At 67.8% G+C, this 54,692-nt stretch carries 59 protein-coding genes (2 of these 59 running past the window's edge); 42 read left to right on the top strand and 17 right to left on the bottom strand.

The window, feature by feature from the left end; genetic code table 11:
• From Q9235_RS06580 to Q9235_RS06570, 3 genes are all read right to left on the bottom strand, one after another.
• On the bottom strand, nt 1–1,165 hold the 5' portion of the coding sequence (locus Q9235_RS06580) for an NADP-dependent malic enzyme (protein ID WP_306226017.1). The gene continues 1,136 nt to the left of window position 1, outside the view; 1,165 of the gene's 2,301 nt are visible here — the first part of the coding sequence; the start codon lies at nt 1,163–1,165; its stop codon lies off the left edge, out of view.
• Nucleotides 1,166–1,380: 215 nt separating this feature from the next.
• Entirely contained in the window at nt 1,381–1,617 is a 237-nt protein-coding gene (locus tag Q9235_RS06575) for an Lrp/AsnC ligand binding domain-containing protein (protein ID WP_038361355.1), read from the bottom strand.
• A gap of 111 nt (nt 1,618–1,728) precedes the next feature.
• A complete protein-coding gene (locus Q9235_RS06570) occupies nt 1,729–2,553 on the bottom strand; it encodes an alpha/beta hydrolase (protein ID WP_306226016.1) in 825 nt (274 codons plus the stop codon).
• Between the two features lie 140 nt (nt 2,554–2,693).
• Between Q9235_RS06570 and Q9235_RS06565 the strand changes: the two genes are divergently transcribed.
• Entirely contained in the window at nt 2,694–3,680 is a 987-nt protein-coding gene (locus Q9235_RS06565) for an asparaginase (RefSeq protein WP_306226015.1), read from the top strand.
• A gap of 7 nt (nt 3,681–3,687) precedes the next feature.
• On the opposite strand, the gene Q9235_RS06560 is transcribed toward Q9235_RS06565, so the two are convergent.
• Together Q9235_RS06560 and meaB are read right to left on the bottom strand one after the other, a co-directional pair.
• Nucleotides 3,688–5,058, bottom strand: a complete 1,371-nt coding sequence (locus Q9235_RS06560; protein ID WP_306226014.1) for a TIGR03808 family TAT-translocated repetitive protein — start codon at nt 5,056–5,058, stop codon at nt 3,688–3,690.
• Between the two features lie 85 nt (nt 5,059–5,143).
• Nucleotides 5,144–6,130, bottom strand: a complete 987-nt coding sequence (gene meaB, locus Q9235_RS06555; RefSeq protein ID WP_306226013.1) for a methylmalonyl Co-A mutase-associated GTPase MeaB — start codon at nt 6,128–6,130, stop codon at nt 5,144–5,146.
• A gap of 131 nt (nt 6,131–6,261) precedes the next feature.
• Here meaB and Q9235_RS06550 point away from each other — a divergent pair, with 131 nt between their 5' ends.
• The 3 genes from Q9235_RS06550 to Q9235_RS06540 all read left to right on the top strand — a co-directional run bounded on the left by Q9235_RS06550 (nt 6,262) and on the right by Q9235_RS06540 (nt 9,449).
• On the top strand, nt 6,262–7,413 hold the full coding sequence (locus tag Q9235_RS06550; RefSeq protein WP_306226012.1) for an alpha/beta hydrolase: 1,152 nt from the start codon (nt 6,262–6,264) through the stop codon (nt 7,411–7,413).
• A gap of 134 nt (nt 7,414–7,547) precedes the next feature.
• Complete coding sequence (locus tag Q9235_RS06545; RefSeq protein ID WP_306226011.1) at nt 7,548–8,552, top strand: alpha/beta hydrolase; 1,005 nt, start codon at nt 7,548–7,550, stop codon at nt 8,550–8,552.
• A gap of 12 nt (nt 8,553–8,564) precedes the next feature.
• Nucleotides 8,565–9,449 (top strand): alpha/beta hydrolase family protein, encoded by an 885-nt coding sequence (locus Q9235_RS06540; RefSeq protein ID WP_306226010.1) that lies wholly within the window; start codon nt 8,565–8,567, stop codon nt 9,447–9,449.
• A gap of 6 nt (nt 9,450–9,455) precedes the next feature.
• On the opposite strand, the gene Q9235_RS06535 is transcribed toward Q9235_RS06540, so the two are convergent.
• Complete coding sequence (locus tag Q9235_RS06535) at nt 9,456–9,926, bottom strand: Lrp/AsnC family transcriptional regulator (protein WP_377846710.1); 471 nt, start codon at nt 9,924–9,926, stop codon at nt 9,456–9,458.
• A 133-nt stretch (nt 9,927–10,059) separates the two neighbouring features.
• On the opposite strand from Q9235_RS06535, the gene Q9235_RS06530 reads away from it, so the two are divergent.
• Nucleotides 10,060–11,343, top strand: coding sequence for a cystathionine gamma-synthase family protein (locus Q9235_RS06530; RefSeq protein WP_306226009.1), 1,284 nt, complete (start codon nt 10,060–10,062; stop codon nt 11,341–11,343).
• A gap of 25 nt (nt 11,344–11,368) precedes the next feature.
• Here the strand turns inward: Q9235_RS06530 and Q9235_RS06525 are convergent, their stop codons facing one another.
• The 3 genes from Q9235_RS06525 to Q9235_RS06515 form a co-directional block, all read right to left on the bottom strand.
• Complete coding sequence (locus Q9235_RS06525; RefSeq protein ID WP_306226008.1) at nt 11,369–11,692, bottom strand: type II toxin-antitoxin system PemK/MazF family toxin; 324 nt, start codon at nt 11,690–11,692, stop codon at nt 11,369–11,371.
• Nucleotides 11,689–11,910, bottom strand: coding sequence for an antitoxin MazE family protein (locus Q9235_RS06520; RefSeq protein ID WP_306228141.1), 222 nt, complete (start codon nt 11,908–11,910; stop codon nt 11,689–11,691). Before Q9235_RS06520 ends, Q9235_RS06525 begins: the two co-directional genes overlap by 4 nt.
• A gap of 72 nt (nt 11,911–11,982) precedes the next feature.
• Entirely contained in the window at nt 11,983–12,720 is a 738-nt protein-coding gene (locus Q9235_RS06515; protein ID WP_422678350.1) for a DUF3750 domain-containing protein, read from the bottom strand.
• Between the two features lie 164 nt (nt 12,721–12,884).
• On the opposite strand from Q9235_RS06515, the gene Q9235_RS06510 reads away from it, so the two are divergent.
• The 5 genes from Q9235_RS06510 (at nt 12,885) to Q9235_RS06490 (ending at nt 17,229) form a co-directional block, all read left to right on the top strand.
• Nucleotides 12,885–13,997: a polyamine ABC transporter substrate-binding protein gene (locus Q9235_RS06510; protein ID WP_306226007.1), complete on the top strand. Its 1,113-nt coding sequence runs from the start codon at nt 12,885–12,887 to the stop codon at nt 13,995–13,997.
• Nucleotides 13,998–14,023: 26 nt separating this feature from the next.
• On the top strand, nt 14,024–15,178 hold the full coding sequence (locus Q9235_RS06505; RefSeq protein WP_306226006.1) for an ABC transporter ATP-binding protein: 1,155 nt from the start codon (nt 14,024–14,026) through the stop codon (nt 15,176–15,178).
• Nucleotides 15,175–16,077, top strand: a complete 903-nt coding sequence (locus tag Q9235_RS06500; protein WP_306226005.1) for an ABC transporter permease — start codon at nt 15,175–15,177, stop codon at nt 16,075–16,077. The genes Q9235_RS06505 and Q9235_RS06500 overlap by 4 nt, the downstream gene beginning before the upstream one ends.
• Nucleotides 16,074–16,862, top strand: coding sequence for an ABC transporter permease (locus Q9235_RS06495; protein WP_306226004.1), 789 nt, complete (start codon nt 16,074–16,076; stop codon nt 16,860–16,862). Before Q9235_RS06500 ends, Q9235_RS06495 begins: the two co-directional genes overlap by 4 nt.
• Before the next feature lie 97 nt (nt 16,863–16,959).
• Nucleotides 16,960–17,229: a hypothetical protein gene (locus tag Q9235_RS06490; protein ID WP_306226003.1), complete on the top strand. Its 270-nt coding sequence runs from the start codon at nt 16,960–16,962 to the stop codon at nt 17,227–17,229.
• A gap of 62 nt (nt 17,230–17,291) precedes the next feature.
• Here Q9235_RS06490 and scpA read toward each other — a convergent pair whose 3' ends face one another.
• From scpA to Q9235_RS06465, 5 genes are all read right to left on the bottom strand, one after another.
• Entirely contained in the window at nt 17,292–19,457 is a 2,166-nt protein-coding gene (scpA, locus tag Q9235_RS06485) for a methylmalonyl-CoA mutase (protein ID WP_306226002.1), read from the bottom strand.
• The gene (locus tag Q9235_RS06480; protein WP_306226001.1) at nt 19,454–19,897 is read right to left on the bottom strand and encodes a hypothetical protein; all 444 of its coding nucleotides are present in this window, start codon (nt 19,895–19,897) and stop codon (nt 19,454–19,456) included. The genes scpA and Q9235_RS06480 overlap by 4 nt, the downstream gene beginning before the upstream one ends.
• 5 nt (nt 19,898–19,902) lie before the next feature.
• Nucleotides 19,903–20,712 carry a bifunctional hydroxymethylpyrimidine kinase/phosphomethylpyrimidine kinase gene (gene thiD, locus Q9235_RS06475; protein WP_306226000.1) on the bottom strand — a complete coding sequence of 270 codons (810 nt, stop codon included), beginning with the start codon at nt 20,710–20,712 and terminating at the stop codon, nt 19,903–19,905.
• Nucleotides 20,713–20,726: 14 nt separating this feature from the next.
• A complete protein-coding gene (locus Q9235_RS06470) occupies nt 20,727–22,700 on the bottom strand; it encodes a methylmalonyl-CoA mutase subunit beta (RefSeq protein WP_306225999.1) in 1,974 nt (657 codons plus the stop codon).
• 166 nt (nt 22,701–22,866) lie between these two features.
• Nucleotides 22,867–23,250, bottom strand: coding sequence for a DUF2267 domain-containing protein (locus tag Q9235_RS06465; protein ID WP_306225998.1), 384 nt, complete (start codon nt 23,248–23,250; stop codon nt 22,867–22,869).
• Between the two features lie 157 nt (nt 23,251–23,407).
• On the opposite strand from Q9235_RS06465, the gene Q9235_RS06460 reads away from it, so the two are divergent.
• From Q9235_RS06460 to Q9235_RS06415, 10 genes are all read left to right on the top strand, one after another.
• Nucleotides 23,408–24,949 carry a helicase HerA-like domain-containing protein gene (locus tag Q9235_RS06460; RefSeq protein ID WP_306225997.1) on the top strand — a complete coding sequence of 514 codons (1,542 nt, stop codon included), beginning with the start codon at nt 23,408–23,410 and terminating at the stop codon, nt 24,947–24,949.
• 245 nt (nt 24,950–25,194) lie between these two features.
• Entirely contained in the window at nt 25,195–26,577 is a 1,383-nt protein-coding gene (locus Q9235_RS06455) for a M20/M25/M40 family metallo-hydrolase (protein WP_306225996.1), read from the top strand.
• Nucleotides 26,574–27,155 carry an LOG family protein gene (locus Q9235_RS06450; protein ID WP_091855733.1) on the top strand — a complete coding sequence of 194 codons (582 nt, stop codon included), beginning with the start codon at nt 26,574–26,576 and terminating at the stop codon, nt 27,153–27,155. Before Q9235_RS06455 ends, Q9235_RS06450 begins: the two co-directional genes overlap by 4 nt.
• Before the next feature lie 159 nt (nt 27,156–27,314).
• Entirely contained in the window at nt 27,315–27,716 is a 402-nt protein-coding gene (locus Q9235_RS06445) for a hypothetical protein (RefSeq protein ID WP_306225995.1), read from the top strand.
• Complete coding sequence (locus Q9235_RS06440; RefSeq protein WP_306225994.1) at nt 27,694–28,956, top strand: DNA-packaging protein; 1,263 nt, start codon at nt 27,694–27,696, stop codon at nt 28,954–28,956. Before Q9235_RS06445 ends, Q9235_RS06440 begins: the two co-directional genes overlap by 23 nt.
• Before the next feature lie 36 nt (nt 28,957–28,992).
• Nucleotides 28,993–30,174 (top strand): phage portal protein, encoded by a 1,182-nt coding sequence (locus tag Q9235_RS06435; protein ID WP_306225993.1) that lies wholly within the window; start codon nt 28,993–28,995, stop codon nt 30,172–30,174.
• A complete protein-coding gene (locus Q9235_RS06430) occupies nt 30,171–30,371 on the top strand; it encodes a hypothetical protein (RefSeq protein ID WP_306225992.1) in 201 nt (66 codons plus the stop codon). The genes Q9235_RS06435 and Q9235_RS06430 overlap by 4 nt, the downstream gene beginning before the upstream one ends.
• On the top strand, nt 30,368–30,547 hold the full coding sequence (locus Q9235_RS06425) for a hypothetical protein (protein WP_306225991.1): 180 nt from the start codon (nt 30,368–30,370) through the stop codon (nt 30,545–30,547). The genes Q9235_RS06430 and Q9235_RS06425 overlap by 4 nt, the downstream gene beginning before the upstream one ends.
• Nucleotides 30,544–31,053 (top strand): HK97 family phage prohead protease, encoded by a 510-nt coding sequence (locus Q9235_RS06420; protein WP_306225990.1) that lies wholly within the window; start codon nt 30,544–30,546, stop codon nt 31,051–31,053. The genes Q9235_RS06425 and Q9235_RS06420 overlap by 4 nt, the downstream gene beginning before the upstream one ends.
• Before the next feature lie 22 nt (nt 31,054–31,075).
• The gene (locus Q9235_RS06415) at nt 31,076–32,320 is read left to right on the top strand and encodes a phage major capsid protein (protein WP_306225989.1); all 1,245 of its coding nucleotides are present in this window, start codon (nt 31,076–31,078) and stop codon (nt 32,318–32,320) included.
• Nucleotides 32,321–32,326: 6 nt separating this feature from the next.
• On the opposite strand, the gene Q9235_RS06410 is transcribed toward Q9235_RS06415, so the two are convergent.
• Nucleotides 32,327–33,172 (bottom strand): S1 family peptidase, encoded by an 846-nt coding sequence (locus Q9235_RS06410; RefSeq protein WP_306225988.1) that lies wholly within the window; start codon nt 33,170–33,172, stop codon nt 32,327–32,329.
• A gap of 63 nt (nt 33,173–33,235) precedes the next feature.
• Nucleotides 33,236–34,015: a S1 family peptidase gene (locus Q9235_RS06405; RefSeq protein ID WP_306225987.1), complete on the bottom strand. Its 780-nt coding sequence runs from the start codon at nt 34,013–34,015 to the stop codon at nt 33,236–33,238.
• Nucleotides 34,016–34,133: 118 nt separating this feature from the next.
• On the opposite strand from Q9235_RS06405, the gene Q9235_RS06400 reads away from it, so the two are divergent.
• From Q9235_RS06400 to Q9235_RS06315, 18 genes are all read left to right on the top strand, one after another.
• Nucleotides 34,134–34,703 carry a head-tail connector protein gene (locus tag Q9235_RS06400; protein WP_306225986.1) on the top strand — a complete coding sequence of 190 codons (570 nt, stop codon included), beginning with the start codon at nt 34,134–34,136 and terminating at the stop codon, nt 34,701–34,703.
• Nucleotides 34,704–34,705: 2 nt separating this feature from the next.
• Entirely contained in the window at nt 34,706–35,041 is a 336-nt protein-coding gene (locus tag Q9235_RS06395; protein WP_306225985.1) for a phage head closure protein, read from the top strand.
• Nucleotides 35,038–35,448: a DUF3168 domain-containing protein gene (locus Q9235_RS06390; RefSeq protein ID WP_306225984.1), complete on the top strand. Its 411-nt coding sequence runs from the start codon at nt 35,038–35,040 to the stop codon at nt 35,446–35,448. The genes Q9235_RS06395 and Q9235_RS06390 overlap by 4 nt, the downstream gene beginning before the upstream one ends.
• 19 nt (nt 35,449–35,467) lie before the next feature.
• Nucleotides 35,468–35,878 (top strand): phage major tail protein, TP901-1 family, encoded by a 411-nt coding sequence (locus Q9235_RS06385; protein WP_306225983.1) that lies wholly within the window; start codon nt 35,468–35,470, stop codon nt 35,876–35,878.
• Nucleotides 35,879–35,888: 10 nt separating this feature from the next.
• On the top strand, nt 35,889–36,233 hold the full coding sequence (locus tag Q9235_RS06380) for a gene transfer agent family protein (RefSeq protein ID WP_306225982.1): 345 nt from the start codon (nt 35,889–35,891) through the stop codon (nt 36,231–36,233).
• A 32-nt stretch (nt 36,234–36,265) separates the two neighbouring features.
• Nucleotides 36,266–36,430, top strand: a complete 165-nt coding sequence (locus tag Q9235_RS06375; protein WP_422678281.1) for a phage tail assembly chaperone — start codon at nt 36,266–36,268, stop codon at nt 36,428–36,430.
• A 36-nt stretch (nt 36,431–36,466) separates the two neighbouring features.
• Nucleotides 36,467–37,066 carry a phage tail tape measure protein gene (locus tag Q9235_RS06370; protein ID WP_306225981.1) on the top strand — a complete coding sequence of 200 codons (600 nt, stop codon included), beginning with the start codon at nt 36,467–36,469 and terminating at the stop codon, nt 37,064–37,066.
• A gap of 12 nt (nt 37,067–37,078) precedes the next feature.
• Nucleotides 37,079–37,717 (top strand): DUF2460 domain-containing protein, encoded by a 639-nt coding sequence (locus Q9235_RS06365; RefSeq protein WP_306225980.1) that lies wholly within the window; start codon nt 37,079–37,081, stop codon nt 37,715–37,717.
• Nucleotides 37,718–37,727: 10 nt separating this feature from the next.
• Nucleotides 37,728–38,609 (top strand): DUF2163 domain-containing protein, encoded by an 882-nt coding sequence (locus tag Q9235_RS06360; protein ID WP_306225979.1) that lies wholly within the window; start codon nt 37,728–37,730, stop codon nt 38,607–38,609.
• Nucleotides 38,606–39,037 carry an NlpC/P60 family protein gene (locus tag Q9235_RS06355; RefSeq protein WP_306225978.1) on the top strand — a complete coding sequence of 144 codons (432 nt, stop codon included), beginning with the start codon at nt 38,606–38,608 and terminating at the stop codon, nt 39,035–39,037. Before Q9235_RS06360 ends, Q9235_RS06355 begins: the two co-directional genes overlap by 4 nt.
• Nucleotides 39,037–42,960, top strand: a complete 3,924-nt coding sequence (locus tag Q9235_RS06350) for a baseplate multidomain protein megatron (protein WP_306225977.1) — start codon at nt 39,037–39,039, stop codon at nt 42,958–42,960. The genes Q9235_RS06355 and Q9235_RS06350 overlap by 1 nt, the downstream gene beginning before the upstream one ends.
• A 62-nt stretch (nt 42,961–43,022) precedes the next feature.
• Entirely contained in the window at nt 43,023–43,346 is a 324-nt protein-coding gene (locus Q9235_RS06345) for a PepSY domain-containing protein (RefSeq protein WP_306225976.1), read from the top strand.
• Nucleotides 43,347–43,384: 38 nt separating this feature from the next.
• Nucleotides 43,385–44,053 carry a response regulator transcription factor gene (locus tag Q9235_RS06340; protein ID WP_047577746.1) on the top strand — a complete coding sequence of 223 codons (669 nt, stop codon included), beginning with the start codon at nt 43,385–43,387 and terminating at the stop codon, nt 44,051–44,053.
• A gap of 9 nt (nt 44,054–44,062) precedes the next feature.
• A complete protein-coding gene (locus Q9235_RS06335) occupies nt 44,063–45,442 on the top strand; it encodes a sensor histidine kinase (RefSeq protein WP_306225975.1) in 1,380 nt (459 codons plus the stop codon).
• Between the two features lie 67 nt (nt 45,443–45,509).
• A complete protein-coding gene (gene ccmI, locus Q9235_RS06330; RefSeq protein ID WP_306225974.1) occupies nt 45,510–46,613 on the top strand; it encodes a c-type cytochrome biogenesis protein CcmI in 1,104 nt (367 codons plus the stop codon).
• A complete protein-coding gene (gene ccmE, locus Q9235_RS06325) occupies nt 46,610–47,131 on the top strand; it encodes a cytochrome c maturation protein CcmE (protein ID WP_306225973.1) in 522 nt (173 codons plus the stop codon). Before ccmI ends, ccmE begins: the two co-directional genes overlap by 4 nt.
• Nucleotides 47,132–47,138: 7 nt before the next feature.
• Nucleotides 47,139–49,115 (top strand): heme lyase CcmF/NrfE family subunit, encoded by a 1,977-nt coding sequence (locus Q9235_RS06320; RefSeq protein WP_306225972.1) that lies wholly within the window; start codon nt 47,139–47,141, stop codon nt 49,113–49,115.
• Nucleotides 49,116–49,120: 5 nt separating this feature from the next.
• Nucleotides 49,121–49,600 (top strand): cytochrome c-type biogenesis protein, encoded by a 480-nt coding sequence (locus tag Q9235_RS06315; RefSeq protein ID WP_306225971.1) that lies wholly within the window; start codon nt 49,121–49,123, stop codon nt 49,598–49,600.
• Here the strand turns inward: Q9235_RS06315 and Q9235_RS06310 are convergent.
• A complete protein-coding gene (locus tag Q9235_RS06310; RefSeq protein ID WP_306225970.1) occupies nt 49,590–49,922 on the bottom strand; it encodes a hypothetical protein in 333 nt (110 codons plus the stop codon). The two genes, Q9235_RS06315 and Q9235_RS06310, sit on opposite strands and share 11 nt — an antisense overlap.
• A 351-nt stretch (nt 49,923–50,273) precedes the next feature.
• Here Q9235_RS06310 and Q9235_RS06305 point away from each other — a divergent pair, with 351 nt between their 5' ends.
• From Q9235_RS06305 to Q9235_RS06290, 4 genes are all read left to right on the top strand, one after another.
• The gene (locus Q9235_RS06305) at nt 50,274–51,443 is read left to right on the top strand and encodes a Do family serine endopeptidase (RefSeq protein WP_422678280.1); all 1,170 of its coding nucleotides are present in this window, start codon (nt 50,274–50,276) and stop codon (nt 51,441–51,443) included.
• 123 nt (nt 51,444–51,566) lie between these two features.
• On the top strand, nt 51,567–52,247 hold the full coding sequence (locus tag Q9235_RS06300; protein WP_306225969.1) for a response regulator transcription factor: 681 nt from the start codon (nt 51,567–51,569) through the stop codon (nt 52,245–52,247).
• The gene (locus Q9235_RS06295; protein WP_306225968.1) at nt 52,234–53,733 is read left to right on the top strand and encodes a sensor histidine kinase; all 1,500 of its coding nucleotides are present in this window, start codon (nt 52,234–52,236) and stop codon (nt 53,731–53,733) included. Before Q9235_RS06300 ends, Q9235_RS06295 begins: the two co-directional genes overlap by 14 nt.
• A 16-nt stretch (nt 53,734–53,749) precedes the next feature.
• A protein-coding gene (locus Q9235_RS06290) for a bifunctional [glutamine synthetase] adenylyltransferase/[glutamine synthetase]-adenylyl-L-tyrosine phosphorylase (protein ID WP_306225967.1) crosses the window boundary here: on the top strand, nt 53,750–54,692 show its 5' portion. Its footprint extends 2,012 nt past the window's final position; the window shows 943 of its 2,955 coding nt (coding positions 1–943); its start codon is at nt 53,750–53,752; the stop codon falls past the right edge of the window.

Genomic DNA, 54,692 nt, shown 5'->3' with positions numbered 1-54,692 from the left:
GATCGAACGGGTTCGGGATCAGCGAGGTCGCGCCAAAGGTCGAGGCCTCGCCGCCATAGGCGCGGGCCGCGATGTCGGAGGTCGCCTCGCGGGCGAGCGAGGCGATGGCGCGTACCGCGGCGAGCTTCATCGCCTCGTTGATCGTCGTCGCCTGCACGTCGAGCGCGCCGCGGAAGATATAGGGGAAGCAGAGGACGTTGTTGACCTGGTTCGGATAGTCCGAGCGGCCGGTGCAGATCATCGCGTCGGGGCGGACGGCGAGCGCGTCTTCCGGCGTGATCTCGGGATTGGGGTTGGCGAGCGCCAGGATCAGCGGCCTCTGTGCCATCTGCTTGGCCATCTCGGGCTTGAGCACGCCGGCAGCGGAGAGGCCGAGGAAGATGTCGGCGCCGCCGATGATGTCGCTGAGCGTGCGGGCATCGGTCTCCTGCGCATAGACCTCCTTCCAGCGGTCCATCAGGGTGTTGCGGCCCTTGTAGACCACGCCGTCGATGTCGCTGATCCAGATGTTCTGGCGACTGGCGCCGAGCTCGACCAGCAGGTTGGTGCAGGCGAGAGCGGCAGCGCCCGCGCCGGAGACGACGATCTTGACGTCGGCGATCTTCTTGCCCGCGAGGTCGAGCCCGTTCAGGACGGCGGCGCCGACGATGATCGCCGTGCCGTGCTGGTCGTCATGGAAGACCGGGATCTTCATCCGGGCCTTGAGCTGCTCCTCGATCTCGAAGCACTCCGGGCCCTTGATGTCTTCAAGGTTGATGCCGCCGAAGGTCGGCTCCAGCGCCGCGACGACCTCGACGAATTTCTCGATGTTCTTCTGCTCGACCTCGATATCGAAGCAGTCGATGCCGGCGAATTTCTTGAAGAGGACGGCCTTGCCCTCCATCACCGGCTTGGAGGCGAGCGGGCCGATATCGCCAAGGCCGAGCACGGCCGTGCCGTTGGTGATGACGGCGACGAGGTTCTGGCGCGAGGTCAGCTCGGCGGCTTCGGAGGGATCGTCGACGATCGCCTCGCAGGCGGCCGCGACGCCGGGCGAATAGGCGAGCGCGAGGTCGCGCTGGTTGCCCAGCGGCTTGGTCGCCTGGATCTCGAGCTTACCGGGCCGGGGCTGGCGATGGTAGACGAGCGCGCCCGAGCGCAGATCGGTGGAGAGCGTGCTTTTCATGGCGCGAGGATCCCTGCAGTCCGAAGGATGCTGGTCGCGCGAAAGCCCCCATGCCGTCAAGCCGTCGGGGCGCTGCTAGCAGTTTCGCCGGGGCGGAAAGGGTGGCGCAGGCGCAATCTTGAATCAATTTGGCAAGACGTTGAATCGGCATGCGAGAATTCGCATGCAAGCGCCGGAAACGATTCGACAAATTCCGGCGCCGTCGACGCGGGGGGTCAGAACGCCTTGAAGGTGATGATCGTGTGGGTGTCGGCGATCTCGGGGATCGACTGCACCTTCTGCGCGACGAAATGGCCGATATCGACATCGGCCGCGACGTGGAACTTGGCCAGGATGTCGTAATTGCCGGCGGTCGAGTAGATCTCGGAGGCGATCTCGCGATCGGCCAGTTCGCTGGCGACCTCGTAGGTCTTGCCGAGCTTGCATTTGATCTCGACGAAGAAGGTCTGCATGGCGCGCTCCGAAACTCTCTCGGTCTGGATAAGGCATCGGCCCGAAAAGTGGAATGCGGTTTTCGGTAAAGGCCGATGCCCAAAGAAAGAATGATCTTAGAAGGGCCGAGATCAAGCGCCGGCGAGCGCGGCGATGCGCCGTGTCATCGCATTCTGCGGATCGGTCAGCCCGGCGATCACGGTGAAATGGTTGGCGCCGGGGATTTCCTCATAGCGCGTCGTCACCCCCTCCAGCCCCCAGACGTCGACGAGCCGGCGGCTCTGCCGGTGATATTCGTCACTCTCGGCGCCACCGACGACCGCATCCATGGTCAGGCGTGAGGGCGCCGGCCAGAACAGCGGGCTTTCCAGCTCCGCTGCGGCCAGGTCGAGATTCAGCGCCTTGTTGATGCTGGTCTCGACGAGGGGCTTCAGATTGTAGAGGCCGGAGATGCCATAGGCGGCCGGCACGAGCTGGTCCGGCAGGTCGGGGTCGACATTCTTCCAGTCGGTGGCGAGCGTGCAGGCGCTGAGATGGCCGCCGGCCGAGTGCCCGGTCGCGACCACCGGCAGGCCGAAGCGCCGCCAGAGCGCGGCAGCCGCCTGCTGCAATTCCCAGACGACATGGCCGAGATGGACCTGCGGGCAGAGATCGTAGCCGACGATTGCGACCGGCAGGCCGAGCCGGTTCAGCCCGCGCGCCATATGCGAGAAATAGCTGCGGTCGAGCGCCTGCCAGTAACCGCCATGGATGAACATCACCAGCGCGTTGCCGCGGATCGTTTCGGGCTTGAACAGGTCATAGGCCTGGCGCGCGCCCTCGCCATAGGAGACGTCCAGCTCGGACAGCGCTTCACTGCGATAGGCGGCGGCATCCACCTGCCAGCCGGCGATGATGCCGGGATGCTCCGGCACGCGGGCGCGGTTGTTGTACTCGGTCTCGTAGTCCGGCGACATCGGTCTTCCATCGCTGAAGGGCGTGGCTTGGCTGGGCCGCACCGTGGCAGCCCGGCGCCTTTCGCGCCAGCGCTTTTGACAGGACCCCGCTGCGGCGCCAAAAGGCGGCAAGCCCTCACGAATGGGCAATGGAGGTCGCCATGGAAAATCCCGTTCTCGCCGAGGTCACGCGCGGCAATGTCGTCGAATCGCGCCATCGCGGCGCGGCGATCGTCGTCGATGCCGATGGCGGCGTGGTTTTCTCGGCCGGCGATGTCGAGCGCCCGGTCTTCCCGCGTTCGGCCGTCAAGGCGATCCAGGGCCTGCCGCTGATCGAGAGCGGCGCCGCTGATCGCTACGGGCTGACCGAGGCCGAGATCGCGCTCGCCGTCTCCTCGCATTCCGGCGAACCGCTTCATGCCGAAACCTCGCTCGCGATGCTGCGCAAGGCCGGCCGCGATGCCGGTTGCCTCGAATGCGGTGCGCATTGGCCGTCGAACGATCTCGTCTCTCGCGCCCTGGCGAAGTCGGGCGCCCTCAACAACAACTGCTCCGGCAAGCATGCCGGCTTCGTCTGCCTGTCCTGCAACATGGATGAGGACCCGGCGGGCTACGTGAAGGCGAGCCATCCCGTGCAGCAGGCCGTGCGCGGCGCGCTGGAGGCCGTGACCGGCGCGGTCCATAGCCCAGACCGGATGGGCACGGACGGCTGCTCGATCCCGTCCTACGCCGTGCCGCTCTCGGCGCTGGCGCTGGGCTTCGCCCGGCTCGGCACCGGCCGCGGCTTCGGGCCGGAGCGGGCGAAGGCGGCGGCGCGCATCCGGGCGGCTGCGGCGGCCCATCCTTTCATGGTCGCCGGTACGGGCCGCTACGACACGCGCCTGATGGACCTGCTCGGCGCGCGCGCCTTCACCAAGACCGGGGCCGAGGGCGTCTATTGCGCTGCCTTGCCGGAACTGGGCTACGGCATCGCCCTGAAATGCGATGACGGTGCCGGCCGTGCCGCCGAGGTCGCGCTCGGCGCCCTGATCGCGCGCTTCCTGCCGATGGACGATGCCACGCAGGCCGCGTTTGCGCCGCTGCGCGAGACCGTGCTGAAGAACTGGAACGGCATCGAGGTCGGCCGCATCCGCGCGCCCGCCGCCTGAACCGGGCTCAACGCACGGCGTTGTTCGCGACCACGACCCCCGAGGCCCTCGCATCGGAGGCCTTCGTCAGGTCGCCGGTGACGGGCTTGCCGTATTCGGTGCCGATTACGGCGCCGTCGCGGGCCTCTGAGATGACGTTGTTGGCGATCAGCGCATTGCGCTCCTTCGGCACCAGCGAGACCGAGATGCCGATCCCGGTCTTGCGGATGACGTTGCCGGTGGCGGCGAGATTGCGCATGGCCCAGGACCAGCCGAGCGCGATGCCGATATCGCTGGCCTCCTCGATGACGTTGCCGGTCACCGCGGCTTCCGCCTCGACATGGATGGCGTAGCCGCCGACCGGTTCCTTGCTGTAGGGCACGGCCTTGCGCGTCGTCCGGCGGATGAGGTTGTTGGCGCAGACCGCCATGCGCCCGCCCTGGTCGAGATTGGTGATCGAGACGCCCGAGACGCAATCCTCGATATGGTTGTTGGCGATGATCGCGCCCTCGAAGGCGAATTCGCTGTAGATCGCGACCTCGCCGCAGCGGCGCCCCTGATTGCCGAGCATCTGGACGCCCGCGCCTGAATTGTTGCGGATGAAGGTCAGCGCGCAGTCGCGGATCTGATTGCCCTCGATGATGACGCCGCCGGCGCGGAAGACGCTGATGCCGTTGCCGTTCTGGCCGCTGCCACCGGCATCGGTGCGGATGCGCATGACATGGTTGCCGCGCACGATCGAGCCGTCGTCGCCCGGCTGGTTGCGCCAGATCTGGATGCCGTTATTGCCGCAATCCTCGATCCGGTTCTGCTCGACCGCGAGGCCTTTCGAATCGATCGCGAACAAGGCGGCATCCCGCATGTTGCGGAAGCGGCTCGCTGTGACCCGCCCGCCGCAGCGGTCGAGCGTCAGTCCCACTGAGCCAGCCTTGGCAAAGGCGCAGTCGGAGACGACGAGTTCACCGACATTCTCGGCCGCCAGCAGGCCGCCGCGCTGGGTGGCGGGAATGTCGAGCCCGTCGAAGCTCAGGCCGGAAAGCTCCGCCCGGCCGGTATTGCGGGCGATCAGCACGGGCTGGCCGTTGGCGGTGACGAGATGCGTTTCGCCGGGTACGCCGACGATCCGTGCATTCTCGGGCAGGGCGACGCCGCCGATCCGGTAGCGGCCGGGCGGGAGCAGCAGCGGGGCGCCACGCGCGGATGCCTGCTTCAGGGCTGCCAGGAGCTGCCGCGACTGATCTTCGGCTGCCCCGGGGCGCAGGCCGAGCTGGCCGGCATCGAGCCCGAGATGGCCGAGCGGGCCGGCCCCCGCGCCGCGCGATTGGGCATGGGCGGGCAGAGCGGCCGCGGTCGTGCCGAAAAGGCCCATTGCCAGCACGTTGCGTCGGGAAAGCGCCATGGAAGCTCCTGCTCCGCCGGCGGGGATCAAGCCGCGTGCCAGCTTCATCTGTGCCGATCTGAAACCGACGCTCCCGGTGCGGGGCCTACAACCCGAGAGCCCGCGCGATCTCGTCGGCGGCCGATGTCGGGGACAGGCGGCCGGCCGCGACCGCCGCTTCCAGCTCAGGCGTGCGGGCCTTGAGGGTAGGGTCGTGCCGCAGCTTCGCCTGCAAGCGATCCTGCACCATCGCCCACATCCATTTCACGTCCTGCTTGCGGCGCTTCTCGGCGATCAAGCCCTTGGCCTCGAAGCGGGCGCGATGCTCTTCGACCTTGGCCCAGAGGGCATCGAGGCCGAGCCCGGTCAGCCCCGAGATCGTCACGACAGGCGTGCTCCACAGCGACGAAGCCGGGGCCAGGATGTGCAGCGCGGCCTTGTACTGGGCCGCCGCCGCGCGGGCCGGCGTCGCGCCGTCGCCATCGGCCTTGTTGACCGCGATCATGTCGGCGAGCTCGATGATGCCCTTCTTGATGCCCTGCAATTCGTCGCCGGCATTGGGCAGCATCAGCACCAGGAAGAAATCGGTGAGGTCGGCGACGGCGGTCTCCGACTGGCCGACGCCGACCGTCTCGACCAGGATCACGTCGAAGCCGGCGGCCTCGCAGAGCAGCATGGTCTCGCGCGTCTTGGCCGCGACGCCGCCGAGCGTGCCCGAGGAGGGGGAGGGGCGGATATAGGCGTATGGATCGACCGCGAGCCGGGCCATCCGCGTCTTGTCGCCGAGGATCGAGCCGCCGGTCCGGGTCGAGGAGGGATCGACCGCGAGCACCGCGACCTTGTGGCCTTTCCCCGTCAGATAGGTGCCCAGCGCATCGATTGTGGTCGACTTGCCGACGCCGGGAACACCGGTGATGCCGACCCGGATGGCGCGTCCGGTATGGGGAAGCAATCGCTGGATCAGCGCCTGCGCCTGCTCGCGATGGTCGGAGCGCCGCGATTCCGCCAGCGTGATTGCGCGCGCCAAAGCCGCACGTTCGCCGGCGAGGATTGCATCGCCGAGCGGATCGGCTGGAGAGCTGCTGTCGACCATGCCGCCAGTTAGCAAGTCGACGGCGCAGGCGACAAGGCATCGCGGCGCTCACTTGCTTCATCACTGTGTCATGTGCGCATCTTGTGAATTCGCCGTTGCGGTGAGACGACTTGGCGATGATGTGCGTGGCGATGCGGCTTCGTGTTTTCCTGCTGGCCCTTTTTCTGCCGCTGGCGCTCGCGGCCTGTGGCACGCCGCGCGTGTTGGAACTGAGCCAGGCCCCGAAGGCGGAGGTCGCAGGGACCGTTCAGATTTACGTCGCGACGACGCGCGAGGCCTCGGCGCAGCCGGTCTATTTCAGCGGCGAGCGCGGGCCCAAGCTCTCCTTCGCCCGCCTCGACATCACCGTGCCGCTTACCCACAAGTCCGGCAATCTGGAGCTGCCCGATTCAGGGCCGGGTGACCCGGCGAAGCATTTCACCGCGACCAATCTACAGAAGCTTGACCTTGCGCCGATCGTCTCCGACGTGCGCAAGGAGTTGCAGCGGCGGCCAGCCTCCCAGCGCGACGTCCTGGTCTTCGTCCACGGCTACAACACCAACTTTGCAGACGCAGCCTATCGCTTCGCCCAGATCGTCTATGATTCCGGCTTCAAGGGCGTGCCGGTGCTGTTCACCTGGCCGTCGCGCGGACAGTTGCTGGCCTATCCCTATGATCGCGAGAGCGCCTTCTATTCCCGCGACTTCCTCGAATTGAACCTGCGCGCCATCGCCCGCGACCTCGGCCCGTCGCGCATGGACATCCTCGCCCATTCCATGGGTACGCTCCTGACGCTGGAGACGCTGCGTCAGGCCGCGATCCGCGGCGACGGCGCCTTCGGCGGCAAGCTGCGCGACGTCATGCTGGCGGCGCCCGATGTCGATCTCGACGTGTTCAGGACGCAGATGCGCGCGATCCGCCGGCCGATAACCGTCTTCGTTTCGGCCGACGACAGGGCGCTCGATTTCTCCCGGCGCTTCGCCGGTGACAAGACGCGATTGGGCGCGGTGTCGAGCAAGGATACCGAGACGATCGCGGAGCTGGAGAAGCTCGGCGTGCGGCTGATCGACCTGTCCGAGGTCTCCTCCGGCGACAGCCTCAACCACGCGAAATTCGCGTCGTCGCCGAAGGTCGTGCAGCTCATCGGCCAGAGGCTGCAGCAGGACAAGGGCATTGGATTCGCCGGGCCGCAATTCGGCGACCGGCTTGGCGATGTCGCCGGCGGCGTCGTGGGCACGGTCGGCTCGACCGTCGGGCTCGTCGTCACCGCGCCGATCCAGATCATTTCCGGCGCCGCGCAGTGATGTCACCCCGGCGCAACGCTGCGCCCGCTTCGGATCGGAAGCGGGCCGTTCGCCCCATTCTGGCCGCCTTGACCTGCCTTTAGAGGTCCGGCTGCCAGCTCGGCCCCTCATAATCTGACCGGATACCTGTCTCCATGCCCGTTACAAGGCGCGCCTTTTCTTGCCGTTCGCTGGCCCTCGCCGCGTTTCTGCCGCTCGGGCTCGCCGCCTGCGCGCAGAGCGAGGCCAGCGTGTCGCCCTTCTCCGAGCCCGAGCGGGCCGATACCTCTGCGCTCGGCAAGGACCCGCGCCTGCTCGTGATGACGACGCGCCGGTCGACCGGCAACGCCGTGCCCTATTTCAATACTGATCGCGGCCCGCTGACTTTCGCCGAGGCCAGGCTGTCACCGCCCGGGCGCGGCATCTCGGGCCGCGTCTCCTCGGCGGTGAGCGGCGACTGGGCCGTTCTCGGGATCTCGCGCGAGACCTCGGGGGACGCGGCACGCGCCTTCTCGGAGGCCGTGAACGGGCGCGATGTGCTGCTCTATATCCACGGCTTCAACGAGACCTTCGAGACCGCCGCGCGCAGCGCCGGCCAGCTCTCGCATTCGCTGGAATTCCAGGGCCGCACCGCCCTGTTCACCTGGCCCTCCGGCGGCAAGCTGTTCGATTATGCCTATGACCGGGAAAGCGCGCTCTGGTCGCGCGATGGCTTCGTCCAGTCGCTGCAGGCGCTCGTCGCCAATCCGACCGTCGGCCGCATCCATATCGTCGCTCATTCCATGGGCACCTTCCTGACGCTGGAAGGCCTGCGCGAATTGCGCGATGCCCAGGAGATCTACGCTCGGATCGGCTCGGTCGTGCTGGCCTCGCCCGATATCGACATCGATGCTTTCGAGCAGACGGTGAAGAAGCTCGGCCCGCTCGCCCAGCGTATGACCGTGATCATCGATCCCGGTGACCGGGCGCTGGCCGTCTCCGCGCGCATCGCCGGCGGCGTCGCGCGTGCCGGCGCGGCGGATCGCTCGCGGCTGGAGGCTTTGGGCGTCAGGGTCGCCGATACCTCCGGCCGGGGCTGGAGCATGCTGCGTCACGATCTCTTCCTCTCCAACAGCGAGGTCACGCAGGTCGTGCGCCGGGCCATGGACCGCGGCGGCTAGGAGACAAGGCGAATGAAGCGGCTTGGCAGGGGAGCGGTGGTCGTCGCATGGGCGCTGGGCCTCGGCCTGTCCGCCGCCTCTGCCGAAACGCCGGCGCTTTTCGCCGGGAGCGGCTCGTCCGAGGGCAGTTATGCCGACCCGTTGCCCGCTACCGTCGCGGTTTCGAGCTATGCGCCACCCGCCTGCGCTGGCAAGCCCTGCCCGCTATTGATCGCGATCCACGGAATGGGCCGCAACGCCAAGGGCGCGCGCGATGCCTGGAAGGCGGCTGCCGACCAGGCCGGTTTCCTGGTTCTGGCGCCACGCTTCGACAAGGAGCAGTTTTCCAGCCGCCGTTTCCAGCAGGGCGACGTGCGCGGCGAGCCTGACAAGGCGAAGTGGACCTTTGGCCTGATCGAGAGGCTGTTCGACGCCGCTCGCGCCAGTGGCCGTGTTGCCGGCGACAGCTATACGATCTTCGGGCATTCGGCGGGCGCCCAGTTCGTGCATCGCATGATCATGCTCATGCCGGAGGCGCGCATCGCGACGGCGGCCGTGGCGAATGCCGGCTACTACACGCTGCCGGCTCTGACCGGTGAACGCGCCTATCCGTATTCGCTCAAGGGCACGCCTGCTGCCGATGCCACACTGGCGCGTGCCCTCGCCAAGCCGATGCTGGTCATGCTCGGCGATCAGGACACCGATCCCAACCACCACCAGCTCAACAAGTCCCGCGGTGCCGAGGAGCAGGGGCCGACCCGCTTCGCCCGCGGAGAGCACTTCATGACCGCGGCCATGGAGGAAGCGCGCCGTCTCGGCGTAACGCTGCGCTGGCGCGAAATCGTCGTGCCCGGCGTGGCGCATCAGCAGAGCGGCATGGCCAAGGCAGCGGCGGCCGAGCTGTTCGGCACCCGCTGACGGCCTTCAGACCGGTGGCAGGCCGGAGCGCTTCTTGATCGTCGCCAGCGCGAAATTGGATTCGACCGACTGGATGCATTTCAATCGCGTCGCCTTCTGCTTCAGGAAGCGCTCATAACCCTCGATGCCGTCGGTGACGACGCGCAGCAGGTAGTCCTGCGAGCCCGTCATCAGATAGCACTCGGCGACCTCGCTCCAGCTTTCGACGGCCTTCTCGAACTCGGCGATCTGCTCCTGGTTCTGCTGGGTCAGCCGCACCGAGACGAAGACGCTGAAGGGCAGGCCATAGGCCTTGGGGTCGACGACGGCCGTATAGCCCTGGATGACGCCGGTCTCCTCCAGCCGCTTCAGGCGCCTGAGGCAGGGCGTCGGCGACAGCCCGACGCGCTGCGACAGGTCCTGGTTGGTGATGCGCCCGTCCTCGCGCAGTACGGCGAGAATCCGGCGGTCGATGCTGTCGAGCACGATATGCTCCACCTGGAATGAAATTGAGCAGAAAGCTGCTAAAGCCATAGTAGGATGATGCTGATCGGCCAAGCAATGGCGCCGTGATGGGAATAATCTGGTGGCAGAAACCGGCCTGCGTCGCAGGATCGCAAGGGAGACGGCCATGAACGCAGACAACTACCACAAGGACCGGATCGCCAACCGCAAGCTCCATCCCGAGACGCTGATGATGGGCTTCGGCTATTCGCCGGCCATGTCGGAGGGCTCGCTCAAGCCGCCGGTCTTCCTGACCTCGACCTTCGTTTTCGAGAACGCCCAGCAGGGCAAGGACTTCTTCGACTTCACCTCGGGCCGGCGCCAGCCCAAGCCCGGCGAGAAGCCCGGCCTGGTCTATTCGCGCTTCAACCATCCCAACATGGAGATCCTCGAGGATCGCCTGGCGATCTGGGACGAGGCTGAGAAATGCGCCGTCTTCGCCTCGGGCATGGCCGCGATCGCGACGACCTGCTTCGCCTTCCTGCGCCCGGGCGACACGATCCTGCATTCGCGCCCGCTCTATGGTGGCACCGAGACCCTGCTGAAGAACCAGATGGGCGCCTTCGGCGTCACCCCCTTCGGCTTCACCGACGGGCTCGACATCGCGCAGATGCGTGACGTCGCGCGGGCCGCCGCCGCCAAGGGCCGCGTCGCGATGATCCTGGTCGAGACGCCGGCCAACCCGACCAACGGACTCGTCGATCTCGCCGCCTGCAAGATGATCGCCGACGAGCTGGAGAAGTCGCAGGGCCACCGCCCGCCCGTCGTCGTCGACAACACCATGCTCGGCCCGAAATACCAGAAGCCGCTGAAGCAGGGCGCCGACCTCTCGCTGCTCTCGCTGACCAAATATGTCGGCGGCCATTCCGATCTCGTCGGCGGTTCGATCAGCGGCTCGGAGGCGCTCGTCCGTCAGGTGAAGGCCTGGCGCGGCTCGCTGGGCACGCAGGCCGATCCGAATTCCTGCTGGATGCTGATGCGCTCGCTGGAGACGCTCGACATCCGCATGAGCCGCGCCAACGAGAATGCCAAGCTGGTGGCGGAGTATCTGGAAAGCCACCCCAAGGTCGCCAGGGTCCACTATCTCGGCAATCTCAAGGACGGCGACCCGCGCAAGGCCGTGTTCGACCGCCAATGCACGGCGGCCGGCTCGACCTTCGCCTTCGACGTCAAGGGCGGCGAGAAGGAGGCCTTCGCCGTGCTCGACAACCTCCAGATCATGAAGCTCGCGGTCAGCCTCGGCGGCACCGAGACGCTGGTCTCGCACCCGGCCGCGATGACCCATTCCGGCGTCGCTCGTGAACTGCGCGAGGAAATCGGCCTGACCGATGCCCTGATCCGCATTTCGGTCGGCATCGAGAATATCGAGGACCTGATCTCGGATCTGGCTCAGGCCTTCGAGGCGGTCTGAGGGTAGTGCGGTCGCCGCGCCTACCTCAGCCGAGGCCGAGGAACAGCGCCAGCGACCGGTTCACCGTGATCATCATCTCGGGATCGAGGCGGCCGACGACCGAGCCAATCCGATCCCGGCGCACGGTCATCGCCTTGTCGACCATGATCTGGGAGACAAGGCGCAGGCCGTTCGTGGCATCGGGCTCGACTGTCAGCCGGATCAGCGGCGCATCGACGAGATCGCTGGAGATGAGCAGCAGCGTCACAGTCGCTGTCAGCTCGAACGGATCGGCCTGAACGATCAGGGCAGGGCGCGGCTTGCCGAAATCCCCCGAGATCGCGACGGTGACGAGGTCGCCGCGTTTCATTCAGGCGTGCGATTCAAGTCTTCCAGGGCGGCGTCCAGAAATACACCCAGGTCTCGATCGGCGCTGTCGCTGTTGGCGACGAGGCGTGCCTGACGCCGGCATTCTTCGTCGAAGCCCGGCCGCCGCGTATCGGGAACCCAGATTTGCACTGGCCGTAAGCCGGCAGCCCGCAACGCCTCGCGGCGCTTCTGGACACGTCTGGCTGTTGAACTGGGCATATGGATCATTCCCGCAAGCGTTACATGTAACGCTTGCGGGTTGGCTCTGCAAGGCTATGGGGAGCCGTGATCCTAAACCCCGACCCGTCCCCAGCCCGGCAGCTTCAGCGCCGGGCTGCGCAGGTCGAGCCCGGCGACGAGGCCGAGCAGGTTGATCTCGATGCCTTCGACCCAGCCCACGGTCACGCCGGCGAGCCCGTAGAGCGAAGCCTGGATGCCGGTGCGGCTGGCGGTCAGCCCGGCGAAGAGGCCGTCGGCGCGCCAGTCCTTGCCAAGTGCAGTCGGCGGCAGCGCCTGCCGGAGCTCGGGCACCTCGGCCAGAACATGCTGCACGAAGCTGTTCGAGTTCGGCCCCGGCCAGGCGAGATAGCTGCCGGGGCTGGAATAGGCGTAATCCGCCACGGCCGCGCGAATTCGCGGGATCAGGCGCTCCGCCGTCTCACCTCGGATTTCGACAACGGATTCCGGCATGTTGCCGAACCAGCGGCCATCGGCCTCGCGATGGTTGACCCGGAGCGGGGCACCCCAGCCGACGACGTCGAAGCGGGTATAGGCGCTGGCGCCGCGCTCCTTCACCACGATCCAGGAGTGATGGGCGAAGATGCCGCGCCAGCGCCCGACGCGCGCGGCGAAGACATGCACCGTCGCTTCCGGCTCGGCAGAGGCGGCGGGCAGCAGCTTGGCGCTGGTCCAGTCGGCGCGCCGCCAGTCCGGCGCATGAGTCTGCCAGTACCACCAGCCCGCATGGCTCGCGAGCGGCAGCAGGAAGGCGATCGCGAAGAACAGCAGGAAGCGGCGGAACAGGCGCATGCGGTACGGTATGTGCATGACGATGGAGGCCGGCAAGGCGGCCGCCGTTCACGCTTGCGTCAGGCGCAGCTTGCCTGTGCGCTGGCGTTCGCTCTCGCCCTCTAGCGGTTGATGCCGGGGGGAAAGCTGGTAGCTTGCGCGCGCCAACACGATGGAGGGGCGGATTGGGTAGGACGACGAAGCGACTGACAGAGGCGATTGCCGCTTGCGCGATCGGACTGGGACTTCTGGCTGCACCGGCGGTCGCGCAGGACAAGCAACTGCGCATCTTCAACTGGTCCGATTATGTCGATCCGGAGGTGCTCGACGCCTTCAAGAAGGAAACCGGCATAACCGTCGTCTACGACACCTTCGACCAGATGGAGACGGTCGAGACCAAGCTTCTGGCCGGCAAGACCGGCTACGACCTGATCGTCGTCACCGCCTCCTTCCTGCCGCGCCATATCCCGCTGGGCCTCTATCAGCCGGTCGACAAGGACAAGGCGCCGAATCTCAAGAACATCTGGCCCGAGATCCAGACCCGGCTGTCGAAATACGATCCCGGCAACAAATACGCCGTGAACTACATGTGGGGCACCACGGGGATCGGCTACAACACAGCCAAGATCAAGGAGCGCCTCGGTCCCGACGCGGTGATCGATAGCTGGAAGATCGTTTTCGAGCCGGAAACGCTGAAGAAGCTCTCGAATTGCGGCGTGCATGTGCTCGACGCGGTCGAGGAGATGTTCCCGGCGGCCCTGCGCTATCTCGGGCTCGATCCCGACTCGAAGAAGGAGGCCGATCTCAACAAGGCCGGCGAGCTCCTGCGCAAGATCCGCCCGTATATCCAGAAGTTCCACTCCTCGGAATATATCAACGCGCTGGCGAACGGCGATATCTGCCTGGCCGTCGGCTATTCCGGCGACATCCTCCAGGCCAAGAAGCGCGCCGAGGAAGCCAAGAACGGCGTCCAGGTCGCCTATTCGATCCCGAAGGAAGGCGCGCTGATGTGGTTCGACTCGCTGGTGATCCCTAAGGACGCCGGCAATGTCGAGGCCGCCATGAAGTTCATCGACTTCGTCAACAAGCCCGAGATGGCGGCGAAAAACTCGGACTTCATCCAATATGCCAACGGTAATCTCGCCTCGAAGCCGTTCCTCTCGGCGGCGGTGCGCGACAATCCCGGCATCTATCCCTCGGATGAGGTGATGGGGCGGCTCTATACGATCACGCCCTATGACCAGAAGTCCCAGCGGCTGGTGAACCGGCTCTGGACCCGCGTCAAGACCGGCAAGTGACCGGCACCGGACGGATCGCTGGCGCCATGAAGAAGACCTCGCCCGGCAGCGTGCGCCGGGCCTTCCAACCCTGGAACGATCCGGCGGCGAAGCCGCTGGTCACGTTCCAGGGCGTGACCAAGCGCTTCGGCGACGTCACCGCCGTGGGCGATCTCTCGCTCGCGCTCTATCCGCGCGAGTTCTTCGCATTGCTCGGCCCGTCTGGCTGCGGCAAGACCACGCTGATGCGCATGCTCGCCGGCTTCGAGACGCCGGATGCCGGCACGATCCTGCTCGATGGGCAGGACATCACCGGCATCCCGCCGCACCTGCGGCCGATCAACATGATGTTCCAGTCCTATGCGCTGTTCCCGCATCTGAGCGTGGCCAGCAACATCGCCTATGGGCTGAAGCGCGAGGGGCTGCCGCGCGCCGAGATCGACCGGCGCGTCGAGGAGATGTTGGCGCTGGTCAAGCTCTCCGGCCTGGGCGGACGCAAGCCGCACCAGCTCTCCGGCGGCCAGCGCCAGCGCGTCGCGCTCGCCCGTTCGCTGGCGAAGCGGCCGAAGCTGCTGCTGCTCGACGAGCCGATGGCGGCGCTCGACAAGAAGCTGCGCGAGCAAACCCAGTTCGAACTGATGGACCTGCAGAGCGAGCTCGGCCTCACCTTCATGGTCGTCACCCACGACCAGGACGAGGCCATGACCATGGCCGACCGCATGGCGGTGATGGACCACGGCAGGCTTGTCCAGATCGGCCCGCCCGACGTGATCTACGAGGCGCCGGCCAATCGCCATGTCGCGGAGTTCGTCGGCGACATCAACATCTTCGAGGGCCGGATCGTGGCCGTCGACGGCGAACTGATCCGCGCAGAGGTGCCGCATGTCGGCACGGTTGAGCTCGACGAAGAGGCGCTGGCCCTGAGGCCGGGCGCGCCGCTCGTCGTCGGCATCAGGCCGGAGAAGATCGAGATCGGCCATGACGAGCCGAACCAGACCGCCAACAGGGTCGCGGGCGAGATCTGGGATATCGGCTATCTCGGCGACTTCACCATGATCCAGGTGATGCTCGGCGGGGAGGGTGGTCAGCTCGTCAAGGTCGCGCTTGCCAACCGCACGCGCCGGCTGGCCCGGCCCTTCGCCTGGGACGACAAGGTCTGGCTCTCCTGGGATGTCGAGGCCGGCGTGGTGCTGCCGCCATGAGCGCGGCCGCCTCGCTGCAGCGGCTGCGCCGCCTCGTCGCGGCCGTGCCGTATCTCTGGCTCACGCTGTTCTTCCTCGTTCCCTTCGCCATCGTCCTGCGCATGGCCTTCTCGCAGGCAGCGACAGCCCTGCCACCCTATGCGCCGCATTGGGAGGGCCTCGCCCAGCTTGGCGAATTCCTCTCCCAGCTCGATCTCGCGAATTTCAGCCTGCTCGGCGATGACGCGCTCTACTGGCAGAGCTATCTCTATTCGCTGCGCATTGCGGCGCTGACCACCGTCTTCGCGCTCGCGATCGGCTATCCGCTCGCCTATGCCATGGCCTCGGCGCCTGCGCGTTGGCGCGGCGTCCTGCTCGTCTTCGTCATCCTGCCGTTCTGGACCTCCTTCCTGATCCGCGTCTACGCCTGGATCGGCATCCTGAGGCCGGAAGGCTTGCTCGATACGGCGCTCGCCTTGCTCGGTTTCGAGGGCGAGCCTCTGCGCCTGCTCAACACCGAGGCGGCGGTGCTGCTTGGCATGGTCTATTCCTATTTGCCCTTCATGGTGCTGCCGCTCTTTGCGGCGCTGGAGAAGCTCGATCGCGGCCTGCTGGAGGCGGCCGCCGATCTCGGCGCTACGCCGGTCACGGCCTTCCTGACGGTGACGCTGCCGCTCTCGCTGCCAGGGATTCTCGCGGGCTCCGCGCTGGTCTTCATTCCGGCTGTCGGTGAGTTCGTCATCCCCGATCTGCTCGGCGGTCCGGATACGGTGATGATCGGCAAGGTGCTCTGGAACGAGTTCTTCTCGAACCGCGACTGGCCGCTGGCCTCGGCGGTGGCGGTCGTGCTGCTCGTCGTGCTGGTGCTGCCGCTCGTGCTCCTCCAGCGGGCGCGCCTGAGCCGGGAGATGGCGGCATGAGCCGGCTCGGTCCCGGATTGATCCTGGCGCTGATCGTCGGCTTCGCCTTCCTCTATCTGCCGATCCTGACGCTCATCGCCTATTCCTTCAACGCCTCGCGGCTGGTGACGGTCTGGGGTGGCTTCTCGACGCATTGGTACGGCGCGCTCATGCAGAACCAGCCCCTACTCGACGCCGCCTGGCTCTCCGTGCGCCTCGGCTTCGTCTCGGCGACGCTGGCGACGGTACTCGGCACGCTGGCGGCGCTCGCTCTGGCGCGCCACGGTCGCTTCGTGGGGCGTACCCTGTTCTCAGGCATGGTGCTGGCGCCGCTCGTGATGCCCGAGGTGGTGACGGGGCTGTCGCTGCTGCTGTTGTTCGTCGCCGCCGATGTCGAGCGCGGCTTCTGGACAGTGACGATCGCCCACGCGACCTTCAGCCTCGGCTTCGCCTGCATCGTCGTACAGTCGCGACTCGTCGGCTTCGACCGCTCTCTTGAAGAAGCGGCGCAGGATCTTGGCGCCACGCCGTTCGTCACCTTCTGGACGGTAACCTTGCCCTTGATCTGGCCGGCGGTGGCGGCGGCCTGGATGCTCGCGTTCACGCTCTCGCTCGATGACCTCGTCATCGCGAGCTTCACGACCGGCCCCGGCGCGACGACGCTGCCGATGCGGCTCTATTCGGCGGTGAAGCTCGGCGTTTCACCCGAGATCAACGCGGCCTGCACGATCATGATCGGGGCTGTCGCCGTCGTCGTGGTCGCGGCTTCGCTTCTTTTGAAACGCGAGCAACTGTCCGGCAGTTAAACCGTGGCTGAACGGCGCCCTCAAAGCCCGTTCAGCCACGCCATGCGAATGTCCGATCCGTGGCAGGGCGATCCCTGCCGGAACAGGACATGAGACCATGTTTGGCAATCGCGCCCGGATCGGTTTGGCAGTTCTCGCGATCAGCGCTGCCGCGCTTGCGGCTTCAGCTTTCGCCGGAGCAGGCGAGGCCCAGGCCTTCGGCGGTTATGAGCGCTCCTATGATCGTCCGAGCTACGGCTATGGTTGGCGCCCGGCGCCTCCGGCCGTCCACGGCTTCTGGGGGCAACGCCGCTGGAATCGCTATTCCGACGACTACGGCATGCGGCCGCCTCCGCCGCGCTACGGCTATGGTTACGGCTGGCGGTAAGTGTCGCCACGTCGGTCGTGATCATGGGGCGGGCGCTGCCGGCTGGCAGCGCCCGCCTTCTTTTATTCCGCAGCCGTCCGCTGGGCGTAGCCGAGGCGCTCGTTCAATTCCTGCAGCAGCTTCTCGGCGGCGTCGGCGATGACCGTGCCGGGCGGGAAGATCGCCGAGGCGCCGGCTGCGATCAGCGCGTCGAAATCCTGCGGCGGGATGACGCCGCCGACCACGATCATGATGTCGGGCCGGCCGGCCTTGGCGAGCGCCGCCTTCAGCTCCGGCACGAGCGTCAGATGTCCGGCCGCAAGCGACGAGACGCCGACGATATGAACGTCGTTCTCGACCGCCTGCCGCGCCGCCTCGTCCGGCGTTGCGAAGAGCGGGCCGATATCGACGTCGAAGCCGAGATCGGCGAAGGCCGAGGCGATCACCTTCTGGCCGCGATCGTGACCATCCTGCCCCATCTTGGCGACGAGGATACGCGGGCGGCGGCCGTCGGCCTCCTCGAAGGCCTCGCACATCAACTGGACGCGCGTCACGGCTGGGTTCATGTCGCCGACCTCCCGCTTGTAGACGCCCGATATCGCCTTGATTTCGGCGCGGTGGCGCCCGAAGACCTGCTCCATCGCCAGCGAAATCTCACCGACCGTCGCCTTGGCGCGGGCGGCCTTGACCGCGAGATCGAGCAGGTTGCCGTTGCCGGCTGCGCCATTGGTCAGCGCGGTCAGAGCGGCCTGAACTTCGGTCTCGTTTCGCTCGGCCTTGAGGCGCTTGAGCTTGTCGAGCTGCTGGGCCCGGACCGCGGCATTGTCGACCTTGAGCACGTCGATCGCAGCTTCGCTCTCCGGCTTGTAGCAGTTGATGCCGATGATCGCCTGTTGGCCGCCATCGATGCGGGCCTGCGTCTTGGCGGCGGCCTCCTCGATGCGCAGCTTCGGGATGCCCGCCTCGATCGCCTTGGCCATGCCGCCGAGCTTCTCGACCTCCTGGATATGGCCCCAGGCCTTCTCGGCCAGCTCCGCGGTGAGCCGCTCGACATAATAGGAGCCGCCCCAGGGATCGATGATCCGGGTCGTGCCGCTCTCCTGCTGCAGCAGGATCTGGGTGTTGCGGGCGATGCGGGCTGAGAAATCGGTCGGCAGCGCCAGCGCCTCGTCGAGTGCGTTGGTGTGCAGCGACTGGGTATGGCCTTGGGTTGCCGCCATCGCTTCGATCATCGTGCGCGGCACGTTGTTGAAGACGTCCTGCGCCGTCAGCGACCAGCCCGAGGTCTGGCAATGGGTGCGTAGCGGCAGGGATTTCTCGTTCTGCGCGCCGAAATCCTTGACCAGCTTCGCCCAGATCAGCCGGGCGGCGCGCATCTTGGCGACTTCCATGAAGAAGTTCATGCCGATCGCCCAGAAGAAGGACAGGCGCGGCGCGAAGACATCGACGCTCAACCCCGCCCGCTGGCCGGCGCGGATATACTCGACGCCGTCGGCCAGCGTGTAGCCGAGCTCGAGGTCCTGCGTCGCGCCGGCCTCCTGCATGTGGTAGCCGGAGATCGAGATCGAGTTGAACTTCGGCATGTTGGCCGAGGTGAAGGCGAAGATGTCGCCGATGATCCGCATCGAGGGCGAGGGCGGATAGATATAGGTGTTGCGGACCATGAACTCCTTGAGGATATCGTTCTGGATGGTCCCCGAGAGCTTGGCCTGCGACACGCCCTGTTCTTCCGCCGCGACGATATAGAGCGCCAGCACCGGCAGCACGGCGCCGTTCATCGTCATCGAGACGCTCATCTGGTCGAGCGGGATGCCGGAAAACAGCGTGCGCATGTCGTAGATCGAGTCGATCGCGACGCCGGCCATGCCGACATCGCCGGCAACGCGCGGATGGTCGGAATCGTAGCCGCGATGGGTCGCGAGGTCGAAGGCGACCGAAAGCCCCTTCTGCCCGGCGGCGAGGTTGCGCCGGTAGAAGGCGTTGGAATCCTCCGCCGTGGAGAAGCCGGCATATTGCCGGATCGTCCAGGGCTGGTTGACGTACATGGTCGGGTAGGGGCCGCGCAGATAGGGCGCGATGCCGGGCAGCGTCTCGACGAAGGGCAGGCCGTCACGATCGGCGGCGGTATAGACAGGCTTGACCGGGATATCCTCGGGCGTCTGCCAGGCTTCGCCCATAGGCAGCGCGCTTGTGGCAGGACGCGCCGTGCCAGCGAAGGAGAGCTTCGTGAAATCCGGGATCGCGGTCATGAACGCCCCTCCAGTTTCGCCAGGGTCCGGCGCCGTTTCGCCAGGGCGGCGTCGAGCTTGCGACGCCTGTCCAGCTTGCCTTTGGCCTTGCCACTATCGCCGCCGTTGAAATCGAGCCCGCCGACATCTTCGAACAGGATCGCCAGCAGCAGGGCGACCAGGATCACCGGTATCCACAGCGTATAGCGGCCGAGCCACCAGGCGAGCCCCGCGAGACCGAGACAGGCCGCCGTCACGGCAAGCGGATGATACATGAAATAATGCAGCTTCGCCGCCACCGCGATCAGCAGCAGGGCGATAAGGCCCACGGCGACCAGCGTATCGATGACGGCTCTGCGCCAGAGCCGGCCATCCATATGCTCCAAGAGCGCGATCTCGCGCCGCAACCGTTCGGCGCGGCGCTGGCGCAGCGGCGATGATGAACCGGATGAAGCCGCCATCGCCCTCACGTCCTGTCCCACCAATGGTGGAAATGATGTACCGGTCCGTGGCCGTGGCCAACCTCGACCTGATCGGCAGCCGCGATGGCCGCCGAGATATAGGTCTTGGCGTGGCCGACAGCCTCCGGCAGCTCCAATCCCTTGGCGAGATTGGCCGCGATGGCGGAGGACAGGGTGCAGCCGGTACCATGGGTGTTGCGCGTCGCGAGGCGCGGTGCGTTGAAGCGCTGGCGCGCGCCGCCCGCGAGCAGCAGGAGGTCGCTGCTGATAGCGCCGGTGCCGTGCCCGCCCTTGACCAGGACATTGGCGGCGCCGAGCGCAGCGAGCTTCTCGGCCTGCTCGTCCATCGCCTGATCGGTCTCGGCCATGCTGGTGCCGAGCAGGGCCGCGGCCTCCGGCAGGTTCGGCGTGATCAGGGTCGCGAGCGGGAAGAGATGCGTGCGGATCGCCTCGACCGCCGCGCTTTCCAGCAACCGCGCGCCGGATGCCGCGATCATGACGGGGTCGAGCACAACATTCCTCGCGCCATGGCGCTTCAGCCCGGCCGCAACCGTCTCGATCAATTCGGCCGTCGCCAACATGCCGATCTTGACCGCCCCGACATCAAGGTCCTCGAAGACGGCATCCATCTGCTGGGCGACGAAATCGCGCGGCACAGCATGGATGGCGCTGACGCCCTTCGTGTTCTGCGCGGTCAGCGCGACGATGACGCTGGCGCCATAGACCTGATGCGCCGCGAAGGTCTTGAGGTCGGCCTGGATGCCGGCGCCGCCGCTCGAATCCGAACCGGCGATGGTGAGGGCGATGGCAGTCAAACTCTTGTCTCCGGTCAGACGCCTGCGATGGCCTGCGCTTGCTTGAGCGTCTCGACCACGTCGCAGCCCATGTAGATGAACGTGGCGACGCCGGCCTTTTTCAAGGCCTCGCTCTCGGCCGGGCGCCCGGCGAGCCAGACAGTCGCGCCGGCCTTGGCGAGAGCCTCGGCCGCCGCCGCGCCTTCGGCGGCATAGGCCGCATCCGAGCCACACAGGCAGGCGAGCTTCGCGCCCGACGCACGGAAGGCGCCGACGAGGGCGTCGAGATCGGTCGCACCGTCCTTGGCGAAGCCGTCGCCGCTGGGGGCCGCGAGCCCGCCGGCCTCGAACAGATTGCGGGCGAAGCCGGCGCGCGCGGTGAAATCGGCGATCGGGCCGAGCGTCGCGAGGAAGACGACAGGACGTTGCGACTGGGCATCGGCCTTGTCGCGCAGCACCTCGAACGGCTCCGCCAGCCGCAGCGAGGGCAGGGGCTCCGCGCGCAGGCCTGCGGCAGGTGCTGCCAGCGCATCGGCCCGGCCGGCGCCGCCGACGAAGGAGCGGATGATCTCGCCCTGGTTGCGCTCGGCGAGGCTGCCTTGCACGCGCTTCCCGTCGAGCTTGACCGGCGCGATGGCGAGCACCTTTGCCGTTTCCTCGCGGATATTGGGGAATTCGCTGGTGCCGGTGATCGGCTCGCGGCGCGTTGCCACGGCCTTGGCGCGGGCGGCGCGCTGCTCGGCGAGCGTCTTCTGGAGATGGCCCTCGACCAATGCGGCGACGATGCCGCCGAGATCCCCGCTGCGCTGCCGCTCGATGTCCTGGAAAGCCTGCCAACCATGTTCGCAGAGTGTCTGTGTCAGTGTCTCGAAGCCGCCAGCGCCGGCGGCGGGATCGGCGACGCGCCAGAGATTGCTTTCCTCCAGCAGGATGAGCTGGGTGTTGCGGGCGATACGGCGCGCGAAGCCATCCGGCAGGCCGAGCGCGGCGGTGAAGGGCTGGACCGCGATCGAATCGGCGCCGCCGACCCCGGCCGCGAAGGCGGCGACCGTGCCGCGCAGCAGGTTGACGTTCGGGTCGCGCTTCGTCAGCGAGCGCCACGCGGTCTCGGCATGGATACGTGCCGGCTTCGGCGTCAGGCCGCAGGCTTGCTGGATGCGGTTCCATAGCAGGCGGGCGGCCCGGAATTTGGCGACCGTCAGGAATTCGTCGGTATCGGCGACCAGCGTGAAGGCCAGCGCGTCGCGCGCCTCGGAGAGCGACATTCCCTGCGCCTCGAGCGTGCGCAGATAGGCGACCGCCGTGGCGAGCACAGCGCCGAGTTCCTGCGCCTCGCTGGCGCCGGCCTCGTGATAGGGGCGGCTGTCGACCTCGATGAACGGTCCGGCGAAGCCGCGTTCCTTCAGCGTGCGGATCGTCGCCGTAAGCCGGCGGCCGAGCTCGGGCCAGGGCGCCGCGAGCGAGCCACGGCAGGCGAAGACGCCGATGGGGTCGAGCCCGAAGGAGACGGAGAGCTCGCTCGGCGCATGGCCGCGCTTCTGGATCAGGGCAGCCAGCAACAGGGCGCTGATGCGGGCCTGCGGGGCCGGGTCGAGCCGCAGGTGGATCAGGTCCAGGATCACGCCCTGGAGCGTAGTATCGAGCGTCGCGACATCGTCGGCGAGAAGACCGTAGCCGCGGGCCGCCAGCGCGCCTGCGAAGCTGATGGTCAGGGTGTCGGCTCCCCCCTCGAGGTCGGCGAGGGCGAGCGTGCGCGCCTCGGCCGGCTTCGGGTGGTCGAGCCGGGCCGCGACTTGCCAGCGCCCGGCCTCGGCGCGCAGGGCCCGTGCGGGCGCCGCGGCGGCAGGATAGAGCGGCTCGATGCGGATTCCGTCGGCAGTACGGCCGACGAGCTTCTTCTCGAAATCGGCGCCCTTCAGGACCTTGTCGACCGCTGCGCGCCAGGCGTCATGCGACGGCGCCGCGAAAGCGTCGAGATAGGGAAGGTCGGATGGGGCAACCGAGTTCATGCGCGCCGATGCTCCTCTTCCGCACAATGTGCAGCCGTGGAGCGCTGATTGCCATGGGTGCGCGCGCACCGCCATCCCTACTTCGTCGCAAGGCAGGTGCGAGAATACAAAAACGCCGCGGCACTATCCTGAGACGGCGCCGCGGCGTTCGGGAATTCGGCTGAAGTCAGACGAACTGGCTGAGGCCCGGGATCGCGCCGACGATGGCGCCCATGGCATCCTCACCGGCCTTCTCGCGGCCCACCGCGAACATCTCCTTCGAGACGCTCTGGATCTGGCCCATCGAAAGCCCGGCGCTCATGAGCTGACCGCCGAGCGCCATCACGCCGCCGCCGCCCATCAGCCCGCCGATCGCGCCGAGCATGCCGCCCTTGGCGCCGCCTTCGGCATCGGCGAGTTCCTGCGCGCCCGGCAGCGCGGCCATCAACTGACCGATCTCGGCAGCCGGACCTTCCTTCTGCAGGAAGGCGAGGATGATGCCGATCGCCTTGCGGGCGAGCTCTTCATTGATGCCGGCGGCAGCCGCCACGCGCGTGAGCAATTCTTCCATGGAACCCAAACCCCTCGCCAAACGGCTTCGTCACGAAGCCTTCGAAAAATAGTTTACATGTTTACGATCTGATTTCCAACGGCCCTGGGCTTCCGCCTTCTGCGTCGTTTGGTTACATCCTTGCGGAACCGATTTGAAAACCGGATGGGCGAACTCGATGGCGAATGACGGCGCGATTCTGATCGGCAAGAGCGGCAAGCCTGAAAACCTCCTGCTCAAGCTCGCCAATCGCCATGGGCTGGTGACCGGCGCGACCGGTACCGGCAAGACCGTGACGCTCCAAGTCATGGCCGAAGGCTTCGCCCGCAACGGCGTCCCGGTCTTCGCTGCCGACATCAAGGGCGATCTGTCCGGCATCGTCGCGCCCGGCGATTCCAAGCCGCCCTTCGTCAACCGGGCCAAGGAGCTCGGCCTTAAATACGAGCCGGACCAGTTCTCCACCGTCTTCTGGGACGTGTTCGGCGAGCAGGGCCATCCGGTCCGCGCCACCATCTCCGAGATGGGCCCGCTGCTGCTGGCGCGCCTGCTCGATCTCAACGACACGCAGGAAGGCGTGCTCAACATCGCCTTCCGCATCGCCGACGAGCAGAAGCTGCTGCTGCTCGACCTCAAGGACCTGCGCGCGATCCTGACCTTCATCGCCGAGAACGCGCAGGAACTGACCACCAAATACGGCAATGTCACCTCGGCGACCGTCGGTACCATCCAGCGCGCCTTGCTCGTGCTGGAGAACCAGAAGGGCGATCTCTTCTTCGGCGAGCCGGCGCTCGACATCAACGACCTGATGAAGACGGATCGCGACGGCCGCGGCATCGTCAACATCCTCGCCGCCGACAAGCTGATGAACAATCCGCGGCTCTACGCGACCTTCCTGCTCTGGCTGCTCTCGGAGCTGTTCGAGCAGCTCCCGGAGGTCGGTGATCTCGACAAGCCGAAGCTCGTCTTCTTCTTCGACGAGGCGCATCTTCTGTTCAACGGCGCGCCGAAGGCCCTGCTGACCGCGGTCGAGCAGGTCGTGCGCCTGATCCGCTCCAAGGGCGTCGGCGTCTATTTCGTCACGCAGAACCCGCTCGATATCCCCGATACGGTGCTGGCCCAGCTCGGCAACCGCGTCCAGCACGCGCTGCGCGCCTTCACCCCGCGCGACCAGAAGGCGGTGCGCGCCGCTGCCGAGACCTTCCGTCAGAACCCGAAGATCAACACCGAGGAGGCGATCAGCCAGCTCGCCGTCGGCGAGGCGCTGATCTCGATGCTCGAAGGCAAGGGCTCGCCGGAGATGGTCGAGCGCGCGCTGATCGCGCCGCCGATGGCGCAGGTCGGCCCCTGCTCGCCGCAGCAGCGCCAGCAGGCGATCAACGCCTCGCCCGAGAAGGGCAAGTACGAAACCATGGTCGACCGCGAGTCGGCCTACGAAGTGCTGATGCAGCGCAAGAACCTCAATCCGAACGGCTCGCCGGTCGAGGCCTCGGCGGATGGCGGAGGCGGCGGCATCCTCGACACGATCGGCGGCTGGCTCGGCGGCGGCGCGCCCCAGCAGCGCCCGAAGACCGGGCCGGGTTCGCGCGGCGGCCCGCTGCCGCAGAGCATGGCCGAGAAGATCATCACCTCGGCCGCCCGCTCGGCCGCGACCTCGATCGGCCGGCAGGTCGGCACGGCGATCCTGCGCGGGATTCTGGGGTCGATGTCTGGGAAGCGCTGAGGCTCGGAGGGGTTAGCACGATGCCGGAATGCAGGTAGAGGTTATGCGGCATCATCGTCGCGCCGATACTACTTTGTTGCAGTAAGGGGTGTTGGCTTGCGGCGGGCCTGTCAATTTAGTTGCGAACGATTGGCAACTGTAGGTGATCGATAGGAGCGAGCCTGCCCGTCATGCGCGAATAGAGGCTGACGCCTGCGGCGGGGCTTGCCATGATGGCGTCATCTGAATCGCATCCGATGGCTGCCATGACCAAGCTCCCCGCCATTCTCGCCCGCCTCGACGACGGGCTCGACGCCTCGCTCGATCGTCTCTCGACCTGGCTTGAAATCCCCTCGATCGGCACCGATCCGGCCTTCAATGCGCAGACGCGCGCCGCCGCCGAATGGCTGCGGGCCGATCTCGAAGCGCTAGGCTTCAAAGCGGAGCTGCGCGAGACCGGCGGGCACCCTGTCGTCCTCGCCCATCGCCCCAAGCCCGGCGCGCCGCATGCGCTGTTCTACGGCCATTACGACGTCCAGCCGGTCGACCCCGTCAGCCTCTGGGACACCGATCCGTTCAAGCCGGTCGTCCGCGAGCTGGAGCCCGGCCGCAAGATCATCTCGGCGCGGGGCGCTTGCGACGACAAGGGCCAGGTGATGACCTTCATCGAGGCCGTGCGCGCGACGCTGGCCGAGACCGGCGATCTGCCGATCGGCCTGACCATCCTGGTCGAGGGCGAGGAGGAATCCGGCTCCGTCAACCTGCCCGGCTATATCAAGGCCAATGCCGCCGAGCTGAAGGCGGATTACGCGCTTGTCTGCGACACCGGCATGTGGGACCGCGAAACCCCGCTCATCACCTCGACTTTGCGCGGCATGGTCTATCAGGAGGTCACGCTGACGGCTGCCGATCGCGATCTGCATTCCGGCCTGTTCGGCGGCGCCGCTGCGAACCCGATCCATCTCCTTGCGCGCATACTCGGCGAGATCCACGACGAGACCGGCCGCATCACCGTCCCCGGGTTTTACGAGGGCGTGCATGAGCCGACCAACGCCCAGAAGGCGGAATGGGCCGACCTCAACCTGACCGAGAAGGAATTCCTCGGCCAGGTGGGCTTGAAGCATTCCGTCGGCGAGAAGGGCCGGATGCTGATCGAGCAGATCCAGTCGCGCCCGACCTGCGACGTCAACGGCATCTGGGGCGGTTATACCGGCGAGGGCAGCAAGACGGTCATTCCGGGCAAGGCCTCGGCCAAGGTCTCCTTCCGCCTCGTCGGCGACCAGGACCCGGCCAAGATCGCCGCCGCCTTCCATCAGTTCATCCGCGAGCGCCTGCCCGACGACGTGACGGCCGAGTTCATCAGCCACTCCGGCTCGCCGGCTTTGGCGGTTCCTGTGGACTCGCCGGTACTCCAGAAGGCGCGCGTCGCGCTCGCCGATGAATGGGGCGGCCGTGTCGTCTCGATCGGCAGTGGCGGTTCGATCCCCGTCGGCGGCGATTTCAAGCGCACGCTCGGCATCGACACGCTCTTTGTCGGCTTCGGCCTCGACGACGACCGGGTCCATTCGCCCAACGAGAAATACGACCTGTCCTCCTTCCACAAGGGCCAGCGCTCCTGGGCCCGTATCCTGCAGGCCCTCGGGTCATGAGATCGGTCTGCGTCTTCTGCGGCTCGAACCCGGGCAATGACCCCGTCTACGCGGCGGGCGCCCGTGCCATGGGCGCCGAGATCGCCCGGCGTGGCTTGACTCTGGTCTATGGCGGCGGCGCGGTCGGCCTGATGGGCATCGTCGCCAATGCGGCGATGGAGGCCGGCGGTCAGGTCCACGGCGTCATCCCGCAGGCGCTGAAGGACAAGGAGGTCGGCCATGTCGGGCTGACCCGGCTCGAGGTCGTCGACACCATGCACACCCGCAAGGCGCGCATGGCCGAGCTTTCGGACGGCTTCATCGCCATGCCCGGCGGCATCGGCACCTTCGAGGAATTATTCGAGATCTGGACCTGGGGTCAGCTCGGCATCCATGCCAAGCCGCTCGGCCTGCTCAATGTCGCCGGCTTCTACGATCCGCTGGCGACTTTCCTCGACCGCACCGTCGAGGCCGGTTTCCTGAAGCAGAACCACCGGGCGATGGCGATGACCGATACCGAGCCGGCGACGCTGCTCGACCGGATGCAGAATTATGTCCCGGCCGCGACCTATAAATGGATCGAGAAGGAACAGGCCTGACGCCTCCTGGTCGATGCATCTCAGAATTGTAGGAATATTGTCCTTGACATCGTGACGCTGATCCGGTAGAGATCAGGAACGCTCACGAAATCTGCCCGAACGAAGCCGCCGCGCTCTCCAGCCGGCGGCTTTTTCGTGCCCGTCATCGGGAAGGACGCGATGGCCGAAGAGGAAACCGCAACGCCGCAGCCGGCCGCCGGGCCGAAGTCGAAACGGAAGGCGATCTCGCGCAAGACGGTGGTGGGCCAGCTCTGGCGTGCCGCCAAGCGCCAGATCGACACGCATGAGGAGCATCTCGCCGACCTGCCGAAGGGCACGACCGCCAGCGAGGCCGACGCCAAGGCACTCGCCGTGCTCGCACGCACCGTCCGGGAACTGGTCGCGATCGAGGAGCCCCCGGCTACGAGGAAGGACAAACGTACGGATGACCCTTCCGCTGCCGACGATCTGCGACATGTCGCACAGCTCCGTCAGGATCTTGCTCGACGTCTTGAAGCGCTGGCCGCTCAGGATGCGGGTGAGAATTCTCAGGAAGCTGATGCCGACGGCGACAGCGGATGAGGTCGAACTCATCCGCAGTACCTGGGACATCTGGGCGCGGCCCGATCAACTGCCACCCGAACCGCTGAAGCCGATCTGGCTGGTGCTGGGCGGTCGCGGCACCGGCAAGACCCGCACCGGGGCCGAATGGGTCAAGGGCATGGCGCTGGGCCATCCGCCCTTCGCGGAGAGGCCGACCGAACGGATCGCTCTTGTCGGCGAGACCCAGGCACAAGTGCGCGACGTGATGATCGAGGGCGTCTCCGGGCTCCTCTCGATCCATGCCCGCTGGGAGCGGCCGACCTGGCAGCCATCGCTGCGTCGCCTGCAGTGGTCGACCGGTGCGATCGCGCAGGTCTTCACGGCAGAAGATCCGGAAGCATTGCGTGGCCCGCAATTCGGCGCCGCCTGGTCAGACGAACTGGCGAAATGGCCGAATCTTAGGGAGTGCTGGGATATGCTGCAATTCGGCCTGCGCCTTGGCGATCATCCGCGCCAGATCGTGACGACGACGCCGCGCCCGCTGCCCTTGGTGAAGCGCCTGCTGGTCGAGCCGCATGTCGCGGTGAGCCGGGCGCGGACACAGGACAACCGCTACAACCTCGCCGCCGAATTCGTCCGCACGGTCACGCAGACCTATGGCGGCACGCGGCTCGGCCGGCAGGAACTCGACGGCGAGATCGTCGAGGAGAGCCCGGACGCGCTCTGGACGCGGGCGATGATCGAGGCAGCCCGCGAGCGCGAGAAGCCTGCGCTGGCCCGCATCGTGGTCGCGGTCGACCCGCCCGCCACCTCCTCGCAGCGGGCCGACCGATGCGGGCTCGTCGTCGCCGGCGTCGATCATAGCGGCACCGGCCATGTGCTGGAGGATGCGACGCTGGCCGGCGCGCGGCCGCAGGAATGGGCGGAGAGGGCGGTCGCGCTCTATCGTCGCCACGAGGCCGATGCGCTGGTCGTCGAGGTCAACCAGGGCGGCGAGATGGTCGAAAGTATCATCCGCGAAGTCGATGCCGGCGTGCCGGTGATTTCGGTGCGGGCGACGCGCGGCAAATACCTCCGCGCCGAGCCGGTCGCCGCGCTCTATGCGCAGGCGCGGGTGCGCCATGCCGGGGTCTTTCCCGAACTTGAGGACGAGATGTGCGCTTTCGGGCCGCGTGGCCTCGAAACCGGTCGCTCGCCGGACCGGCTCGACGCGCTCGTCTGGGCGCTGACCCATCTGATGCTGGCGCCGAAGGCCCGGCCGCGGGTGCGGGGCATCTAGCCCTCGCTTCTTTCACGCTCAAACAGCGAGACATCCATGTTCGATTTTCTTCGCAGCCTGCGCGGCCGAGCCGCGCCGGGCCAGAAGCGCTCGCGCGTCGGGCCGCTGATCGCGTTGCACGAGGCGGGGCGCGCCGTCTGGACGCCGCGCGACTATGTCGCGCTCTCGCGGGAGGGCTATGAGCGCAATCCGGTCGTGCATCGCTGCATCCGCCTGATCGCGGAGGCGGCGGCGCAGACGCCGCTCGTCGCCAAGATCGGTTCGCGCGAGGTGCCGGAGCATCCCGCGCTCGCCCTGATCGAGCGGCCCAATCCGCGCCAGGGCGGCATTGCCTTCCGCGAGATGCTGGTCGGGCACCTGCTCGTCGCCGGCAATGCCTATGTAGAAGCGGTCGGCACCGGTCGCGAGCCGCGCGAACTCTATGCGCTGCGGCCCGACCGGATGCGCGTCGTGCCCGGTCGCGACGGCTGGCCGGAGGCCTATGACTACACGGTCGGCGGCGACACGGTGCGCTTCCGGCAGGATGAGGGCGGCTTGCCGCCGATCCTGCACCTGACGCTGTTCCACCCCGTCGATGATCATTACGGCCTGTCGCCGATCGAGGCGGCGGCGGTCTCGCTCGACATCCACAATGCAGCCGGGAGCTGGCACAAGGCCCTGCTCGACAATGCGGCGCGCCCGTCCGGCGCCCTGGTCTATGACGGACCGGAAGGCGCGACGCTGACCGAGGCCCAGTTCGACCGCCTCAAGCAGGAGCTGGAGGATTCCTTCCAGGGTGCCCGCAATGCCGGCCGCCCGCTGCTCCTCGAAGGCGGTCTGGACTGGAAGCCGCTTTCGCTGACGCCGGCCGAGCTGGATTTCGTTGCCGCCAAGGGCGTCGCGGCCCGTGAGATCGCTCTCGCCTTCGGCGTGCCGCCGCTGCTGCTCGGCCTGCCCGGCGACAACACCCGTGCCAATTTCGCCGAGGCCAACCGCGCCCTCTGGCGCCAGACCGTCATTCCGCTGGTGCGTCGAACGGCACAGTCGCTGGCGCAGTGGCTTGGCCCGGCCTTCGGCGACGAGCTCGTGCTGGAGCCCGATCTCGACGCCATCGAGGCGCTGGCGGAGGAGCGGGAATCGCTCTGGCGCCGGCTCGGCGCCGCGACCTTCCTCGACGAGGACGAGAAGCGCGAGGCCGTCGGCTATGGCCGGCGCGCCTCCGGGAAGGAGGCCTCATGAACATGCTCGAACAGATCGTCGCGGCCTTCGTCGGCCGTGCCGATGTCGGCCATCTCGGCCTGCTGCTCTGGGCGGCGAGCGCCTCGGGGCTGGCCTGGCTCGTCCTGCGCGAGCTGACCGCCGCCAATCGCCGCTTCGACGATTTCGTCCGCGAGCTCAACCGCTTCAACGCACGCCAGGAGGGGGATACTCCATGAAAGGCAGAAACGGCGCGGCCAAGCCGCCGCCCAAGGCTCCCGCGCCTGCCCGCGCGGGGAGGGCATCGCGCAATGGCGCGCCTGTCGAGACCTTCAGCCGCTTCGTCAGCCAGCTCGCCAAGCTCGAGACCGGGCGGACGAAGGGTGGCCGGGACGGCGCGGAGGGCGAGCAATGATGCCGCGCAGTCCGGTCCGTGCCTCGCTCGAATCCAAATTGCTGCCGCTACAGCCAGCCCGGATCGGGCTGGACGGTATCTTCGAAGGCTATGCCAGCCTCTTCCGCATCCCCGATCTCGGCAAGGATATCGTGGAGCCAGGCGCCTTCCGAGAGAGCCTGCAACGGCGCGGGCCGACTGGCGTTAAAATGCTGTGGCAGCATGATCCGGCCGAGCCGATCGGCCGCTGGTCGAGCCTGATCGAGGATAGCCGCGGCCTGTTCGTGCGTGGTCGGTTGTCGCTCGCCGTCGCCCGCGCCCGCGAGATCCATGCGCTGATGCTGGACGGCGCGATCGACGGGCTCTCGATCGGCTTTCGCCACGAGAAGGCCCGCACCGAACCGCGAACCGGTCTGCGCAGGCTCGAACGCATCGATCTCTGGGAGGTGTCGGTCGTGACCTTCCCGATGCTGCCCCAGGCCCGGATCGCCGCCGTGAAGGCGACCCGGCCTTCCGCCTTCATCTGAGCCATCACCCCGAGGAGAGACCATGAGCCATCTCAACACCGCGCCCGAGACCAAGGCCGCCGGCGGCGATCTCGCGCTGGCTTTCGAGGACCTGCGCTACACGTTGGAGAATTACCGCGCCACCAATGAGGAGCGCCTCGCCGGGCTCGAGGCGCGCCAGAATGTCGACCCGCTGACCGAGGAGAAGCTCGTCCGCATGGACGCGGCGCTCGACGACACCATGCGCCGCATCGACCGGCTGACGCTGGAGCGCGGCCGCCCGGCACTCGGCCAGGACGGCCCGCGCGATCCGCTGACCGCCGAGCACAAGGCCGCCTTCGGAGCTTACGTCCGCGCCGGTGAGGCCGGAGGGCTGAAGCGGCTGGAGGCCAAGGCGCTCTCCGCCGGCTCCGGACCGGATGGCGGCTATCTCGCGCCGGCGACCGTCGAGGGCGAGATTCTGCGCCGCCTGGCGAACGTTTCGCCGATCCGCTCGCTTGCCACGGTGCGCACGATCTCGTCCGGCACCTACAAGAAGGCGTTTTCGACCACTGGTCCGGCTTCCGGCTGGGTGGCCGAGACCGCGGCGCGGCCGCAGGGCGCTTCACCGACCCTGGCCGAACTTTCCTTCCCGGCCATGGAGCTCTACGCCATGCCGGCGGCGACCCAGACCCTGCTCGACGACGCCATCGTCGATATCGACCAGTGGATCGCCGAGGAGGTCGAGAGCGCTTTCGCCGAGCAGGAGGGCGCCGCCTTCGTCAACGGTGACGGCGTCGACAAGCCGAAGGGCTTCCTGGCCTATCCGACGGTCGCCGAGGCGAGCTGGAGCTGGGGCAATATCGGCGTGCTCAACACCGGCGTCGCTGGTGCCTTTCCGGCCTCGAACCCTTCCGACGTGCTCGTCGATCTCGTCTATGCGCTGAAGGCAGGCTTCCGCCAGAACGCTTCCTTCGTGATGAACCGGAAGACGCAGGGAACCGTCCGCAAGTTCAAGGACTCGACCGGCAACTATCTCTGGCAGCCTCCGGCCTCGGCCGGCGCGCCGGCGACCTTGCTCGGCTTCCCGCTTGTCGAGGCGGAGGATATGCCGAACGTCGCCAACAATGCGGTCTCGATCGCCTTCGGCGACTTCCGGCGCGGCTACCTCGTCGTCGACCGGGCCGGCGTGCGCATCCTGCGCGATCCCTACTCCGCCAAGCCCTATGTGCTGTTCTACACGACCAAGCGCGTCGGCGGCGGTATCCAGGACTTCGCCGCGATCAAGGGACTGAAATTCGCGGTGTAAATCCAGTCAGCGCGAGAACCACCAACTGAAGGCGGCGCGCGGTTCTGCCGCCTGCTCCGGCGGCGCTGCGCTGCCGAGCGCGCGCAGCCGCGCGCTGCCTTCGGTGATCCAGTTGCGATAGTCGCTGACCGGCGTGATCGCGGTGAACCCGCCGCAGATACGCTTCGCCTGCGTCTTCAGGGGACCGCTGGACCAACTGACGATCCCGACGAGATCGCGCGAGCGGGCGCCGTCGCCACGCAGCACAGGCCCGCCGGAATCGCCGCGGCAGGCGCCGGCTCCGGGTGTTTCGCCGCGATGCTCGGCATCGACTGCGACCTTGACCGTGTTCTGGGTGGTGTAGTTGCCGGCGTTGACCAGTTGCGTCTCGCGCAGGCGCCGGGCCGTGCGCTTGTTGTTCTCTGCCGACAGCCCGTAGCCGGCCATGGTAATGGTCTCGCCCTGCCAGAGGCCGCTGCCGAGCGTCAGCGGTTCGATGTCGCGCGGAAGCGGTTGTGCCAGGCGCAGCAGCGCGAGATCCGTGCCGGGCTGGGTGCGCGGCGTCGTTCCCGGCACGAAGCTCGGATGCGGCAGCACCGCGGCGACCATCTGCCGGCGCGCCCGGAAGCGGGTATCCAGGCTGACGACGCTGATCGAGCCGCCGCCCATCAGGCAATGCGCCGCGGTGAGAACGATCTCGGGGGCAATGACGGCGCCCGAGCAGAGTTCGCCGCGGCTCGTCTCGACCCGGACCGTCGAGGCGCGGGCGCCGTATGTATCGCGCGAATCGACGCCGCCGACCACGGCCAGCGCTGGATGAGCTGCGCCGACGGTCAGGAAACAGGCGAGGGCGAGCGATGAGCGAGAGATCATGAAACGAACCAATGGACCGGCAGACCAATCTAGGGAGTGGCGCGCCACAGTCCAGCCTTTCCGTCAGCGGCCGCGCATCCAGCGGGCGCTCTCGCCCCATTTCGACAGGGTGGAATCGATCCAGCCGCGCTGCGGCGCGACCAGCACGCCCTGGCTCAGCAGCCCGCATTGGCGCCCGGCCGGCCCCGTCGACCAGCTTGTGACCGCGACGATGCCGTCATCGCCGAAGATCGGCCCGCCGGAATCGCCCTGGCAGGCGCCGGCGCCGGGCCGCTTGCCGCCACCGGCACCGTCGGCCGCCCAGAGCAGGATGCGGCCGGGTCCATAAGGCTCGACCGTGATCAGCGTCGCCGAACGATAGGTACCCGTGCTGCGGGCCTCGCCCTCGCGGGAGACGCCGTAGCCGGCGAGCGTGATGCTGCTGCCGGCGCGTGGCAGCGAACCGTCGACGAGGCCCGCAGCGCTGAAGCGGCCGGGGAGGGGCTCGGCAAGACGGATCAAGGCGAGGTCGATCGTGCGGCGGCGGCTGCGGATCGCGCCGGCATCGAATTCCGGATGCAGCGCGACAGAGGCCGGCGCGATGAGGACCGGCTCTCCGCCCTCGCGCCAGTGAACGCGCAATTCCGCGCCACCCGCCGCGCAATGCGCGGCGGTCAGGATGGCGCGGGCCGACAGGACGATGCCGGTGCAGACACCGCCGCGGGCGTTGAGCACCATCAGGGTCGAGCCGGCTGACGGTCCACCGTCCTGCCCGGCCACGACGGCCTGCGCCGATTGGCCTCCGAGGCTTCCAGCAAGGATGCAGGCGAGGCCGATGGCGGCGATCCGGTTGGCGACAGGCATCGGGTGCTCCTCTCCGAGAGGGCGCTCAATAGCGCGCCCGGCGCCGCAGATGAACCCTTTTTCGGCAGCGGCTTCGCGGTCGAAACCCGAGCAAATCGAATGAATGAAGGGAGCGCTCATGACGCCGCTTGCCCTGGGCCCGCCGGCAATGGAGCCGGTCACGCTCACCGAAGCCCGCCAGTTCCTGCGCCTCGACCAGACCGACGAGGATGCCTTGCTCGCGACCCTGATCACGGCCGCCCGGCTGATGATCGAGGCGGCATCGGGCCGCTGCCTGATCGAGCAGCCCTGGCGCATCGTGCTCGATCGTTGGCCGGCGGGCGGCGAGATCCGGCTGCCGCTTTCGCCCCTGCTGCGGATCGAAGCCGCGCGTGTCTATGACGTGCTCGGGGCGGCCCAGGCCGTTGCGGTGGCGTCGCTGACCCTGGACAAGGCCGCCGATCCGCCGGTCATTCGCCTGACGGGTGAAGTGCCCGAGATCGGCCGCGCCCATGGTGCGATCGAAATCGATATCGCAGCGGGTTACGGAGCGACGGCTGCGGCCACTCCGGCGCCGCTGCGGCAGGCGGTACTGCGTCTCGCGGCCCGCTGGTTCGAGCAGCGCGGCGATGTCGCGGGGCGCGATGCTCAGGCGCTGCCCGCCGCCATCGCGGCGCTGGTCGCGCCGTTTCGCCGCGGGAGGCTCTGAGCATGACCGCGGAACCTTCCGCCATAGGCCGGATGCGGCGGCGGCTCGTGCTGGAGGCGCCGGTGGCCACGCCGGACGGACTCGGCGGTGCGACGCAGGTTTTCGAGACTGTGGCATCGCTCTGGGGACAGATCGAATGGATTTCAGGTGCCGAAGCCTGGCGTCAGGGCCGGCCGGAACAGTCGCGCAACTACCGGATCACCATGCGCTGGCGCGGGGATGTCGATGCTGGCCGGCGCCTGCGCGACGGCGATCGCCTGTTCGATATCCGCTCTGCGGCCGACCCCGATGGTGCGCGCCGGCGGCTGATCTGCCTCGTTGAGGAGGTCACGCCATGAGCGGTGCCATCCTCGCCCTTCGCGCCGCCGTGCAGGCGCATCTCGCTGCGGATGCGGCACTCACCGCGCTGATCGGTCCGAGCCGCGTCTTCGATGAGGCGCCGCGCGCGGCGCGCGGGCTCTATGTCGTCCATGGCGAGGTCGAGGCGCGCGACTGGTCGACCGGCAGCGACCGGGGCTGCGAGCAGGAATTCGCGCTCGTCGTCTGGGCCGCGCAGAGCGGCTCGTCACGGCAGGCGTTGGAGGCAGCCAGCCTGATCGCCGAGGCGCTGGATCAGGTCGACCTCGCCCTGGACGGCCACGCGCTGATCAATCTGCGCTGGCTGTCGAGCCGGCTCGCCCGCGAGACGCGCAACGGATTGCCGCAGGTGACGATCCGCTTCCGCGCCGCCACCGAAACGCTCTAGCTCATAAAGGAGAAGCCGCATGGCGGCACAGAAGGGCAAGGACCTGCTGCTCAAGGCGGGGGATGGCGCTGGCGGCTTCGTCACGGTCGCCGGCCTGAGGGCGCGACAGATCGCATTCAACGCCGAGACCGTCGACGTGACGCATTCGGAATCGGCCGGGCGCTGGCGCGAATTGCTGGCGGGCGCCGGCGTGCGCCGCGCCAGCATCAGCGGCGCCGGCATCTTCAAGGACGAGGCTTCCGACGCGCTCGTCCGCCAGACGTTTTTCGACGGCACGATCCGCGACTGGCAGATCGTCGTGCCCGATTTCGGCACGATCTCGGGGCCGTTCCAGCTTACGGGCCTGGAATATCGCGGCGACCATGCCGGCGAGGTCACCTTCGACCTCTCGCTGGAATCGGCCGGGCTCCTGGCTTTCGCGGCGCTTTGAGGAGGCGATCATGGTCAATCGTCATCGCGGCGAGACCGCTCTCATGGTCGCCGGCGAAACCCTGCCGATGCGTCTCACTCTGGGCGCGCTCGCCGAGCTCGAACACGCCTTCGCCGTCGACAGCCTGCCGGCGCTGGGCGAGCGCTTCGTCGAGGGCAGGCTCTCCGCCCGCGACATCATCCGCATCATCGCCGCCGGCCTGCGCGGCGCGGGCAGGGCGATCCGTGACGAGGACGTCGCCGAACTCTCCTTCGATGGGGGCCTGAGCGGCGCGATCAAGGCGGCGATCACGCTGCTCGAGGCGACTTTCGGCGAGGGTGGGGACGCAGCCCGCCCTCCGCAGCCGCCGGCCTAGGCGCGCCGGCGGGTTTTCCCTGGGACGAGGTGATGGCCTTCGGGCTCGGCCGGCTGGCCTGGCCGCCCGATCGCTTCTGGGCGGCGACGCCGCGCGAGATCGCGGCGGCGCTGAGGGCGCATCTGGATTCGTCCCGTGGTTCCGCACCGGAGCGCCCGGCGCTGGCGGCATTGATGGATGCCTTTCCCGACGCCTGAGACCGCAATTCCAAGCAACTGATCGAGGTAATCGCCATGACGGATGATGATGGCATCGAGTCGGGAGGGCGCCTCTCGGATCTCAGGGCGATGGATCGATTGACCCAGTCGCTGAGCCGCTCCTCGGAGAGCTTCGGCAAATCGATCGTCAGCGCCTTCTCGCGCGGCGTCGTCGAGGGCAAGCGCTTCGAGGACGTGCTGCGCAGCGTCGGCCGCTCGATGACCGACAGCCTGCTCAAGACCGCGCTGAAGCCGCTGCAGACCGGCCTGTCGAGCCTGCTCAGCACGGGTGTGAAAAGCCTGAGCGGCTTGTTCGGCGGCATCGGCCTGGGCGGTTCCGGTGGCGGCGGCATTCCGGTCGCGCCATTCGCAGAGGGCGGCATCGTCGCCTCGCCCTCGTATTTCCCGACCGGGCGTGGGCTCGGCCTGATGGGCGAGCGCGGCGCCGAGGCGATCATGCCGCTCGCGCGCGGGCCGGACGGGCGCCTCGGCGTGCGTGCGGGTGGCGGGCAGGGGCGCCCGCTCAACGTCGTCGTGCAGGTCTCGACCCCCGATGCCGACAGCTTCCGCCGCTCGGAGGCGCAGGTCTCCGCCGCGATCGCGCGTGCCGTCGCTCGTGGCCGGCGGGCGCTCTGAGGGAGGGGAGAAATGCCGGATTTCCATGAGGTCCGATTTCCGCTCGATGTCGCGCGGGGCGCACGGGGCGGGCCGGAGCGCCAGACCCAGATCGTGACGCTCGCCTCCGGGCGGGAGGTGCGCAACAGCCGCTGGGCGCATTCGCGCCGCCGCTACGAGGCCGGGCTCGGGATCCGCAACCTCGACGCCCTGGCCGCGGTCGTGAGCTTCTTCGAGGAGCGCCGCGGACGGCTTTACGGGTTCCGCTGGCGCGACCAGCTCGACTGGAAGAGCTGCCCACCTTCGCAGCAGCCGGCCGCGACCGACCAGGTCATCGGGGTCGGTGATGGCGTCGCCGCCGTCTTCCAGCTCTGCAAGGCCTACGGAACGGGCGCATCCCTCTACAGCCGCGAGATCACCAAGCCCTGCGACGGCACGGTCAAGATTGCCATGGACGGCGTTGAAATGGCCAGCGGCGCCTTCTCCTGCAATCTCTCGACCGGGCAAGTGACCTTCGCCGCCGGTTCGATCCCGCCGCCGGCAGCCGTCTTGACTGCCGGCTTCGCCTTCGACGTGCCCGTCCGCTTCGACACCGATGCGATCGAGGTCGATCTCTCCGCCTTCGCGGCGGGCGAGATCCCGCGCGTCCCCGTGGTCGAGATCATCCCCTGAGGCCTGCCCCATGCGTGACATTCCTTCCGGTCTCGCCGCCCATATCGAGACGGCTGCGACGACGCTCTGCCATTGCTGGAGCCTGACGCGCCGCGACGGGCTCATGCTCGGTTTCACGGATCACGATCGCAAGCTCTCCTTCGATGGCATCGATTTCGCTGCGACGACCGGCCTCGAAGCAGCGGAAAGCGCGGCGGAGCTCGGCTTCGCCATTGGAGGCGGCGAGGTCGCCGGCGCCTTCGCTGCCTTCGGCCTGAACGAGGCCGATCTGGCGCGCGGGCTCTATGACGATGCGCGCGTCCGCGTCTGGCTGGTCAACTGGGTCGATCCGAGCCAGCGGACGCTGCTCGAGGAGGGTTTCGTCGGCGAGATCAAGCGCGGGGCAGCGAGCTTCACGGCCGAAATCCGCAGCTTCGCCAAGGCGTTCGACGAGGAGCGGGGCCGGCTCTACATGCGCTCCTGCTCCGCCGATCTGGGCGATGCCCGCTGCGGCGTCGCGCTCGTCGCGGTGGAGGCCGATGTCGCCGAAAGCGATGGCCGCCTGTCGCTCTCGGCCGAAGGCATGGGCTCCTATGCCGATGGTCATTTTACCGGCGGCCGATTGATCTTCACCAGCGGCGCCAATGCCGGCTTCGCCACCGAGGTGAAGCGGCATGGTGGTGAAGGCGCGCAGGCGCTGTTCCAGCTCTGGCAGGCGCCGGCTGCGCCGATCGCCCCGGGCGACGGCTTCCGGGTCACGCCGGGCTGCGACAAGAGCTTCGCGACCTGTCGCGCCAAATTCGGCAACGGCGTCAATTTCCGAGGCTTCCCGCATATGCCGACGAGCGATTTCATCATCGGCGGCGTCCGCCCCGGCGACGGGACACTCGATGGCGGGAGCCTGTTCCGATGAGGCGCGCGGAAATCGTCGATGCCGCGCGGCTCTGGCTCGGCACGCCCTATCATCACCAGGCTTCGTTATGCGGCATCGGCTGCGACTGCCTCGGGTTGGTGCGCGGGGTCTGGCGCGATCTCTGCGGGGCCGAGCCCGAACAGCCGCCGCCCTATTCGCCGAGTTGGGCCGAAAGCCTGCGGCAGGAGACGCTCGCCCTGGCTGCCACACGGCATCTGCGGCCGATCCTGATGTCGGAGGCGCAAGCCGGCGACGTGCTGCTCTTCCGCTGGCGGGAGCATCTGCCGGCGAAGCACTGCGCCATCCTCGCGACGGCGGACAGCATCATCCATGCCCATGACGGCGCGGCGGTCGCCGAGGTCGCTTTCACGCCCTGGTGGCGGCGCCATCTCAGTCATGCCTTTTCCTTTCCCGGAGTAACGGACTGATGGCGACGCTTCTTCTGCAGGTTGCCGGCGCCGCCCTCGGATCGGCTCTGGGCGGGCCGGTCGGCGGCGTCATCGGTCAGGCGCTCGGCGGGCTTGCCGGCGCCAGCATCGATCAGGCCTGGCTCGGCAATTCCGGCGGCGGGAACAGGATCGTCGACGGTCCGCGCCTGAAGGAGGTCAACGGCCTCGCCGCGACAGAGGGCGCCGCGATCCCGCGCCTCTACGGCCGGGCGCGACTTGGCGGCCAATTGATCTGGGCGACGCGTTTCGAGGAGGAGGTCACGGTCTCGATCACGCGCACCAAGAGCGGCGGCAAGGGCGGCAGCCGCGCCAAGAAAACCTTCGAGACCACCTATAGCTACCATGCCAACCTCGCGATCGGGCTGTGCGAAGGGCCGGTCGCGTTCATCCGGCGGATCTGGGTCGATGGGCGCGAGCTCGATGTCCAGACCGTGCAGATGCGCGTGCATCACGGCTACGAGACGCAGGAGCCCGATCCGCTGATCGCGGCGAAGGAGGCGGGTGAGGCCCCGGCCTATCGCGGGCTCGCCTATGTCGTGTTCGAGCGCTTTCCGCTGGCGGACTACGGCAACCGAGTGCCGCAATTCGATTTCGAGGTCGTGCGCGCCGTTGACGGGCTGGGTGGCATGATCCGCGCGATGGCGCTGACGCCGGGCGCCGGCGAGTTCGTCTATGACCTGCGCCCGGTCAGCCATGAGCCCGAGCCCGGCGTGACCGAAAGCCTGACGCGCCACCAGCTCTATAGCGGGAACGATGCCGAGACGGCGCTGCGCTATCTCACGGCGCTCTGCCCGAACCTGCGCCGTGTCTCGCTGGTCGTCTCCTGGTTCGGGGATGACCTGCGCGCCGGGGCCTGCACGGTCGCGCCCCGGATCGAGCTGTCGCACAAGCCCACGGCCGGAGCGCAATGGTCGGTGGCCGGGCTGACGCGGTCATCGGCCCGCGTCGTCAGTCAGGTCGACGGGCGGCCTGCTTTCGGCGGCACGCCCTCGGACGAGAGCATCGTCGCGCTGATCCGGCGCCTCCGCTTCGCTTATGGTTTGGAGGTCGTGCTCTACCCCTTCCTGATGATGGATATCCCGGCCGGAAACGCCCTGCCGGATCCTTACTCGGGCGCGGCGAGCCAGCCGCGCTATCCCTGGCGTGGCCGCATCACCTGCGATCCGGCACCGGGCGAGCCGGGAAGCCCGGAAGGCAGCGCGGCGGTTACGGCGCAGGTCGCAGCTTTCGTGGGAGCGGTCGCTCCGGCCGACATGGCCGTGGCTGGCACATCGGTCGTCTGCGCCAAGCCGGACGAATGGTCCTATCGGCGTCTCGTGATGCATTGCGCCGCGCTGGCGCAGGCGGCCGGAGGTGTGGAGGGTTTCGTCATCGGCTCCGAGATGGTCGGGCTGACGCATCTGCGCGGCGTATCCGGCTATCCGATGGTCGACCAGCTCGTCGCGATTGCTGAGGACGTCAAGGCGATGTTGCCGGACACGGTGGCAACCTATGCCGCCGACTGGACCGAATACGGCGCGGATGTCCGCGACGATGGCGACATCATCGATTTCCCGCTCGATCCGCTCTGGGCGTCGCCGGCCGTCGGCGCTATCGGCATCGATTTCTATCCGCCCCTGTCGGACTGGCGCGATTCCGGCAGCCACGCCGATGCGGCGATCGCGCGCGGCCCGGCCGATCTCGCCTATCTGCGCCAGCGCCTGACCGCCGGCGAAGCCTATGACTGGTATTATGCCGACGAGGCCGGCCGGGCTGCGCAGCTACGCCAGCCGATCACGGACGGCGCCTATGGCAAGCCGTGGATCTTCCGGCCCAAGGACCTGTGGGGCTGGTGGAACCAGGTCCATATCCGCCGCGCCGGCGGCATCGAGACGACGGCGACCCCGTTCGTGCCGGGCGGCAAGCCGATCTGGCTGACCGAGATCGGCGTGCCGGCGGTCGACAAGGGCGCCAATGCGCCCAACATGTTCCCCGATCCGAAATCGGACGAGGGCGGCTACCCGCCGTTTTCGAGCGGCGCGCGCGACGACCTCGTGCAGGCGCGGGCGCTGGAGGCGATCGTCTCCGGCTTCGATCCAGCGCGGGCAGGCTTCGACGCCGCGCGCAATCCGGTCCATCCGGTCAGCGGCATCCGCATGGTCGATCCCGACAGGATTTTTGTCTGGAACTGGGATGCGCGCCCTTTCCCGGCTTTTCCGGATCTCTCCGGCATCTGGGCCGACGGCGCGAATTTCGAAACCGGTCACTGGCTGAACGGCCGCCTCGAAGGCACGCCCGTCGATCGGCTCGTCGAGAGCTTGCTCGCGGAATTCGGCCTGCCGCCGGCGGATCGGATCGTCGTCGATGGTTTCGTCGACGGCTATGTGCTGGACCGTCCGCTTTCGGCCAGGCAGGCGCTGGAGCCGCTGGCCCAGAGCTTCGGCTTCGATGCGGTCATGAGCGCTGGCGCGCTGCGTTTCGAGGGCAGGGGCGGCAAGGTTTCGCGCCTTCTCGGCACCGACGACCTCGTTGCCGATCGCGATGGCGAGCCGTTCACGCTGCGGCGCAGCCAGGAGACGGAGCTGCCGCTCGAACTGCGTCTCGGCTTCAGCGACAGCGAGGCCGATTATCGCAGCGCCGCCGCGCGCTCGCGCCGGCTGGCCGGAGCGGCCCGGCGCGAGGTTGCGGTCGAGACCGCGATCGTGACACGCTCCGCCGAAGGGCGACGCCTCGCCGATCAGCGGCTGCAGGAGGCCTGGGCCGGGCGCGAAACCCTGGAATGCGAACTGTCGCCGCGCTGCATCGCGATCGAGCCCGGCGATGTCCTGTCCGTCCCGACCGAGGCCGGCAACCGCCTGTTCCGCGTCACCCGCATTGCCGACGGTCCAACGCGGAAGGTCAGCGCGCGTGCCGTCGAGCCGGCGATATACGTGACGACGGGAACGAGCGGCGGCACGCGCCCGCCGCGAAACCCGCCTGCCTTGCCCGGGCGCCCGCTGGCCGTGCCGCTGGCTTTGCCGATCATCACCGTGCAGCCGCCGCCCTTGTTGTCGCTCGCGGCGTTTGCGGCTCCCTGGCCGGGCAGCCTTGCGGTCTGGCGCGCCGACGAGTCCGGTTTGTTCGCACTCGACAACTTCGTCGAGGCGCCTTCGATCGTTGGCGAGACCCTGACCGCTCTGCCGCCGGGACCACTCTGGCGGACGGACCGGCGTGCCGTGCTGGAAATCAGGCTTCGCGGCGGAGTGCTGTCTTCCGTCTCTCCGGAGGCTGCGCTGTCAGGCGCGAATGCGCTCGCTCTCGTAGGAGCGGACGGCACCGTCGAAATCGTCACGGCTCCGCAGGTCGAGCTGATCGGGCCGCAGCGCTTCCGCTTGTCCGGCCTGATTCGCGGCATCGGTGGCAGCGAGGCTGCGGCAGGCCGCCTTCTGCCGGCGGGAGCTCGCGTGGTGGTACTGGACGGAGCCGCCGTTTCGCTGACGAGCGATCTCGCCGATCTCGGCCGGACGCAGCGCTATCGCGTCGGTCCGGCCCGCGACGATGTCGGCGATGCGACGATGGCCGAGTTCGAAACGTCAGTGAGCGGCGAGGCGCTCTTTCCGCTGTCTCCGGTCAGGCCCAAGGCGATGCGCACCGGGGACGGCATTGCCTTGAACTGGCTGAGGCGGACACGCATCGACGGTGATTCCTGGGAACTGGTGGAGGTGCCGCTTGGAGAGGAGAGCGAGCGCTACGAAATCGGCATTCTCGACGGCGAGACGCCTTTGCGTACCGAAATCGTGAACACGTCCGCCTGGACCTATCCGGCCGCGCAGGAACTCGCCGATTTCGGCGCGCAGCAACGGGAAATCGGGCTCTCGCTCCACCAGCTCAGCGCGACGGTCGGGCGTGGTCGCGAATGGCATGGACGGATTCCCGTGCGCTGATCTACTGTAACTTGTGAACGAGGCGATGCATTCATGGCGCATTCACGCGGACGGGCTTAGCCATGTCGACGATGCTGGTCGAACCGATCCTTGCTTTTGCGCTCATCGCCGCTTCGCCGATGCCGATCGTTCGGGTCGACGATGCGACGCCGATCTCCTGCCTGTCCTCCGAAGAGACGCGCGACGCCGTGGCCGAAGGGCGCGTGATGCAGCCGGCCGAGGCCTCGCGCCATGCCCGCCATGCCGCGCCGGGCGAGGTCGTCCGCATCAGGCTGTGTCGCCAGGGCGAGGATTTCGTCTATGTGGTCACGACGTTGAAGCGTGACGGCCGCGTCGCGAGGGTGACGCTGGAAGGACAATCCGGCAAGATCGCCACCATCCGCTGACAACCGTCGCAGCGCCACCCAACTGGAGCGACCCTACCGTGAGATTGCTCGTCGTCGAGGACGACAAGGACCTCAACCGCCAGATCGTGACCGCGCTGGAGAATGCCGGCTACGCCGTCGACAAGGCTTTTGACGGCGAGGAAGGCCTCTATCTTGGCGAAGCCGAGCCCTATGACGCGGTGATTCTCGATCTCGGCCTGCCCAAGGTCGACGGCGTCGCCGTCCTGCAGGGCTGGCGCCGCGCCGGCAAGACCATGCCGGTGCTGATCCTGACCGCCCGTGATCGCTGGAGCGACAAGGTCTCGGGCTTCGATGCCGGCGCCGACGACTATGTCGTGAAGCCCTTCCATATCGAGGAATTGCTGGCGCGCGTCCGGGCGTTGCTGCGCCGCGCCGCAGGTCATGCCACGTCGGAGCTGGTCTGCGGTCCCGTCCGGCTCGACACGCGCGCGAGCCGCGTCGTCGTCGACGGCAATCCGGTGAAGCTCACTTCGCACGAATACCGCCTGCTTTCGTACCTGATGCATCATCAGGGCCGGGTGGTGTCGCGGACCGAGCTGGTCGAGCATCTCTACGATCAGGACTTCGACCGCGATTCGAACACGATCGAGGTCTTCGTCGGCCGCTTGCGCAAGAAGCTCGGCGTCGATGTCATCGAGACTGTCCGGGGGCTCGGCTATATCGCCGCCGCTCCGGAAAAGGTCTGATCGCGGGCGATGCCGCTCAAATCCCATCGCTATTCGCTGGGAACGCGGCTGTTCTTCTCGGCCGCCGTCTGCTGCGTCACGATCCTGGTGCTGGCCGGCGTCGGTCTCACCACCTTCTATCGCCGCTCGGCCGAGCGCGGCTTCGACGAGCGGCTCTCGGTCTATATCAAGCAACTGGTCGCCGATCTCGCCGCGCCGCCCGAGACCGAGCGCCAGACCATCGGCGACCTCGGCGAGCCGCGATTCGACCTGCCGCTGACCGGCTGGTACTGGCAGATCACCAGGCTCGACGGCGAGCGGCCGAATGTGCGCGCCTCGCGCTCGCTGGTCGGCGGGCAACTCCCCAAGCTTCTCGACCAGTCGATCGCGCCCAATAGTCGCGGTCTGCGCGAAAGCTATGTCTCCGGCCCGGACGATCGCCGCCTGCGTGTGCTGGAGCGCGAGATCGATGTCGGCGAGGACGGGCGCTTCACCGTCGCCGTCGCGGCTCCGGCCGACGAGATCGAGGGCGATATCCAGGATTTCCGCTTCGCGCTGGCGATGACCTTCGTCCTGCTCGGCATTGCCCTGGTCGCTTCGACGCTCGTGCAGGTCCGCTTCGGCCTGCGCCCGCTGGTGCGTCTGCGCTCTGCCGTTGGGGCTGTGCGGACGGGCGAAAACCCGCGGATCGTCGGGCAGTATCCGCCCGATCTCGCGCCGCTCGCCAGCGAGCTCAACCAGCTCATCGACGCTAATCACGAAATCCTCGATCGCGCCCGCACCCAGGTGGGCAACCTCGCGCATGCGCTCAAGACCCCGCTCAGCGTGATGATGAACGAGGCCGGCACGAGCGGCGACGGCCAGTTGCCCCAGACCGTCCGTGCCCAGGCCGCGATCATGCGCGATCAGGTCCAGTATTATCTCGACCGCGCCCGGGCGGCTGCACTCTCCGGGGCGCTCGGCGGCGTGACCGAGATCGCGCCGTCGCTCGACGCGCTGCTGCGCACCTTCACCAAGATTTCGCAGGGCAGGGGCATCTCCGGGTCGCATGCGATCCCGCCCAACCTGCGCTTCCGCGGCGAGAAGCAGGATCTGGAAGAGATGCTCGGCAATCTCCTCGACAACGCCTTTAAATGGGCGTCCTCGACCGTCGAAGTTTCGCTTGCCAGCGAGAAGGCAGCCGATACCGAGCGGATCGCCCTCCTGATCGATGATGATGGCCCCGGCCTGCCGGAGGGGGCGATGGCCGAGGTCCTCAAGCGCGGACGCCGGCTCGACGAGACCACGCCGGGCTCGGGGCTTGGCCTCTCCATCGTCGTCGACATCGCCAAGCTCTATGGTGGCGGCCTGACCTTGCATCGCTCGCCATTGGGCGGGTTGCGGGCGCGGCTGGAGCTGCCTTCGGTTTAGACGAATTCTTTGCCGCGTGACCCTTTGTCACCATGAACCCGGACGGACGATACTCTAAGAACGCCGCATGATGATTTGGGCCATCTTCGCAGCGATGACGGGAGCGGCGGTTTTCGCCTTGCTCTGGCCGCTCAGCCATGGCCGGGCGCAGGCCTTCGCCGATGTTTCGGATGCCCGCAGCCTCTATCGCTCGCAGCTCAAGGAGATCGACCGCGATCTCGCCCGCAAGCTGATCGGCGAAGAGGAGGCGCAGGCCGCCCGCACCGAGGCCGCCCGCCGCCTTCTGCGCGCGGCCGGCGACGAAACCGGCCCTGCCGGCGAGACAGAGCCTTCGCTGCGTCGCCGCCGGGCGAGCTCCGCCTTGATGCTTTCGGTCGTGCCGCTGCTCGCGCTTCTGATCTACGGCATCTACGGCTCTCCGGGGCAGCCCGACCAGCCGCTGGCGGCACGGTTGGAGAGGGCCGGCCCGCAGCAGGATTTCGCGATCGTGCTGGCGCGCATGGAAGCGCATCTCGCCGCCAATCCGAACGATGCCAGGGGCTGGTCGCTGCTGGCGCCGATCTATCTCCGTCAGGGCCGCTATGACGAGGCTGCGAAGGCCTTCGCTGCCGCGGTCCGTTCCGGAATGCCCGATGCCGATCTCTATGCCGGGCTGGGTGAAGCGCGGATCATGGAAGCCGGCGGCGTCGTTACCGCCGCGGCCCGCGAAGCCTTGGCCGAAGCCGTCAAGCTCGATCCGAAAAGCCCTCGCGCCCGCTATTATCTCGCTCTCGGCAAGGAGCAGGATGGCGATGGCGAAGGCGCGCAGGCCGCGTTGAACCAGCTCCTGGCCGAAGCGCCCGCCGATGCCGACTGGACCGGTGCCGTCCGCGCCCGATTGGAGCGGATGCAGGCCGATGCCGGCCGCAAGGCGGTCGCCGCCCTTCCCGAAGCCGAGCGCCAGCAGGCGATCAAGGCGATGGTCGAAGGCCTTGCCGAGCGCTTGAGCGCAGGCGGCGGCACTTTGCCGGAATGGAGCCGCCTCATCCGGGCCCGTACCGTCCTCGGCGACAAGCCCGCGGCGCTTCAAGCGCTGAAAACGGCGCGCGAGCGGCTGGCCGAGGACAAGGCCGCGCTTGCGGCGATCGACGCTCTCGCCGATGAATTGGCCTTGAAGGAGGCCGCACCATGACGCTTGCCCAGCCGACGCGGCCGCTTCCGGTGAAACGCCGCTTCACCCGCAAGCAGCGCAGGCTGACACTGATCGCCGCGGGCGGCGCGGTGCTCTTCCTCGCGGCCGGTCTCGTCCTCTTCGCGATGCGCGACACCATCGTCTTCTTCTACGGCCCGACCGAGATCTCCGAGAAGGGCGTGCAGCCTGGTACCCGCATGCGGCTTGGCGGGCTGGTCGAGGCCGGCTCGGTCCAGCGCAACGGCGGCCAGCGCGTCACCTTCGCGGTCACCGATGGCAAGAGCACGATCAAGGTCGGTTATGACGGCCTGCTGCCCGATCTCTTCCGGGAAGGGCAGGGCGTCGTCACCGAGGGGGTCTTCGAGGGCGCTGGGCGCTTCAAGGCGGATTCCGTGCTGGCGAAGCATGACGAAACCTATATGCCGCGCGAGGTCGCCGACGCGCTGAAGAAGCAGGGGCATTGGCAGGCGGGCAGCGGCGCGGGTGCTGCTCCCGCTGCCGCGCCGGCAAAGCAGTGAGTCGCGCATGATCGTCGAAATCGGCCATTACGCACTGGCGCTTGCGTTCGGCGTCTCCGTGATCCAGGCGTTGGTGCCGCTCTGGGGCGTGTTCCGGCAAGACCGGACGCTGGCTTCGGTCGGCAGCAGCGCGGCGCTGGTCTCCTTCGCGCTGGTCGCGCTGTCCTTCGCGGCCCTGGTCACGTCCTATGTCCGCTCGGACTTCTCGGTGGGCAACGTCGTCGCCAATTCCCATTCGACACAACCGCTGATCTATAAATTCACCTCCGTCTGGGGCAACCACGAAGGCTCGCTGCTGCTCTGGGTGCTGATCCTGACGCTGTTCGGGGCGCTTGTCGCATTGTCGCGCCGTTCGCTGCCGCCGCGCTTGCGGGCCGGTGCGCTCGCGGTACAGGGGCTCGTCGCGGCCGCCTTCCTCGCCTTCACCCTGCTGACCTCGAACCCGTTCGAGCGCCTGTCGCCGGTGCCGGCCGATGGGCAGGACCTCAACCCGATCCTGCAGGACCTCGGCCTCGCGATCCATCCGCCGCTGCTCTATGTCGGCTATGTCGGCTTCTCGATCACCTATGCCTTCGCCGTCGCTGCCCTGATCGACGGGCGCATCGACGCGATGTGGGCGCGCGCCGTGCGGCCTTGGACGCTGCTGGCCTGGACCTTCCTGACGCTCGGCATCGCGATGGGCTCCTACTGGGCCTATTACGAGCTCGGCTGGGGCGGCTGGTGGTTCTGGGACCCCGTCGAGAACGCCTCCTTCATGCCCTGGCTTGCCGGCACGGCCCTGGTCCACTCGACCGTGGTGATGGAGAAGCGCGACGCGCTGAAGGTCTGGACGATCCTGCTCGCGATCCTGACCTTCTCGCTCTCTCTGCTCGGCGCCTTCATCGTCCGCTCTGGCGTGCTGACCTCGGTCCATTCCTTCGCCGCCGACCCCTCGCGTGGCCTCTTCATCCTCCTCATCCTGATCTTCTTCGTCGGCGGTTCGCTGGCGCTCTTCGCCTGGCGCGCGCCCCTGCTGCGGCAGGGCGGGCTCTTCGCGCCGGTCTCCCGGGAGAGTGCGCTCGTCGTCAATAACGTCTTCCTGGCGACGGCCTGCGCCACGGTTTTCGTCGGAACGCTCTATCCGCTGCTGCTGGAGGTGGTGACCGGCGACAAGATCTCGGTCGGCCCGCCCTTCTACAACGCGACCTTCGTGCCGGTGATGGTGCCGCTGCTGCTTCTCCTGCCGATCGGCCAGTCGCTGGCCTGGAAGCGCGGCGATCTTCTCGGCGCGGCGCAGCGCAATGCCTTCGCCTTCGGGTTGGCGGTGCTCGCCGCTCTGGCACTGCTCTCCTTTACGCGCGGTGGGCCGGTTCTCGCGCCGCTCGGTGTCGGACTTGGTGTCTTCCTCGTCCTTGGTGCCGGCTTCGAGATCGCCGAGCGGATCGTCACCCGCGCCAGTGGCTGGCGGGCGATGCTGTCGCGGGCGCGTGGCCTGCCGCGTTCGGCCTGGGGCTCGGCTCTCGCCCATGCCGGCATCGGCTTGAGCATCATCGGCATAGCCGCTCAGGCCTGGAGCACCGAGGCGATCACGGTCCTGAAGCCCGGCGAACGCCTGACCAGCGGCCGCTACACGATCACCCTCGAGGCCATGTCGCCGCGCACCGGCCCGAATTTCCGGGCCGAGGTCGCCCGTTTTCAGGTTTTCTCGGGCGATCGCGAACTCGCACCGGTCGAAGCGTCCAAGCGCGTCTACACGGCCCGTTCCATGCCGACGACCGAGGCCGGAATCAGGACGGACGGCTTGAGCCAGGCCTATATCAGCCTCGGCGAGGCGCAGGACGGCGGTGTCGCGGTGCGCCTCTACGACAAGCCGCTGATCCTGCTGATCTGGATCGGCTCGCTGGTCATGGCGCTCGGCGGCGGGCTCTCGCTGACCGACCGGCGCTTCCGCCTCGCAGCCCCCAAGCGTGCCGCTCCTGCAGCGGCCTTTCAGCCGGCAGAGTGAGGGCGATGTGGCGGATCGCTCTCTTCCTCGGCCTGATGCTGCTGGCGGCTGCGCCTGGCGCGTGGGCCGTACAGCCCGACGAGATCCTGCCCAACGCGGCGCTGGAGCAGCGGGCGCGCGCGATCTCCGGCGGGCTGCGCTGCCTCGTTTGCCAGAATCAGTCGATCGACGATTCCGACGCGCCGCTCGCCCGTGACCTGCGCATTCTCGTCCGCGAACGCCTCGTTGCCGGCGATGACGACAAGGCCGTGGTCGATTTCGTCGTCGCCCGCTATGGCGATTTCGTGCTGCTGCGCCCGCCCTTCAACGCGCATACGCTGCTGCTCTGGGGCGCGCCGTTCGTCATCCTGCTCTTCGCGTTGGCTTTCGTCTGGCGGCGTGCGCGGCTGAGAGTGGCCGAGGTGGGCGCTTCAAGCGCGCTATCGATCGAGGAACAGGCGCGGCTCGCGGCGCTGGTCGGACCGGACGATAAGTCTAGCGGCTGATCCCGCAGCGCTGGAATAGCTCCTGCGAATAGGCGTGCGCCGACCTGGCGGGGATCGCGTAATTCAAGCGGCCACGTTCGGCCGGACGCGGCGCGGCGTAAGTCGCATAGACCTGCGCGAAGCAGCTTGCCTCGCGACCGCTGTAGCCACGTTGGGCCGCCACTCCCATGCCCGCACGATGGACGTTTCCTCGTGAGCGCGGCTCCTCGCGCCGTGCGGCGAGATCCTCCAGCCGGTCGATGCCGCAGCGGGAGCGTTGCTCTGCATTGTAGGCGGGGGTCGAGGCGGCATACCAGCCGCGCCGGCCGTTCGGCTTTTCCACGACGACGGCATGTTTCGCGAAGACGCGCGCATAGCAATCGGCGTTTGGTATCCGCGCGACTGGGCAACCCCTAGCCCTGAACGATAGGCAGATTCCTGCTGCGCCAGCGCCGGACCGCTCAGGCAGGCTGCAACAAACGAAACGCCCCAGATCATACGCATCGGCAAAGTCCTCCCGTCCCGGTGCCAAAGGAGCGCCAGGGAGATGCCCACCGTCAAGGCGCCCGGCGTTGGCCTTGGGTCGAACCTTACGAAACCGTCATCTTCAGGCCAAAGCCGCGTAAGGCGGCGGGCATCATGGTCCTCGTCACGAGCAGGGGAAAGCGCCCTGTCGCTCCAAGAGGTTCCCGCCATGACGACACAGACCGAAAACCGCAAGTCCATCCTGAAGCGCGGTGCCCTTCTCGCCGGCACCGCCATCCTCGGCATCGGCCTCGCCGCCGGCATCGCCGACAGCGCCCTGATGCAGAACCACAATGCCATCGCGCAGCCGATCCAGCTCTCCGGCGCACAGACGGCGCTGCCCTCCTTTGCCGACCTTGTCGAGAAGGTGAAGCCGGCCGTCGTCTCCGTCCGCGTTAAGGCACAGGTCGCCTCCGCCGGCGACGAGAGCCTCGACGACATTCCCCCGCAGCTCCGCCGCTTCTTCCGGGAGCGCGGCGAGGGTGCCATGCCGAACCGGCCGCAGCCGCGCCAGAGCATGTCCCAGGGCTCCGGCTTCTTCGTCAGCCAGGACGGCTATGTCGTGACCAACAATCACGTCGTCGAGAACGCGGTCGAGGTCCAGCTCGTCACCGATACCGGCAAGACGCTCGAAGCCAAGGTCGTCGGCACCGATCCGCGTACCGATCTCGCCCTGCTCAAGGTCAAGGACAGCGGCAGTTATCCGTATGTCGAGCTCGCCGATGCCAAGGCGCGGATCGGCGATTGGGTGCTGGCGATCGGCAACCCCTTCGGCCTCGGCGGAACGGTCACGGCGGGCATCGTCTCGGCCCAGGGCCGCGACATCGGCTCCGGTCCCTATGACGACTTCATCCAGATCGATGCGCCGATCAACCGCGGCAATTCGGGCGGCCCGACCTTCAACCAGAATGGCGAGGTCGTCGGCGTCAACACGGCGATCTACTCGCCCTCCGGCGGCAATGTCGGCATCGCCTTCGCGATTCCCGCCTCCACCGTCAAGCAGGTGGTCGAGTCGCTCAAGAAGGACGGCACGGTGGCGCGCGGCTTCATCGGCGTGCAGATTCAGCCGGTCACGACCGAGATGGCTGATGCCATCGGCCTGAAGGATGCCAAGGGCGCGCTCGTCGCCGAGGCGCAGGGCAATGGCCCGGCCGCGAAGGCCGGCATCCGCCGCGGTGACACCATCACCGCAGTCAATGGCGAGGCGATCAAGGACGCCCGCGAGCTCTCGCGCAAGATCGCGACCTTCGCTCCGGGCACCAAGGCCACGATCACCATCTACCGCGAAGGCAAGTCGCGTGATGTGACCTTCGAGGTCGGCCGCCAGCCGGCGGCCTGATCGGAGCTGGCAGGCCCCTCGGTTCCCTGTCGCCCCGACCGAGGGACTTTGCCGTCGCGGCGGCAGGCCGGATGCGTATCCTCCGGCCTGCCGTTTTCGCGTTTCTTGAGCTAGGGTTGGCCTATGCGACTCCTGATCGTCGAAGATGATGCCGAGGCTGCGGCCTATCTGACCAAGGCGTTCCGCGAGGTCGGCCATGTCGCCGACCATGCCGCGGACGGGCTGGAAGGCTATGCCATGGCCGAAGGCGGCGGCTATGACGTGCTGGTCATCGACCGCATGCTGCCACGCCTTGACGGGCTCTCGTTGATCCGGTCGCTGCGCGAGCAGAAGGACGACACGCCGGCCTTGATCCTCTCTGCGCTCGCCCAGGTCGACGACCGGGTGAAGGGCCTGCGCGCCGGCGGCGACGACTACCTGCCCAAGCCCTATGCCTTCTCGGAACTGCTCGCCCGCGTCGAGGTGCTGGCCCGCCGGCGCGGCGCACCCGCCTCCGAGCCGACCACCTATCGCGTCGGCGAGTTGGTGCTCGACCGGCTGGCGCATCGCGTCACCCGCGAGGGGCAGGAGATCGTGCTGCAGCCGCGCGAGTTCCGCCTGCTCGAATACCTCATGAAGCATGCCGGCCAGGTCGTGACGCGCACCATGCTGCTGGAGAACGTCTGGGACTATCATTTCGACCCTCAGACCAATGTCATCGACGTGCATGTCAGCCGCCTGCGCGCCAAGGTCGACAAGGGCTTCGAGCCGCCGATGATTCACACCATCCGCGGCGCGGGATACATGGTCCGTGACAGCCGCTGACGCTATTCCGCGGAAACGCCAGAAGTTCCTGCCGACGCTGTTCCGCACGACCGCCTTCAAGCTGACGGCGGCCTATCTCGTCATCTTCGCGCTCTTCGCCGCCTTCGTGCTGGGTTACGTCGCCTGGAATGCCAGGCGGCTGCTCGACGACCAGATCCGCTCGACCATCGATGCCGAGATCCAGGGCCTGGCCGAGCAGCAGCGCCAGGGCGGCATCCGTCGCCTCGTCAACATCGTCGAGCGCCGCTCGCGGGCGCCCGGCGCCTCGCTCTATCTCGTCACTACGCCGGTCGGCGAGCGCATCGCCGGCAATGTCGAGGCGATCCCGCCCGGCACGCTCGACCGCACCGGCGAGAGCGAGATCGAATATGCCCGCTCCAGCGAGACGGTCGACCGGTCGAGCCATGCGCTCGTGCGCGTCTACCTGCTGCCGGCAGGATTCCGACTTCTCGTCGGCCGTGACCTAGAGGAGCGCGAGCGGCTCGGCATCGTCATCCGCCGCGCTGCCGGCTGGTCGCTGGCACTGGTCTTCATCCTCGGCTGCTTTGCGAGCTGGTTCGTGGCGCGGCGCGTGCTGAAGCGCATCGACGGCATGAGCGAGACCGCGCATGGCATCATGGAAGGCGACCTCAAGGGCAGGCTCGCCATTACCGGCACCGGCGACGAGCTCGACCGGCTCGCGCTCAACCTCAATGCCATGCTCGATCGCATCGGCGAGTTGATGGCCGGGATGCAGCAGGTCACCGACAACATCGCTCATGACCTCAAGACGCCGCTGACCCGCCTGCGCAACCGCGCCGAGGAGGCGCTGCGCACGGCGCGATCGCCGGACGAGCTGCGCGCCGCGCTCGACGGCGCGATCGAGGAGGCGGACAACCTGATCCGCGTCTTCAATGCGCTGCTGATGATCGCGCGGCTGGAAGCCGGCCGCATCAGCGACAACATGAGCGATCTCGACGTCTCCGAGATCGTCTCCGGCCTCGCCGAACTCTATGAGCCGCTCGCCGAGGAGGCCGGCCTGTCGCTTACCTCAGCGGTCGCCCCGAACCTGAAAATCCGCGGCAATCGCGAGCTGATCGGGCAGGCCCTTAACAACCTGATCGACAACGCCCTGAAATACGGCGCGCCGGAGCAGGGCGGCGACGGCACCGTGGCCGTCGGGGCCCGCAAGATCGGCGATCAGGTCGAGTTGTCCGTTGCCGATCACGGCCCCGGCATCCCCGAGGTCGATCGCGGACGCGTGCTCGACCGTTTCGTGCGGCTGGATGCCAGCCGCAGCAAGCCGGGCTTCGGTCTCGGACTGTCCTTGGCAGCCGGCGTGGTGCGCCTGCATGGCGGTCAGCTCAGGCTGGAGGACAATGCGCCGGGCCTGCGCGTCGTCATCCTCCTGCCGGCCGATGCGCCTAAGCCTGTGGACACGCCGGTCCTTGCCGAGCCTGCCGCCTCGACAGCGGCGTCAAACCCTGCTGGCGTGCCGACCCACTGAGGCAGGATGATGCGCGATGGCGGAACGGCTCTGTGACAGGCTCGAGACTGCGCCGGTCCTGCCGGCGAAGGCCAAGGCCGAGGTGCTGCTGAAGCGCGAATTGATCGACCGGCTGCACGACGAGGAAGCTGCCGAGGCGCTGACCGCGCATCTGGCCGAACACCCGCGTAGCGCCGCGCTGGTCGCCGGCATCCTCGCCCATTCGCCGTTCCTGACCCAGATCACGCGCTTCGACCCGGCTGGTTTGCTCGCCAGCCTGACGGAAGCGCCGGAGGCACGCCGCGACGCATTACTCGCCGGCATCGCGGCCTTCGCCGAGGCCGGCTGCGAAACCGCCGACCTGATGCGCGAGCTGCGCCGTTTTCGCCGCGCCATGGCGCTGCTGATCGCGCTTGCCGACATCGGCGGCGCCTGGGATGTCGAGACCGTGACGGCCGCACTCACCGCGACCGCCGATACGGCAACGCGGCTTGCCGCCAACCATGTCCTGCGTCAGGCGGCCGATCTCGGTCGGATCAATCTCGCGGATCTCGCCGATCCCGGCACCGGCTCCGGCCTCGTCGTGCTGGCGCTCGGCAAGCACGGTGCCGGCGAGCTGAACTATTCCTCCGACATCGATATCGTCGTCTTCTTCGATCCCGAGGCGGCGGAGGCGGCCGGCGTCGGCGAACCCACGAGCTTCTTCGTCAAGCTGACCCAGCAGATCGCGCGTATCATCCAGGAGCGCACGCCGGACGGCTATGTCTTCCGCGTCGACCTGCGCCTGCGGCCGGACCCGGCCTCGACCCATGTCGCCGTCTCGTTGCCTTCGGCCTATTCCTATTACGAGACGGTAGGCCAGAACTGGGAGCGCGCCGCCATGATCAAGGCGCGGCCGATCGCGGGGGATATCGCGCTCGGCCGGCGCTTCCTCAAGGACCTGGCGCCCTTCATCTGGCGCAAGTATTTCGACTTTGCGA

This window comes from Bosea beijingensis (genome assembly GCF_030758975.1).
Classification (GTDB): domain Bacteria; phylum Pseudomonadota; class Alphaproteobacteria; order Rhizobiales; family Beijerinckiaceae; genus Allobosea; species Allobosea beijingensis.
The sequence above is the reverse complement of the archived record's forward strand: the minus strand, read 5'-3'. Positions and strand labels throughout refer to the sequence as shown.

Bases quoted from the DNA above. Each gene is read 5' to 3' on its own strand.
- Q9235_RS06575 (WP_038361355.1), bottom strand. From the start codon at position 1,617: ATGCAGACCTTCTTCGTCGAGATCAAATGCAAGCTCGGCAAGACCTAC.
- Q9235_RS06570 (WP_306226016.1), bottom strand. From the start codon at position 2,553: ATGTCGCCGGACTACGAGACCGAGTACAACAACCGCGCCCGCGTGCCG.
- Q9235_RS06565 (WP_306226015.1), top strand. From the start codon at position 2,694: ATGGAAAATCCCGTTCTCGCCGAGGTCACGCGCGGCAATGTCGTCGAA.
- Q9235_RS06560 (WP_306226014.1), bottom strand. From the start codon at position 5,058: ATGGCGCTTTCCCGACGCAACGTGCTGGCAATGGGCCTTTTCGGCACG.
- meaB (WP_306226013.1), bottom strand. From the start codon at position 6,130: ATGGTCGACAGCAGCTCTCCAGCCGATCCGCTCGGCGATGCAATCCTC.
- Q9235_RS06550 (WP_306226012.1), top strand. From the start codon at position 6,262: ATGCGGCTTCGTGTTTTCCTGCTGGCCCTTTTTCTGCCGCTGGCGCTC.
- Q9235_RS06545 (WP_306226011.1), top strand. From the start codon at position 7,548: ATGCCCGTTACAAGGCGCGCCTTTTCTTGCCGTTCGCTGGCCCTCGCC.
- Q9235_RS06540 (WP_306226010.1), top strand. From the start codon at position 8,565: ATGAAGCGGCTTGGCAGGGGAGCGGTGGTCGTCGCATGGGCGCTGGGC.
- Q9235_RS06530 (WP_306226009.1), top strand. From the start codon at position 10,060: ATGAACGCAGACAACTACCACAAGGACCGGATCGCCAACCGCAAGCTC.
- Q9235_RS06525 (WP_306226008.1), bottom strand. From the start codon at position 11,692: ATGAAACGCGGCGACCTCGTCACCGTCGCGATCTCGGGGGATTTCGGC.
- Q9235_RS06520 (WP_306228141.1), bottom strand. From the start codon at position 11,910: ATGCCCAGTTCAACAGCCAGACGTGTCCAGAAGCGCCGCGAGGCGTTG.
- Q9235_RS06515 (WP_422678350.1), bottom strand. From the start codon at position 12,720: ATGCGCCTGTTCCGCCGCTTCCTGCTGTTCTTCGCGATCGCCTTCCTG.
- Q9235_RS06505 (WP_306226006.1), top strand. From the start codon at position 14,024: ATGAAGAAGACCTCGCCCGGCAGCGTGCGCCGGGCCTTCCAACCCTGG.
- Q9235_RS06500 (WP_306226005.1), top strand. From the start codon at position 15,175: ATGAGCGCGGCCGCCTCGCTGCAGCGGCTGCGCCGCCTCGTCGCGGCC.
- Q9235_RS06495 (WP_306226004.1), top strand. From the start codon at position 16,074: ATGAGCCGGCTCGGTCCCGGATTGATCCTGGCGCTGATCGTCGGCTTC.
- Q9235_RS06490 (WP_306226003.1), top strand. From the start codon at position 16,960: ATGTTTGGCAATCGCGCCCGGATCGGTTTGGCAGTTCTCGCGATCAGC.
- scpA (WP_306226002.1), bottom strand. From the start codon at position 19,457: ATGACCGCGATCCCGGATTTCACGAAGCTCTCCTTCGCTGGCACGGCG.
- Q9235_RS06480 (WP_306226001.1), bottom strand. From the start codon at position 19,897: ATGGCGGCTTCATCCGGTTCATCATCGCCGCTGCGCCAGCGCCGCGCC.
- Q9235_RS06470 (WP_306225999.1), bottom strand. From the start codon at position 22,700: ATGAACTCGGTTGCCCCATCCGACCTTCCCTATCTCGACGCTTTCGCG.
- Q9235_RS06465 (WP_306225998.1), bottom strand. From the start codon at position 23,250: ATGGAAGAATTGCTCACGCGCGTGGCGGCTGCCGCCGGCATCAATGAA.
- Q9235_RS06460 (WP_306225997.1), top strand. From the start codon at position 23,408: ATGGCGAATGACGGCGCGATTCTGATCGGCAAGAGCGGCAAGCCTGAA.
- Q9235_RS06455 (WP_306225996.1), top strand. From the start codon at position 25,195: ATGACCAAGCTCCCCGCCATTCTCGCCCGCCTCGACGACGGGCTCGAC.
- Q9235_RS06450 (WP_091855733.1), top strand. From the start codon at position 26,574: ATGAGATCGGTCTGCGTCTTCTGCGGCTCGAACCCGGGCAATGACCCC.
- Q9235_RS06445 (WP_306225995.1), top strand. From the start codon at position 27,315: ATGGCCGAAGAGGAAACCGCAACGCCGCAGCCGGCCGCCGGGCCGAAG.
- Q9235_RS06440 (WP_306225994.1), top strand. From the start codon at position 27,694: ATGCCGACGGCGACAGCGGATGAGGTCGAACTCATCCGCAGTACCTGG.
- Q9235_RS06435 (WP_306225993.1), top strand. From the start codon at position 28,993: ATGTTCGATTTTCTTCGCAGCCTGCGCGGCCGAGCCGCGCCGGGCCAG.
- Q9235_RS06430 (WP_306225992.1), top strand. From the start codon at position 30,171: ATGAACATGCTCGAACAGATCGTCGCGGCCTTCGTCGGCCGTGCCGAT.
- Q9235_RS06425 (WP_306225991.1), top strand. From the start codon at position 30,368: ATGAAAGGCAGAAACGGCGCGGCCAAGCCGCCGCCCAAGGCTCCCGCG.
- Q9235_RS06420 (WP_306225990.1), top strand. From the start codon at position 30,544: ATGATGCCGCGCAGTCCGGTCCGTGCCTCGCTCGAATCCAAATTGCTG.
- Q9235_RS06415 (WP_306225989.1), top strand. From the start codon at position 31,076: ATGAGCCATCTCAACACCGCGCCCGAGACCAAGGCCGCCGGCGGCGAT.
- Q9235_RS06410 (WP_306225988.1), bottom strand. From the start codon at position 33,172: ATGATCTCTCGCTCATCGCTCGCCCTCGCCTGTTTCCTGACCGTCGGC.
- Q9235_RS06405 (WP_306225987.1), bottom strand. From the start codon at position 34,015: ATGCCTGTCGCCAACCGGATCGCCGCCATCGGCCTCGCCTGCATCCTT.
- Q9235_RS06400 (WP_306225986.1), top strand. From the start codon at position 34,134: ATGACGCCGCTTGCCCTGGGCCCGCCGGCAATGGAGCCGGTCACGCTC.
- Q9235_RS06395 (WP_306225985.1), top strand. From the start codon at position 34,706: ATGACCGCGGAACCTTCCGCCATAGGCCGGATGCGGCGGCGGCTCGTG.
- Q9235_RS06390 (WP_306225984.1), top strand. From the start codon at position 35,038: ATGAGCGGTGCCATCCTCGCCCTTCGCGCCGCCGTGCAGGCGCATCTC.
- Q9235_RS06385 (WP_306225983.1), top strand. From the start codon at position 35,468: ATGGCGGCACAGAAGGGCAAGGACCTGCTGCTCAAGGCGGGGGATGGC.
- Q9235_RS06380 (WP_306225982.1), top strand. From the start codon at position 35,889: ATGGTCAATCGTCATCGCGGCGAGACCGCTCTCATGGTCGCCGGCGAA.
- Q9235_RS06375 (WP_422678281.1), top strand. From the start codon at position 36,266: ATGGCCTTCGGGCTCGGCCGGCTGGCCTGGCCGCCCGATCGCTTCTGG.
- Q9235_RS06370 (WP_306225981.1), top strand. From the start codon at position 36,467: ATGACGGATGATGATGGCATCGAGTCGGGAGGGCGCCTCTCGGATCTC.
- Q9235_RS06365 (WP_306225980.1), top strand. From the start codon at position 37,079: ATGCCGGATTTCCATGAGGTCCGATTTCCGCTCGATGTCGCGCGGGGC.
- Q9235_RS06360 (WP_306225979.1), top strand. From the start codon at position 37,728: ATGCGTGACATTCCTTCCGGTCTCGCCGCCCATATCGAGACGGCTGCG.
- Q9235_RS06355 (WP_306225978.1), top strand. From the start codon at position 38,606: ATGAGGCGCGCGGAAATCGTCGATGCCGCGCGGCTCTGGCTCGGCACG.
- Q9235_RS06350 (WP_306225977.1), top strand. From the start codon at position 39,037: ATGGCGACGCTTCTTCTGCAGGTTGCCGGCGCCGCCCTCGGATCGGCT.
- Q9235_RS06345 (WP_306225976.1), top strand. From the start codon at position 43,023: ATGTCGACGATGCTGGTCGAACCGATCCTTGCTTTTGCGCTCATCGCC.
- Q9235_RS06335 (WP_306225975.1), top strand. From the start codon at position 44,063: ATGCCGCTCAAATCCCATCGCTATTCGCTGGGAACGCGGCTGTTCTTC.
- ccmI (WP_306225974.1), top strand. From the start codon at position 45,510: ATGATGATTTGGGCCATCTTCGCAGCGATGACGGGAGCGGCGGTTTTC.
- ccmE (WP_306225973.1), top strand. From the start codon at position 46,610: ATGACGCTTGCCCAGCCGACGCGGCCGCTTCCGGTGAAACGCCGCTTC.
- Q9235_RS06320 (WP_306225972.1), top strand. From the start codon at position 47,139: ATGATCGTCGAAATCGGCCATTACGCACTGGCGCTTGCGTTCGGCGTC.
- Q9235_RS06315 (WP_306225971.1), top strand. From the start codon at position 49,121: ATGTGGCGGATCGCTCTCTTCCTCGGCCTGATGCTGCTGGCGGCTGCG.
- Q9235_RS06305 (WP_422678280.1), top strand. From the start codon at position 50,274: ATGACGACACAGACCGAAAACCGCAAGTCCATCCTGAAGCGCGGTGCC.
- Q9235_RS06300 (WP_306225969.1), top strand. From the start codon at position 51,567: ATGCGACTCCTGATCGTCGAAGATGATGCCGAGGCTGCGGCCTATCTG.